The organism is Thalassoroseus sp. (assembly GCF_984380535.1).
The window spans coordinates 403,700-461,370 of sequence record NZ_CFHRBF010000001.1 but is presented as its reverse complement, the minus strand read 5'-3'; the positions used below and the strand labels follow the sequence as shown (position 1 = coordinate 461,370).

The window sequence follows — 57,671 nt, the reverse complement described above, 5'->3', positions numbered from 1 at the left end:
GAGCAATCATCTGACCTACGACAGCTTCGGCCAGATCACTGCCGAAACCAACCCGAACCTCACCCCCAAACACGCCTACACCGGCCGCATCTGGGACGAAGACGTTGACCTGCAATACAACCGCCGACGCTGGTATGATCCTACTGTTGGAAGATGGATCAGCGAAGACCCAATCGGCTTTAACGCGGGCGATGCAAATCTTTCGCGTTACGTTGGCAACAGCGCGGCGGACACCACCGACCCCAGCGGCTTAAGTTGGCGAATGTTCGGCCAACGGTTCTATTGGCCGTGGGAAGAGGGGGCCGGGGGCTTCGGTCCTACTTTAGGTACCTGGGGAGATGCAGCGGGCGTCGCAATTTCCGGAACGGCGAGTGGGGCTGCCGCTGGGGCCACAACAGGTGCCGTGACGGGTGCCGCGGTTGGTGGCATACCAAGTGCTGGCGTCGGGGCTGGACCGGGTGCATTGGCTGGTGCTGGCGTTGGTGGCGTTGCCGGGGGAGTGACAGGATTCATAAATTCTGCTTTTTCGAACAATTGCGGAGACGCTGCCATAAACGGAGCAATAGGTGGGGCAGTATCGGGAGTTGCCCCGGGCGTCGGCGCCGGACTTGGTTTGACAGCTGGAGGCACGATAGCTACTGGATCCGCTGGTGGGGCTCTTGTCGGCGGTGGCACTGTCGGTGGGACCGTGACGGTAGTTTCTCCAGTCGTCGTGCAGGGTGGTTTGGTCACCACTGGTGTTGTTGTTGGCTTACACGGACCACAACAATACTACTCAGAATTTCAACCAATCGAAAGGGAAATAATTGATGCACAAACTGAAGCGAATGAGCAATTTGCAGCCGCTCGCAGTTTCGAAGGATTTGCCGAACAAGAAAGAGCCAATGGCAATTGGTTGCGCGCTCAAAAGTGGGACGATGTTGCCGAATTGGCAAGGGCACGCGGTGAAAGATTGCGTGAAATTGCTAGGTTTTTAATCAACTGTGTACGAGGGAGATGATATGAATGACAACGACTACGACGAATTGCTATCACAACTGGCGACCGCGTCTGCAGAATCAAATCGCTCCAAAGTGCTCCACCTCACGAAACGACGTGCCGCTGTCGTGCAAAAAATAGAAGACGAATTTGGGACTGAGTCTTCGAATGTTTTGAAGAGTAGCGAGTCCGCATTGAGATACTTGTCATGCCCAATTCTCCAAAAGCGTATAGCTGCTCTGTTGGGACTGATTTATCTTTGGCCATGTACTTCCACAGTCTGTGAGCAGGTCATAATGCTTGTTAACGGTGACGAAGACCTTGAGTTGAGGAAAGTCGCGCTCTTGGGCCTTGGAAATTGGTATGAAAATACGCAGAATGTTGAGATCGGTCGGATATTGGCAAAGTTATCAAACGATGAGAATGAGCCAAAGTCGTTACGAGATGCCGCGCTGTATACACTGAAAAAAATCGCGGGAATTTCTTCGATTGCTGACAGCATCGAATGAAGTAACGTAGGCTGGGACGAGTCCCAGCTTGCAGCCGGATCGGCACGGCGGTGTATGACAACGGCAACATCAATCGCGGCGAACGCTATGTCTATGACGACGGCGGCAAGACCGACCCAGCGACCGGCGTGGCTCTGGTCTTCGTTCTCAGCGGCAACCTGCTGCACCGCCACCTGCACGGCCCCGGCATCGATCAGGTTTTCGCCGATGAGAACGCCGTCGGTGACATCCTCTGATCCCTCACCGACCACCAAGGCACCGTCCGCGATTGGGCCGACTACGACGCAACAACCGACACCACGACCATCACCAACCACCTCGAATACGACACCTTCGGCAACATCACCGCCCAAACGAAGACCGTTTTTGCAATCTGGTGTCGATCACATGCAGCGCATTTGCAGCAACACGGGATCAAAAAATTCCTCAAACTATTGCCCAACCGCGACTTCGATGACCAAAGGACGGGCGGGGTGGCACTGTCGAATGGTTTTACGTTGGGTGCCACTGGCTTTGCCAGTGCCGTCGCGGGCACGATCGGCTAATGATGTCACTGGCGAACGCTATGTCTACGACGACGGCGGCAATACCGACCCGGCTACCGGCGTCGCTCTGGATGACGTGGCTCTCGTCTTCGACCTCAACGGCAACCTGCTGCACCGCTACCTGCACGGCCCCGGCATCGATCAGGTCTTCGCCGACGAGGACGCCGTCGGTGACATCCTCTGGCCACTCACCGACCACCAAGGCACCGTCCGCGATTGGGCCGACTACGACGCGACCACCGACACCACCACCGTCACCAACCACCTCGAATACGACACCTTCGGCAACATCACCGCCCAATCCAACACCAGCCACACTCCCCTTTACGCCTACACCGGTCGAGAATGGGACGCCGACGTCGACCTACAATACAACCGCCACCGCTGGTATGATCCCGCCGTCGGAAGATGGATCAGCGAAGATCCGATTGGTTTTTTTGCGGGGGATACGGGCCTAGCTAGGTACGTCGGAAACAGCCCGATCAAATACACAGATCCCAGTGGTCTAGAAATCTTCGAGCCGACTGTTATAGATTCCGAGAGAGAATTAGGAGTCATTCTAAGCACTGTATACCAAGAGTTGCATGCAAATTTAGGCCATCGCCCCAGCCATGATGAGTATCTATCAGCTCTTCAAGCTCAGTTTGCGGGAGGTGGTGACGAGAGTCTTGGCAGAAGCTTTTACACTAATCAGCTCGGATTTCTCGATCTAAGACATGTTCTAGCAGCTTATGAACAAGCTCGTTCGGCCCCGAATTGGGTTGTACTTGAAGCGGGAGAGTGTTTGGAAAGAGGTCAAGCGGTTCGGGGATCAACCTCGGCCTGGAGTGTCGAGGACTTGGTTTCGAATAGATTTGGTACTACGCTAGCGAATGAGACTATCGAAACAGCTCCCGATTTGTTAACTGCGTTGTTGACGCTAGTTGCGGTCGAAGGCGGTGGAATCGCAGCTGCCCCAGCTCCACTAGAAGAGTTCAACCAAATATTGAATTTCGGATACAGACCTGTCTTGTCTCCCGACGACAATCGTATTGTTGAATATGAAGGCCAAAGATTTATGCCTTGCGGAGACCCTTTCAATAATCTTGAACGAATACAACATTACCTTTTCTGGCAAGGAAACAACGAAGGTTCATCTTCATCTTCTAACTCCAGTGGGGCCAACCGAGGAGGTGTGAACGGTGGTGTGCCAACAGGAGGCATGCCTGGCGGTGGTAGAGGTCGAGGAGGTGGTCTTATCTATAATCAAGGCCCGTAGACATGACGAATATGCAGTTTCGTTTGTTTACATCTTTGCTCAATTTGGCATCATTAATTCGGTCCGTGGCCTGGTCATCGTGAACAAAGCGTAATAGAATTAAGGCAAAAAATCTCGTCGACACTCTATTTTCAGGTCGTTGGTCATCGGCCACGGACTCATGTTGATTCGAGCACCTCCTTCTCTGTATAGATTAAATCGTCCTGGGTAAGCTTTCGCTACAATTGTCCTCAACTGCTGAAATTACATTCTGAAACCAAATCGTTCAAAAATATACACTTCAGCAGATGCTCTAAAAGTAAGTGTTTTGCAAAATTAGTTACGAGCCCTCAGACTATTTCGAAAAAGTTGCCAAAACGATCCATGTTTCTATTGAACGTTTCTTCACATGTTTGCTGGAGAATATAAATGAGTGGCTCGGTGATAATTCGAAGTCTTATTGCTACTGGCGCAATCGCAATTTTTTATGCTGTTTTTGCGACTTTCTCAAACAATCACCCACTTGATAAGGCATTTTCAAATCCTGACAGCCTTGTAGGTTTGAACAGGCAACAGGTCGTCAAGACGCTGACTGTGCAACCAGACCAAAAGACGGAAGATAGCTGGATATTCTTTGAGCGCGAGTCTCGCATGACTCTGCAATCGCTTCTACCGCTAGATATTTCACCCTTTCTTATTCTCAAGTTTGATGAATTTGATATTGTTCAAAAGGCTTACATTGCTGACTAGAGTAATATCGTTGTGCGTGAGTCACATAGATTGGGGCAACTCCCAGTATCTAAATGCGATGCAGTATCATCCTTTACGCCAACCGACACCGTCACCAAGAATTCGAGTACGACTACGACGGATTAGGTCGTCGCATCGGCAAGGCGGTGGATGACAACGGCAACGGCACCGTCGATCGTGGCGAACGCTATGTCTATGCAGACTGCGGCAAAACCGATCCGGCGACCGGTGTCGCTCTGGTCTTCGACCTCAGCGGCAACCTGCTGCACCGCCATCGATCAGGTCTTCGCCGATGAGGACGCCGTCGGCGACATCCTCTGGTCCCTCACCGACCACAAGGCACCATCCGCGATTGGGCCGATTACGACGCAGCCACCGACACCACAACATTCACCAACCACCTCGACTACGACACCGTCGGCAACATCACTGCCCAAACGAAGACAGTTTTTGCAATCTGGTGTCGATCACATGCAGCGCATTTGCAGCACCACAGGACTAGCAGATTCCGCAAACTATTGCCGAATCGCGACTTCCATTAACGCCAGACACAGGTTCAATTCCCCTAGCTTCGACAAATCCTACTCGATTTGTTGAGCTGCCAACATTTGACGAGTCTTTGAAATCGATGAAGTGTGGAGATGGCCTGGGCAACTTCTGCTACGCCTTCAGCGTCGCTCCTCGTCAAAGTCGACTTCAATACTAAGCGTAATGGAACCAACGCTTCGTTTTCATTCTCACCGGCGTCTATGACCAGGGTAGGAAGTCGACGGTCCGTCAACAGCGATACTAGACGACTGCCCGAAACGTACGGCTGACAGCGTGAGGGCACGTGGAATGAAGAGGAACCGCTATGAATATGGCATAAAGGGAATTATGACATGCAGTGACAAAGTCGGATGTAACGCGTCTACGACGATACCCACATCCGTGGTGCGATTCCCGTCGTTGCACGAACGTAGTCATGAGCTGCCGCCAAGACGCGATTCACTGGTTCGGTGATACCGGACTTGGAAATACCCGGCTGAACGAGATTTACCCGAAAATGAAAACGAGATTGCTCAGCTTTATCAAGCAATCTTTCCAGCTCCGTTAGATTGCCTTGCCGAAGCACCGAGCCAGTGGCTAACCGTCGTGTCATTTCCGTCTTGAGGGCAGATGGTGATTTCGATAGTGTGACACACTTAACTACTTGCCCAGCAACTTCGTACGCATCGCCCACTCGGCTCCCTGGAGACGCTCCGCCGGACTTCTTGCAGTGATAGACATCACAATGGACGGCGCCATCGCAATCGTAGATTGCGAGAAAATCCGCAATTTCTCCGGATCGGTGATCGTAGATTACGACTCCGTCCTTTTGCCGAAGTAGATTCTCCATGCCGTCATGAATCGACAAGCCCGTTTGGGGTGCCCCAAACTCGCACGTGATGTCGACGTCGTGTCCGGCCCAGTCCTCAACGCGAAAGGCAGATGGGGGAAGATATTCGCAATTCAGATTAGAACGAAACAACTGGTTTCGATGAAGACGCGAGAAGTCGGCAAGGTATAGGTGTAGACCAAAGCTACTCAAATACTGGGCAAGAGGCGCTTCTTGGGTGCGGAACGCTACCGTGATCTGTGCATCTGACTCCACTTCGAAGTAGGGATTTCCCGACAAACGAAACACTATTCTTACCGGTTTGTCCAATCCTAAAAGTAAGATTCTGGCTTCGTCAGATGAGCAATTCTCGATTTCAAGGTCGAGTGATAGCAAGTCTACAGGAGTCTCGATTCCATCGATCGAAACCAACGGTCTTAGCTTGTAGACCGTCTCATGCCACGTCGCGCCGATCACAGCGGCCGGGATGCTTGAGACCTCCTCACCAGTTGCAAGAAGATCTATTCGCGATCCGGTAACTACTGGTGTCGAGTTGGAAAGCTGCTCTCCGACCGCTCGGCACCAGGCAACATATTCTGGGACGAACCCAGCCCGGTTACTCCACACTTTTGATAATGTACTAATCCCAAGTGTCGCCTTTCCTTCATCCGTGTCCCCGCTGCCGAAGAGATGCCCTCTGTCAAACAATTGAGCATCTGTATTGCTTACCGCTCCATCTGCCTTGCCACCAGTGATAATCCGGTAACTCTCGACTTGGTTGCCGAAAAGGCGGTTTTTGAGGCCGACGCTGAAAAAAGATGGATTTTGCAAAGCACGTAACGCTCGATTGATGTGGGAGGTCGAGACTCCCATGAATGCCCCGTCTACAAGGTGCTCGGCAATCTGGGAATACATGTCTTCGGTCTTGACGGACGAATTTATGAAAAGGAAACCGTGGTCGGCATCGTGATGAACAACGAATAGTTGATACTCGATATCTTGGATAGACGGGACTTCTATCCAACGGGGTTTCTTGATGCTATGACACACGTAGACCGCACAATTCAAGTCGTCGCTGATGAACTGCTGAACGATTTCTATATCGCCTCCGAACTCGATATCAGCGTGGAGATCGACATTGTGACCTACGTGAAACACCTTGCTGTGATACCACGGCCGAATAATGGCCAGCGATAGGTCTAGATTCGATGTATCGACGAATTCCGGTGAGAAAGAACGCATCTGTTCTCGCAAGGCGCGTTCACCTGTTACTCGTGAATCACCAAGATTCGTCACCAATTCTTCCCACACCGCGCCTTGCTGATAGAGAGCCTTGGTTTCGGTCTCAATTTCTTCGGGAACTGCGATGAACTTTGCCCTCCCGATGTTCTCTGCTCCGGTGCGAGCAAATCGTCCGATGAATTGCAATGTGACAGCGAGGGACCGGTGAGGCGAGTGAATGGCCGCGATTTTCAACTGCGGCATATCGACACCTTCGCCAAACATGTCGACACAGATTACGCCATCCAGTTCGCCCGAACGCAATCGATTGACTGAACGGCGAACATGGCGAAGTGAGTGCTGGCCGTGGATCACCACCAGGTCCAAGTCGGTTTGTTCGTCGTAGAGCGTCTTCAGTTCGGCTGCACGGGTACGACTATCGGTACGCACCATCACACGATGATCAAAGCCGGCGTCCCGATCAGCGTTGTATTCCACTTCGGCGCGACGAGCGATCAACCAGTCGTTGGAAACGCCTTCTTCTTCGTCGCAGCCAACGAATTCAATTGAGCCGAAAACCCTGTCTCTGAGTGCTTCACGCAATGGAAATTCGTAGACGAACTCCCCAGGAAGTTGCTTTCTGTCACGTCGAAACGGTGTTGCGGTGAATAGAATCTGCCTTGCTCGTGGAAACGCCTGCATCAAAGCTTTCCAGGTCATGGCCGGGCTGTGATGGGCTTCGTCCACCAACAATAGATCAAATAGATCATCCGGCGGATGGGGGATATCTTTAATGGCAGGGCTCGAACCCATTGGGGTCGTGACGACTACATCCGCTCCCGTCAGCGTGTCCCATTGCTCTTCTCGCAATATCTTTGATTCGATAGCTTGAACCTTTGGGCACTCAACCACGTCTGAAAGGACGGTGAGGCGTTTGAGTAGAGATAGATTGCCAAATTCTTCTGCAATTTGATCGCGGACCATGCGGCTTGGTGTAATGACCAAAGATCGGGATGCCTTTAGCAGATAAGGCGCCATCATTAGCACGCCGGTCTTGCCAGTGCCCGTCGGCATCGAGATCAATGCATTTTCTCGCGACAAGCTAAAATGCGAACCAATCGAGAAAATTGCCCCTCGTTGCGCGCGACGCAATCCGACTTCTTCACCATGAGCTTCGGGGAATTGAAGTAGCCGAGAATGGTCTGAAAAGTAGCTTGGCATAAGACCCCATAGTCTTTATACACTTTACTGGTAAGTCACCTCAAAGGTCGGATCAGAAAGGGACTTCTTGAACCCTAGATTGTCATGTCGGCAATCCATCCTTTGAATAATAGGCGTCAGCAAGATAACTTTGCGGTATTTCTTCGGATGTAAACCTTCCAGATCACAACATCGGCGATGCGCGAGGCGAAAAACGACAATGTTGCCGTGCGAGCGGACGATATGTTGAATGGCGCTCTTATCGAAGTCAGTCAATTCGCCGAATGGTGCTGGCTTTGGCCGAAGTTGTGAATTTTTATAGAGGGTTGGTAACATCTCCAAGTCTTATTTATTCACCAAAGCCAACGGGCAACGAACCAGACAGCTAGACAAAACAGGATCAAGGCTGCGAATACCAGAACGAGTTTCACCCTACGTTCCCGTTTGCGACCCGCACGAATGACGTCGACTTGTTTCCGTATGTTATCTCGCTCGATGACAGCAGCCTGATGTCGTTCGCTTCCGTTTTCCAGGTGCGACAACGCACCTACTTTCCCGCATGCCAAAAGGAACTGTTTCTCTTCGGCTGTAAGTTGAAAATCCAATGTCTGAATCGGATCAGTATCGATAATTACGGTGCTGTCACGATGGCGTTTGAGCAACTCGGCATCACTACCTTCAGTCCAAATGCTGATCCATTCCCAAACCTCGAACCGATTCCGAGTAGGCGTGTAAGTTTCTGATCCGAGATAAAGACTCAGAAACGCAATATCAGGTTCATCACGAAGGAGCTCGTCCAGCGGATAGTTGTGCTGCAAGCCGCCGTCGTAGGTTCGGAACCCCTGGTCTGATTGCGGCACGAAAATGAATGGAATCGACATGCTGCATCTGGCTGCGTGTCCGGCATCAGCATCATCGGTTTCAGAGTCGAACCGTAGCGCTGACTTATTCCGCCGACTCCCAAACACAGTTGCTCGGTAAGGAAGATCGGACATCCGCACCCGGGTTGGACTGCCCAGTTTCCTAGCCAAGAGGTCATCGATCCAATCTGTGAATGAATGTGCATGATTGAGTCCATGGTAAAAGAGCAGGTTTACTGGCCTCATATACCACGGAGCGTCGAAGAAGTCGCGAAAGTCCTTGGTTTCGAAAATTGTCTTCAGCTCAGCAGGCGTATACTCAGCTGCAAGCAACAACGCACTGATCGCTCCAGCAGACGTACCAACGAAATGGTCGAATTTGTAGTGTCGATACAACTCTTCTAAGGCACCAACGTAGGCCAAACCTTTGATGCCGCCGCCTTTCATAACTAGCGTGTGCGGTCCTTCGTCAACCTGAAATGGAAGAAGAGTCGCCGACTCAACTTCATCAGTAGGCAGTGTCGCTTCGAGCCAAAGTGTGAAGGTCCCAGGGGGACTCGCGAGAGTGTCCCAAGACCTAGGCTTTACATCAGGCGGAATAACACACTTAAGCTTGCGGCGAGGCGTATCACCTGATCGGGTGCTAGACCATTCGTTTGCTATAACTGACAGGGTCGAAATAAGGCGCGTCTCAACTGGTCCAATGTCATCGAACTTGACGACTTGGGCGACACCAACAATGTCGCCATTCTCCACTTGAAACTCTACCCGCGACGGTGGAATATCATGACCCAAAGCTTCGGTTAATCGAACCTCTAGGGCTTCCGCGCACTCGTACAGAACTGAGTCGCCAGTTGCCGATTGAGAGCGAGCGTTACCGGACACGTTTTGTCCTCACTTTCTCTTCAACGACGGTTCCCTCGCATCGAAGTTTCCGCTTCTTTTTTCCCGTGACCTTTACAGACCGGTTGATCGAATCAAACGGCGCCATAACAATAACGTCATCTTCGAGCCGAAAAACGCGCAGGCCGACTTTCGACTCCAGTTCAGGCTTGTCCAAGCTGAACTCTGTTGTCACGGCGTATGGTGGCGAATGATCGAGGAATGCTAACTTGGCATTGCCAGTCAAATACTCCTTCGCGAACCGCTGCAACGACCATTTCTTTCGTTGCGAGCCACGGACAGATATAACGGATGCCGAAATCTGATCCTTATCATCGCGAGCCTCAAGTTCTTCGTGTGCCTCTCGAAGAACGCGGGCCAGCATTTGGGTACCGGTCTTACTATTGATCAGATATTCGCAATCCAAAAAGGACTTGACCCAATACTCCGCGACAGTCGCTTGTTTGTCGATTACGTATCCGTTCCAATAGTGATCGTCTTGACGCTTCCCTTGAAAAAGCACTGCTTTGCGATAGTGGGAAGAGCGACTGAACGCATTCTTAATAATCTGAATGTTTGCTTGGCTGCCTGCCGCTGAGAAGCCGTAAGGTTCGTCTTTGGGAAATGCCCACCCAACGAATCGCCGTTCGTTGTTATTCTTATATGCGGTTAAGACCAAGAGACACCTCTCAGAGCGATCGTCCATTGATTTACTCAAGCGCCCTGCGAGGTACAGTGCGGCCGATTTGGCTGTTGACGGTGCGCTAAAAGTAAATTTCAGTACCTGAGAACGCACGTCATTGTCGGCCTGATTTGCACCGTCTGCGTAATGCGGACAAAATGAGACGGGCGGCTGATGTAACAATCTTGCTTTGTCAATATATTCCTTCAACGACTCTTTGAAGTCGGCTGGAGCGTTGAACGCACCGCCTTCAGGAGTTACTTTCGATTGAGTGAGTCGCTGAGGAATAACTTCGTAAGCGTGAATACGCAACAAGTCCATAGGTGTGCCCGCTCTGTTTCTTTCGTCTGTACCCAAAAGTCTGAATTCGTCGGTTTTTGGGTCGAAGCTCAATTACTTCGGCTCTTTTCTCAAATGCGGACTCCGAAGTTTTTCCATCGACTGCAGTCAATAGTGAGTCGAGGTCTTCGCTTGAATACAGCCGATACTAATGTAGCAAATGCCGTCCTTCCTTAATCTTTCCAGTCGTGACCCAGTTGCGATTCGTGTTATGTGAGACGCCAAGGTACTCTTCGGCATCTTTGACGGTCAAATAGTCGCTCAAACGTGGCATGGGTCTTTCCTTCCGTTGGGCAGCATCCGTTCAAAAGCCTACCAAACCCGTCGGAATCGCTCCAGCGACCGCTCATGAAAAACGCCTTCACTTTTAAGAATGCAAGGCTTGAAGGGAGCCGCATCGGCGGATTGGGCAACGGAGGCTCGGCGATCTGAAACGCACGGCCAATGCTGGTCCGATTGCATGCCGTTTGAAAACTTCGGAAGTTCAATTTCAGTATTCCGAAGGCAGCATTAAGACCCACTTGTCTGCACCATTTGCCGCCCAGACATCCACTTCATCGAGCGGGAAATCGGTAAAGGGAATCTGTTCGCGAATGAACGGTTCATCGGGACTGTCCGCCCGCGCCGTCAACTCGGCCGACCCATCGGCGTTCACCGCCAACTTCCAGAAATGCATCAAACAAATCCGCTCATCGTGTTTCGCTGCTTCTCGGAAAGCCGACGAGCCCAGGTGAATCGCAATCTCGTCAATCAACCAATATGCACCTCCCCGCTCCGCCAAGAACTGTACGCCTTCGGTATAGATCGCCGCCCGATTGAACGCATGCCGATACCGCACATCGCCACCCGTAAACTGTCGCAAATCGCTCTCACTCAATTCATCCACGAGACCTAGCCTCTTCTGTTGTCATTGACTCCCCTCGCATCTTGTAAGCCAGGTTCACATTGCTGCGATTCACGATGCGAGTCAACGTGACCATCACACAGCTGTATGCAGCAATCTGCAATCAGGGTATTGCGAAATTGTTTGGCCAGAAACACTCGCTCTCGGTCGATTTGGCGGGCGGGCCGAGGCATGCCAAACGAGTTTGTCATTTACCCCGGCGGCTGCGCATTCCCGCTTTCCGCCTTCTCTCCCTACCGCTCACAGTCGTGCTCCGCATCGGGTTCTTCGTTTCCTCAGCTTGGGTGAAGAAAACGAAAACCCTCTTTTCAAGGAGCACTCTGATGGCCAAACAGTCTCGCAAACCCGTCACCGAACTTCGTATGGGCCGCATCAAGGCCGTGATTTGGTGCAATGACACCGCCAATGGTCCCCGCTACAACGTGACCTTCGCTAAGCTGTTCAAGAAAGATGATCAATGGCAGGAAACCCAAAGTTTTGGTCGCGATGATCTCCCACTCGTCCAAAAACTCGCCGACCGTGCCCACGATTTCATCTATGAGCAGTCCGCCCGTGGAAATTCCTCGGGCGAAGATGAGTAGTTCGTTCAAACTTCACTCTCCGGTCGGGGAACTCACCCGGCCGGTTTTCATGTTTTGTGAAGACATTCGATTGGCATTGGCGAACGTATCGATCAACCGATTTGCATTTGATCATTGCTTCATCGTGTCATTTGAAGGCGAGGCATTCAGCTGTTGAGTGATCTTTTCGCGAAAAACTCAGCGATGCGACAGACTTCGAGACGAGCGGATGGGTCATGGATCGAGTGAAACGCGGTCATCAGCAGGGCGACGTGATGATCTATTGGCGGGATTTCTGGACGAGACACGAGCTCGATCAATGTTGTCAGCGGCACGTCCAAGGCCTCCGCAATCTGAAATGCTCGACCGACGGTAATGCGATTTTTCAGCGACTCGTACTTCTGGAATTGCTGGTACGAGACACCGATTCTCTGAGCGACCTCTTGCTGGGTTAGATGACGGGTCCCGCGAAATTCGCGGATGAGGTCGGCAAAGACTCGATCCGCGTCATAAATTCGTCTTCGCTTCCTGGGCATTCCGTCCTCCGTATGCGTTGTTGCCGGGGGCTCTAAACACCACCAAAGAGCGGTGCCCGCTGATTTCCCCGGAGGGTCTTGTATTCACGGACCCCCGACGCAGGAACGAAGGTCCAAGGCTGACGGGCTTGGAGACCGTCTTTGGTTGGTTTAGAGCCACGTCCAAACTACCTCCGTTTTGGGAGCGGCGCAACCGCAAATTGGCTGACAGCATTGACTGCCCATGTCGGATCAGCACGGTAAGTGTTCTTAGTCGCCGTTTCGTGCCAACACGAGTATGGCGTCCCGAATAGCTTGAGGGAGATGCTCCCAAGCTGCTACTACGACCTGTAGTTCGCTGTCGAACGCAGACAACAATTGACTATCAAAGCCAGTTAAGTGCAGCGCATTTGCAGCGCTGTCAGGAGCATTGTCGACGCAACTCTCCGAGCATTCATTGGTTGCGTTCGTGAAGTCTTGAGGTTCAAGTCCCCTATCCTCCACTTTTAAGGCACTTTGCGATATTCGCAAAGTGCCTTTTTCATTGGGGTTACGTCAAATCTGTTGTACCGGAAGGACTTGCGAATACGCCTTTGTGTTAGGTTGAGTGTTAAGTTGGCGGTAAAAAGTGTTCGGTTAGCCGCTCCGACACCAACCACTAGGCACCCCCTAGTCAATCCAGTTTGAACTACTCATGTTCACTAGGTTGGAGACCTCAATGCCCGTACGACGACGCACTCTTCGCAACGACCCGAAGGGGGACTTCCGCCCCGATATCGGAGTTCGCACAGACGGAAAACTGCATCGCTTCAACCTCTGTCGAGATGAAACCGAAACGAGACGCCGATTCCACCGCATCAGCCGTTTCTAGGGAGAGAGTTGCCGAGTCACGAAAGGTGCCCCCCGTTCCGGTATTGAGAACAAAGTGCCACGCAAGTCATTACTAGCCATTGGAGGACTGCCCACATGGACTTCGAGATAATCGACCAGCCAGCCCGATTTCACCTTTATGGACTGTCGTCGTCCGTCGACAACGAGGCCTATGGTGAGGTTGGATGTCGGCTGATGGACGAGATGTGGAAAATTGTGAGTGAGGCGAAGCTCAAGACGACCGGCATCAACCACTGGGTCTACTTTGCGGACGACCGGATGTTCGTTGGAGTAGAAGTCAAAGACGCTGAGCAGGCAACGATTCCTCAGCAGTTCGAACCGTGCGATTGTGAACTGGCACGCTACGCAAAACACGTCCACATCGGCCCATATCATGAACTGCCTCAGAAGTGGCAATCCTTGAAGGGCCAACTTTCTGATCGTGGCGAGACGGTCACGATGCCCTCGCTGGAAGTCTACGGCCACTCGTGCGAAGGAGACGATGATTCCAAGGCGAAGACCACGATTTTGTTGGGCCTGAAGTCCAAAGAGGCATGAAGGACGTCTATGTCCGCCCGTACGTTCTGAACGGCGGCGAATACTTAACTCGTCCTGCAATTTCAGTCAGCGCAGCGGGCACATCCGGTTCTTGGATTCTTTCATCATCACTGACTCGAAACGGTTCATGAGACAGGTTCGGATTGAGAATTTCACGACGCTGTAGATGATTTCGTGATTCCAACGCATCGACTGGCGAACAGAGAAACGGTCCCAAATGCGTGAGATTGCCGAAGATTTCGGCGGGCACTACGCTCGGTTCCGAAACCATCTGATGCTGACGGTGACATGCGACGGTTCAGCAATCTCGGGGATCAGAAGACACCACGCCCGCAGGTCCTTATTCGCTCCGCCCAAGAATTCACTTCTTTTCTCCGAAGACCGCCAACTGGGGAAGATGATCGCTGAGGGCAAACGAACTGTCATCTGCGACATTCAAGCGGAAGGCTCCCTCGAAGAGCGGTCTTGATTCTCTGATTTGCTTGGCAATTGGCCCGGTCGCCATCACGTAATCAATTCGATACTTGGGATCGTCGGCCTTGATCGTCAACCCTGTGCCTTTACCCACTTGGGCGAAGGTATCAGTCCAGCCAGCATCGATCCAAAGCTTGTATTCTTCGGAATCCGGGCCGTGGTTCAGATCGCCAATCAACAGCATCGAACGACCAGACTTCAAATCGTCCTTCATTGCAGCCAGCATCGCGCGGATCTCTTTGAGCCGGATGGTCGGGTCGGCAACCGGATACAGGTGAGTCGAGTGAACGACTAACGGCTCACCGCTGGGCAGTTGGACCGTGCCTCGACCCCAGTGTCGAGTAAATAAATCGCTAGGACGCTCGTAACCCAGGGGCACGTTCTCCGAATCTGTGATCTCGAACCGGCTCAGCAACGTACCCGGCCAGTTACCGCCACTCGGGAAGCGAACGTGATTCATGCCCAGATACTTGGCGACTTCTTTCGCCACTGCTTCGCTCGGTGATTCCGAGAAGTTGACGATGTCCGGTTCATACAAGGCGAGTTCCATCGCCAACCGTCTTGCCATCTGGCCTTTCTCGACGACTTTTTTCGCGAGGGGACGGTTTTCTGGCCAGCCTTTGCAGGCGTAGACGTTGTAAGCGATCACTCGAAGTGGCTGCTGTTTCTGGTCGTCAGCGAAGACGGGAAGAGTGACGGCAGATAGCCCGGCAGCCCCGAGAGCGGTGCAGAATTGACGTCGTGAGATTGTCATGGCAGTGCATCCTTGTTGTGTGGTACGTCTTGGAAATATTGTCGCACGGATAATTTCGCGAGTCCACTGCCCGAAGAATGCCGAGACCCAAAACCGAGCGAGGACTTCGTAGGCTGTATGTCGAGGTATTGGTATTTCCAGTTTAAGGCCGAAGACTGAAAGTCATCGGGCAGGCCCCAAGAGAGGCAAACCTGCCGAAGAATCCGGTGTCGGATTTTACGTTTCGGTCGTTCTGCAGAACCCTTCCATGAAAGAAGATTTCCGCGGGGGTTCGCGATTCCCCGAGCCTCCACGTTCGAACGCTGCGCCTGCGATTGGTTCCAGCGTTTGGTGGCCGGTTTGTCGGTGAGTTTGACTGGACGCGTTGATCTCTGGATACTCAATCTATTCAGCATCGCGTCTCATTTGAAGCTCCATCTATGCACACTTCACAAGAACACGCTCCACAGCGAACGACAAGGCGGTATCAGTTTTGGCGAATCGCGTTTCTGGTTGGAATTTTGTCGTTGACCCCATCGAGCATGATGCTCAGTCATGGATTCGCGGCTGATAACGGGAGTCGGCCGAATGTGTTGCTCATCCTGGCGGATGATATGGGATTCTCGGACTTGGGATGCTATGGCGGCGAAATTCAGACGCCGCATTTAGATGGGCTTGCGGCGAACGGACTCCGGTTTACTCAGTTCTACAATACGGCCCGGTGTTGGCCCACCCGCGCTGCCCTGCTGACCGGTTACTATGCCCAACAGGTTCATCGAGATGCGTTGCCCAATTTGGGCGGTGGCGGTCGTGGTCAACGTCAACAGTGGGCACGGTTGCTGCCAGACTACGTAAAACCGTATGGCTACAGGTGCTATCACAGTGGCAAATGGCATATTGACGGGCCGGTACTCGAAGGCGGGTTCGATCGTTCGCTCGATATGCGGAATCAAGGGAACTTCTTCAGTTCGGAAGGCAACCAACTCGACGATAAGCCAATCGATGGTCAGGAGAACGCAGACTACTATGCGACTATTGCGACGGTCGATCATGCTGTGGAATGTCTAGAGGACCACGCAGAGCATCATGCGTCGCAGCCTTTCTTACACTATGTGGCCTTTATTGCACCACATTTCCCACTCCATGCGTTGCCGGAAGATATCGATCATTACCGAGATCAGTACATGGATGGTTGGAATGTCATGCGTAAGGCGAGACATCGCCGGCAACAGAAGATGGGACTGCTCGATACAACACTCTCGAAGTTAGAACCTGACGTCGGCCCCCCTTACCACTTTCCCGATGCCCTCGAAAAACTTGGCCCGGGTGAAGTCAATCGACCATTGCCTTGGGATGACCTCACGGAGGTTCAACGCGAGTTTCAGGCGGTTAAAATGGCGATCCATGCAGCGATGGTCGATCGCATGGACCGCGAAATCGGGCGACTCGTCGAGCAACTTCGCAAGATGGACGCTCTGGAAAACACTCTGATTTTCTTCGCGTCTGACAACGGTGCGAGCGCGGAAATCATGGTGCGTCATGGAGGACATGATCCGAATGCCGCTCCCGGAAGTGCTGCAACATACTTGTGTCTAGGGCCGGGGTTCTCCAGCGCTTGCAATACGCCATTTCGCCGTCACAAGACCTGGGTGCATGAAGGTGGAATCAGTACGCCGTTGATCGTACATTGGCCCGCAGGGATTCAATCGCACGGTGAGTTTCGGCGGAGTCCGGCTCATGTGATTGATATCTTGCCAACGGTTTTAGACGTCTTAGACATCGAAAAGCCGACGCAATGGGAAGGTGAGAAAATTCCTTCGGCTCCCGGACATAGTCTCGTCCCCGCTTTTGCGAAGGACGTCACAATCGACCGTGATTCACTTTGGTGGTTGCACGAGGGAAATCGCGCTATCCGCGTTGGCGATTGGAAACTTGTGGCCGCTAAAGATGACAAGTGGGAACTCTACAATCTTGCCAAAGATCGGGCAGAGACGAACAACCTCGCAGGTCAGCATCCGGAAAAAGTCAAGGAATTGAGCGAACATTGGCAGAAGCAACTCCAAGAGATCAGTGCACTCGCCGCCAAGACGCGAGAGCTTGGAGGACCGCAAAAACGAGCACGAACCAATCGTGCCACGAAATAAGGTTTGCGTTTACTGGGAGTCTCATCTTTTGCAAAAGATCGTACAACTACGATTCGCCCGAATTGCCACGACATGACAATGCTTGAGAAGCAACTCGAACAGTACATTGTTCGTGGAAGAATTCTCACGTCCCCTGCACAACTCGCGGGTTACGATGCCGACGGTTTGGGGTATCGCACCTACCGCCCGGATGCGGTCGTCATTCCCGCTGACACCGACGAACTGGCATCGCTGCTCCAACACGCGGACGAACTTAACGTCCCGATTTGTTTTCGCGGTGCGGGAACGTCGTTGTCGGGTGGTCCTGTCGCGGTTCAGGGAGGCGTGGTTGTCCATTTGTCAGCGTTTCGGGATGTTCGCCAGGTCAATGTGGAGGACCAGTGGTGCGAAGTTGATTGTGGCGTGACGCTCAATCAACTGGATCGAACACTAATTCCGAAGGGGCTTTTCTACCCACCGGATCCGTCGAGCGGTCCCGTTTGCACGTTGGGGGGCAACGTTGCGATGAATGCCGGCGGCGCCCATTGTTTCCGTTACGGTGTGACCAGCCAATATGTGTTGGGGATGGAAGCAATTCTTGGCGACGGTTCGGTTCACCGATTCGGTGGGCCGGCTGGCGGGCGTGGCGGATGGCGTGAAGACTGGAAACGGCTGATGGTCGGTTCGGAAGGCACTCTTGCGGTCTTCACGCGGTTTTGGTTGCGATTGCTGCCACGACCGGAGAAAGTTTGGACGTTTCGGGCCACGTTCCACACCCTGCAAACCGCCGAACGTGCCATTCAACGGTTGGCTGCCGACGAATCCTGCCCGGTGGCGATTGAACTCATGGACCCGCGATGCGTCGCAATGGTTGAGAACAGCCCGATGGCAGTCGGGTTGCCCAAAGACGCTTTCGTGATTCTCACCGAAATTGATGGACCGGAAGCTCTCGTCAATTCGCGGGTGGAGTCGATCGCGCAGATTCTCAAGGATTCCGGGGCTGATGATGTTTCGTTTAGCGACGACGCTATCGAACGCGAGCGACTATGGAAGGCTCGGAAAGTCGCGGGCGGTCTCATGGGGCAAATTAGTGCCGACTTCTTGGTTCAAGACGCCGTCATCCCGAAACGCTGTCTTGCGGAAGTCTTGGAGCTTGTTTACGACGAAGCCGACGCGGCTGACATCGCCGTAGTGAATGTGTTTCATGCGGGTGATGGCAACTTGCATCCAAACTTCATGTTCAACTCGGCCGTTCCGGGCGAACTTGAGAAAGTCGAGAAGATCAGCAAACGGCTCATGCATCGCGTGGTGGAACTCGATGGTACGCTCTCCGGTGAACATGGTATTGGCAACGATAAGACAGCCTATATGCCGTTGGTGTTCGGAGCGGACATGATGCGTTTGCAACTCGCGGTGTCCACGGCGTTCGATTCTCGATTTCAGTTAAACCCGTCGAAAGTTTTCGCGAATCGCCGATTTGGTGTGAGCACGGAGACAGCGGACGATTTCGGAGAAATCCCAAACCGAGATGCCCGGTGTTTTTCACCGTTTCTCGACCCCGTCGACGGCATCCTCTGCGTTTCTGCCGATGCGACGATTGCGGATGTCCAGAAAATCGCGGATCCACATGGCCTGCGATTCCCGCTGGTGTTAGACGAACAGATCACTGGCTTGAAAACGCAAACCGCTAGTGCCGGGTTCGCTTCGGCGTCGTCTCGGTTTGGGCCGTATGTCGATAACATCGTGGGTATGAACTGGAAGCTGCCCAACGGACGAATTGTTCGGGTAGGCGAGCGGGTCGTCAAATCCACGACCGGTTATGATCTCCTGCGGTTTCTATTAAACGCCTGGCATGTTTGGGGCGAGCGAACGACGCCGTGTCCTTGGGGCGAACCGATCGACTACGTACTGCGACTACGACCCGATTGTGAACGCCGATTGTTCGCGGTCCTCACCGGTGAGTCAGCTGCGCTCAAAGCAGCCGCAAACCGGTTCCGACAGAATTGCTGGAGCCATTGGTTCGACTCCATCGACTACGTTCTGGCCGGTTTCAGCCAAACCTACTTTCTGCGGTTGGGAATCAACTGCTCGGACCGCGATTGGCCAATCTACGAGTCTGCACTGCAATCGACAGCGAACGAACATTCTTTGCAACTTGAGACCCACGACATGCGGCATGTGAATGATGCGTGTCCCGATTTTGTCATCAAGACCACACCGCAACATGCCTGGGTTCTCGCTGAGGAACTCACGCAGCGGTTCGAACCAGTAAGCTGTTCCGTGTTATGTACCAACGGCGTCATACATGGCAATCTTGGCGAGACGCCATCGGACAGGTTGTCGGAACTCATTGACGAGATTTTCGAATTGGTTTCATCTCCGGTGCATGAAGTTGGCGGCGATTGCTATTCGCGGCATCGTCCGCCGTCGCCACCGACTCCGGCAGAAAGAATTTGGTTGACGGTTCTTGAGCGGGAGTTTTCCCGGTGAAGGAACCCTCAACCAGCAAAATGTCGAAAGACGCTGCGACGAAAATGCCGATCGATGTCGACCTGCTCAGTCACTGCGTGCACTGTGGATTGTGCTTGGAAGTCTGCCCGACCTACCAACTAAGCGGCGACGAGAACAACTCACCACGTGGACGACTGCGGCTGTGGCGTGAGGAAGCCGACGGCCGACTGCAACCCGATCCGTGGACTGCGACTTATACAGCCGAGTGTGTCGGTTGTCTTGCCTGCGAACCCGCTTGCCCGGCGAATGTTCCGTACGGGCATTCGTTAGAAATGATCCGCAAGAATCATGTGGCGGAGGGGCGAACTCCCATACCCCGACGACTCAAATGGGCCGCCCGACTCGTCAAACATCCGCGACTCTTGCAATGGGCAAGTATGCCCGTTCGCTGGCTTCGCAGACGGGGATGGCTGCGTCATCGTTTCGCGTTCCCCGGTCAGCCGACGGTCGTTGAATCGACGGCTCGCTATGCCCAACGGCTCATGCAGATCCACCAGCCAACCGGACAGAAGGTTGCATTGTTGACCGGATGTCTGATGGAAGCCGTCTTTCGCGAAATTAACTTGGCCACGGTGCGAGTGTTGATCGAGAACAACATTCAAGTTGTCGTACCGACCGAGCAAACCTGTTGCGGCGCGTTCGCAGAACATCTCGGTTTGCCGATTGATGGGCAAAACCAGAAACGCAACAAACGAGCATTCGCCTCTGGTGGCATCGAGGCGGTCTTGGCGAACTCTTCCGGGTGTGGTTTGGCGTTACGAAAAGCCTTGTCTGACCAAATCCCTGTGATGGATGTCCTCACGTTTTTGGCAACGCAACCATTGAAGCGACGTGATCGGCCTGATGAGGAGACACAAGTGTACGTCGATTTGCCTTGTCACCTGGTGCATGGTCAACGCGAGCCGGGAATTGCAGAGTCCGTGTTGGATGCAACCGGCTATCGCTGGGAACTTGCTCCACAAGCCCGCGACTGCTGTGGTTCCGGTGGTGTGTACAACATCACGCATCCCGAAAATGCCCAGAAAATCCTCGCGGGAAAGTCAGCGTTCTTGAACGGTGCTCCGGGAAATCCCGTGATTCTCGCGACATCAAACCATGTGTGCATGATGCAATGGCACTCAGCCGGACGAACCGGATTGGTCAACCGTCCCTTCGACGTTCGGCACATCATCCAATTACTCGATCCCGGCCCAAACGCCTTCGCGTCGAGGTAGGTTCTGAATGCGGAGTTGTTCTCTATTGGCAAAGCGCTAAGATAGAAAGACCGACATTTCTCGTCACCACGATAGTAAAATCGCTGCAGCCGCATTCGCGATAATCGTTAATTCTGGGTCCACTGTTTGGAATTCATTATGGACCACACATCTCAAAGTGCTTCGAAACCGTATCTGTTGTTACTAGCGACACTCGCGTTGTTCGTCGGTCTGTTTGAATGCTCGGTGGCGTTGGCGGACGATGCGAACGCGACCAGCGAGCAACTGTTTGTGCGGCGGATTGCCCCGCTGTTGCGTGAGAAATGTTTGGGCTGTCATGGAGGAGATGCGGAGAACATCGAAGGGTCGCTGGATGTGTCTTCTCTCGATGGATTGAAGGCCGGTGGCGACAGCGGCGAACCGGCTGTCATTCCAGGTCAACCCGCGAAAAGCTCGTTGTATTTGGCGGTAATGCGTGACAGTGACGAGTGGTCCGCCATGCCGCCGAAAGAGGCCGAACAGTTAACAAAAGCCGAAACCGATTGGGTTCGGGAGTGGATTCATACCGGTGCGATTTGGCCGACGAAGGACCGTCAGGCGGAAATCGAAAAGGCCTATGCGGAAGAGTGGTCGGTCGAAGACGGTGTGCCGGTGCCAACGTCCGGTGGACTCTCCGCAGAATGGACGAATCGCAAGTATGATCCGGCGTCTTTGTGGGCCTATCAACCGGTCGAGAAACCAGCGACTCAACATCATGGGCCACACGCGATTGACGAATTAATCGCACGTCGATTGCCAAACGGCTTGGAACTCGCAGGTCCTGCTTCCGCGGGCGTCCTGATTCGCCGAGCGACTTTTGATCTTATCGGGTTGCCTCCATCGCCGGCGGAAATCACGGAGTTCGAAACGCAATATGCGGAAGACGCGGACCACGCGATGGAGCAACTCGTCGATCGGCTATTGGAGAGTCCGCATTACGGCGAGCGAATGGCTCAACATTGGCTTGACGTGGTCCGCTATGCGGATTCGTCCGGCTTCGCCAATGATTACGAACGCGGTAACGCCTGGCGGTATCGTGATTATGTCGTGCGAGCATTCAACGAAGACAAACCCTTTGACCAATTCACCCGCGAGCAAATTGCGGGCGACGAGATCGATCCTACGAATCCGGAACTAATCGTTGCTGCCGGTTTCCTCCGGATGGGACCGTGGGAACTGACCGGCATGGAAGTCGCAAAAGTGGCTCGGCAACGGTTTTTGGATGACGTCACTAACAGCGTCGGCGAGACGTTCCTGGCTCACTCGTTGCAGTGTGCTCGCTGTCACGATCACAAGTTCGACCCCGTTCCCACTCGCGATTATTACGGGATTCAAGCCGTCTTTGCGACGACCCAGTTAGCCGAGAGGTCGGCCCGGTTTTTGGAATCCGAAAATCAGGCTGGGTTTGCAGAGAATAAACTTCTCGAACAACGGAAAAAGGAGTATCAGCAAACGCTCGCAGAACTCGACCGCGTGATGCTGGCGAACTCTCAAACGTGGTTCCGTGAAAACGACAAGGACCCAACGCAATGGAATGCTGTGGTCAAAAAATTGAGCCAGCAGAACCCGAACGGTGTGTTTGGCCGTGCCCGCAATGAGATGCGGAAGCTGAAACTTGCGGAAGACGATTATCCACCGAAATTGGTCGGTTTCACGCCGGAACAGTTCGGGCTGGAGCGTGTGGCTCGCAAAGGGCTGCAACGGCTAAGTTGGGAGTTTGACCGATACAAGCCGTTTGCGTTGTCGGTTTATTCCGGCCGCACTCCGGACCTGAACGGTGTCTATGCCCCCCTGCGGATGCCGAAAGAACCGCTGAAACACGGCGAACTCGAACGGACAACAATTCTCACCGGCGGTGATCCCTTCGCATCTGGCGAACCGGTTAAGCCAAGTGTGCTTAGTGTATTGGACTCGCAGAACTCCGCTGTAATTCCGGCTGACATTTCCGAGCGACGAAAGACGTTTGCGAACTGGGTGGCAAATCCGGCGAATCCGCTGACGACCCGTGCGATTGTGAATCGTATTTGGGGCTGGCATTTCGGACAGCCGATCGCGGGGAATCCCAACAATTTCGGCAGCACCGGGAAACGCCCGACTCATCCAGAATTGTTGGATTGGCTGGCGGCGACATTTGTGGAAGAGGGTTGGTCGTTAAAACGCCTGCATCGTGCGATCATGCTGAGTGACGCCTACCGACGCAGTAGCGAGCATCCCGATCGTTCGCAGTTGGCTGCCCATGATCCGCAAGGCCACAGTTATGCGGTCTTTCTGCCGCGGCGACTGACTGCTGAGGAAATCCGCGATGCGATGCTGGCGGCGACGGGGGAACTCAATCAGACAATCGGTGGTATTCCCAATCGTCCGGAGATCAATCTTGAAGCAGCCTTACAACCCCGGCAGGTGATGGGCACATTTGCGTCGGCTTGGGTGCCGAATTCGTTGCCGGAGCAGCGTCATCGGCGTTCTCTTTATGCTTTGAAACTTCGCGGTCTTGTCGACCCTGCGATGGATGTGTTCAACAAACCGTCCGCCGACTTTTCTTGCGAACGCCGGGATGTGAGCACCGTGACCCCGCAGGTGTTCGCTCTGTTCAACAGCCAAGCGAGTTACGCTCGCTCCTTGGCGCTCGCGAACCGTGTGGTGGAAGAACAACTAGCCACCGACGAACAAACGGTTAATCGGTGTTTTCAACTCACGCTGGGCCGATCGGCTTCGTCCGACGAATTGAAGTTCTGCCTCGATCATTGGAAAAGCATGATCAAACGCCATCGCGAAATTTCGATTCAATTTGCAGGCCAACCGTTGGAAGTGCAGCGGGACGCGGTCGAAGAAAACACCGGCGAAAAGTTCTCGTTCCGAGAAACACTACACGCGAATGCCGAGTTCGTGCCCGACCTCCAACCGGAGGACTGCGATGTGCGGACGCGGGCTCTCGCCGATGTGTGTTTGGTCCTCTTCAACGCCAACGAGTTTTGTTATGTCTATTGATTCCACGACCTCCGTGCACTCGCGGCGTCAGTTCCTCTACGGTTTAGGGGCTGGTCTGGGGAGCGTTGCGATGACGGCGTTGTTGGCGGATGACTTGGCTGCATCTGCGGGAGATGCAACGCACGCCTCTCCGCTGCAACCGCGAGCCGGGCATTTACCCGCGAAGGCCAAGAACTGCATCTTTCTGATGATGGAAGGTGGGCCGTCGCACATCGATACCTTCGACCCCAAGCCCGAACTGGCCAAGCGTCACTTGCAAAAGTTTGTGCGGTCGGGGGAAGAAAAGTCCGCGATGGAAAGCGGCACACGGTACTTCGTGCAAAGCCCGTTCGAGTTCATCAAAGTTGGACAAAGTGGTGCGGATATGGCCGCGAACTGGAGTCACCTTGCCGGCGTTGCGGATGAACTCTGTTTTTTCCGGGGCTGCCAGGTTGATAGCGTGAACCACCCGACCGCAATGTACCAGATGAATTGCGGGAACCGGTTTGGTGGCGATCCGGGAATCGGTTCATGGGTCACTTACGGTTTAGGTTCGATGAATCAAGACTTGCCCGGGTTCATCGTGTTGCCCGAGGTAAGTTACCCACAGGGTGGCGCCGCGAATTGGAGTAACGGTTATCTACCCGCTCACTTTCAAGGAACACCGCTCAGACCAAAGGGATCGCCGATCCTCGACTTGAAACCACCACAAGGCGTCTCTGCAGACCATCAGCGAGCAAATCTGGATTTACTTAATCGGCTGAATCAACGGCATTTCGCGGACCATCCCTGGCACGACGAACTGACAGCCCGTATGACGAACTACGAATTGGCCTTCCGCATGCAAATGCAAGTGCCGGAGGTGCTGGATATCTCCCAGGAGGATGCGAAGACGCACCGGCGTTACGGGCTTGATGACGATGCGACTAGTGCATTCGGGCGAAAGTGTTTGTTAGCTCGGAAACTCGTCGAGAAAGGCGTGCGGTTTGTGCAACTTTATCACGGTTCATGGGACAGTCATGATTACATCGCACGGGCCCACGGAAATCTTGTGCGGAGCGTAGACCAACCGATTGCAGCGTTGATTGCCGACCTGAAAGAACGCGGGTTGCTCGAAAGCACACTCATCGTATGGTGCGGCGAATTTGGCCGAACGCCAGACAACGGAGTGCGAGGCGGGACCGCTTACGGGCGGGATCACAATCCGAGTGCAATGACAATCTGGTTAGCCGGTGGCGGTTGCAATGCCGGTCATACGATCGGAGCCACCGACGAACTTGGCATGAACGCGGTGGAAGAAGTCCACCATGTCCGCGACTTGCATGTCACCCTATTGCGTTTACTCGGCTTAGATGACAACAAACTCACGTTCTATCACGCCGGCCGGTTCAAACAACTCAGCCAATTTGGCGGGAAAGTCATCGAACCGCTGATCGCGTGATGATTGATGAGCCGCGCATAAAAAGTACCCCGGAAGGGATTCGAACCCCTAACCCCTGGTTCCGAAGACCAGTGCTCTATCCAATTGAGCTACCGAGGCATCTCGCACATTCATACTGTGTGCAGAGATTCTAGACGATTTGATCGTTTCAGAAAAGGCTACGCGAGCCGAACTCGCCTAGGAGACGACTATTTTTCTCTGAATCCACGATTGTGGGTACGTGTGTGCAGTTTGGTGTCTTAGTTGGCCCTTGGCATCCGGCGGCGTTCGACAGCGTGATACAGAAGCGGGATGGCGATCAAAGTGATCAGCGTGCCGGAAATAAGGCCTCCGATCACCACGCGAGACATCGGAACTTGCAGTTCGCTGCCTTCTCCGTACCCCATTGCCAACGGCGTCATTGCCAAGATGGTGGTGAGTGTTGTCATCAAAATCGGGCGAAAACGGCGTCTCGAGGCTTGTAGCACACGTTCGGTGAGATCGAGTTCGGGATGACTTTCCGCGAGTTGGTTCGCATAGTCGATGAGAACGATCGCATTGTTCACGACAATTCCTGCGAGCATGACCACGCCAATGAACGACTGAATGTTCAAAGTCGTATCGGTCAAAACCAACATCAGAATGACGCCGATTGCTCCCAAGGGAATGGACACAAGAATTAGCAGTGGGTGCAGTAGCGACTCAAATTGAGAAGCCATCACCATATACATTAGTCCGATGGCCAAGAGGAAACCGACGTTTAACGCTTGGAAGCTCTCTTGTTGTTGCTCCCAGTCTCCAGCGATGTTGAGCGAGAAACCTTCGGGGATTGGGAGTCCGTCGAGCCGGGTCTGAAGATCGCGAATCGTGCTGCCAAGATCGCGATCAACGATGTCGGCGGTGATGCCGATGAATCGTTGACGATCCCGACGACCGATCGACACCGGGATATCTTTCGAGTGAAAATGCACAAGGTTCTTGAGGGCCACCACTTGACCGATTCCGGTCGGAACACCGACATATTCGACATCGCTCAATTGCTGTCGGTCCGGTTCCTGCAACCAGACCCGAATGTTGAATTCATCCCCTGCCTCACGATAGACGGTGGCTTCGGTTCCGCGAATCGTGGTTTCGAGAGCCTGTGTGACGTTGGACACGTTGACGCCCAACGTACTCGCTTTGGAGCGGTCGACGGTCGCCACCAGTTCCGGGCGACGCTGGTCCATTCCCACATCAACATTCGCCACTCCTGGCACTTCTTTCATGACCTCGGCGACGGCGAGCGCGAGCTCTTCCGCTGTTTCTTGGTCGTAACCTCGCACTTCGACTTCGACATCTCCCGACACCCCGCTTCGATGGGAAATCATGCGAAAGACACGCATTTCCGTCGATGCCCGCACTCGAACTTCCATCCCCGGAACTGCTCCGATGATCTTGGCAACGTCTCGACTAATCTGTTCGGCAGAGCGTGTTCGTTCGTTGTTCGGTTTCAACTGCACCCGGAGGCGGGCCTCATTCCAGTCGTCGGCTTCGCTACTGCTGTCGCCGATAAATGCCAACCAGGTATCTGCTTCGGGGAGTGAATCCTTGACGATGTTGTCTAACCGGGTCGCTTTTTCGGCGAGTTCTTCCAGTTGAATCCCGGCTGCCATCTTGGTGTCGATTCGGAGGCTGCCTTCGTCCGTCTTTGGCATGAGCTCTGTTCCGATGAGCGGATACAGTCCGACCGTCATCGTGAATGTCGAGAGCAATACGAAACCGACGATACCCGGAGCACGGAGACAGAGTCGCAGACCGCGGCCGTAGATTTGCTCCATCAGCGTAAAACCGTTGCGGCTGAAACGATGGAGACGTGCCACTTGTCGACCCCACCAGGATTGCGATGCGTCAGATGTCGTCGCGTTGAGATCGCCAAGCCAATACGCGCTGAGCATGGGGGTCAGCGTGAGACTGGCAATCAACGAGCACAGCAGAGAAAACGAAACGACCCAGGCCAGCTGGTTCAGCATGATCCCGGTCATCCCGACGAGGAACATCAACGGTAGAAACACGATTGTTGTCGTGAGCGTGCTGGCTACGATCGCAGAGGCGACTTCCCGAGTACCTTCGATGGCGGCATCTTGAGGGGACAGTCCTTCCTCGCGTTTACAGAAAATACTTTCGAGGACCACGATCGAATTGTCGACCAGCAGACCAATCCCAAGCGCCAATCCGCCGAACGACACGATGTTTAGCGTGAACCCTTGGAAGAAAATGAGGATGAAGGTCGCCAAAATCGACAGCGGCATCGTGACGGCGATCACGAGTGTACTGCGAAAACTTTGGAGGAAAATCACGAGGACGAAAATCGCAAGGGCCATCCCGTAGAGACTGGACGTCCGCAGGTTCGACATGACATCACGGATGAAATCCGCGTTGTCGATACGGATGGTGAGTTGCCCGTTCGTGAGCCGGCGATTCAGTTCTTCGACTGTCTTCCGCACGCGATTACTCACGGCGACCATGTTCGCCCCGGATTGTTTGTTGATGTAGACCATCGTCCCAGGTTGGCCGTTGATGCGGGTGATCTCGGTCACTTCTTCGTGTCCGTCAACAATCTCGGCGACATCCTGCAACCGCACTAATGCGCCGTTCTCTTGTCGAATGACGGTCTGAGCAATTTCATCAAGACTTTCGAACTGCCCTTCGCTACGGAGTAACAAATTGAGATGACCTGATTCGAAATAACCGGCCGGTCGATTGATATTCTCTTGCTGAAGGATATCGACAATTTCCGAAATACCGATATTCAGTGATTCCAGTTTGCCCCGATCGAGCGCGACTTGAATCTCTCGGCGGACCGCGCCACGCAACTGCACCGTGGCAACACCCTGGATGCGTTCCAAACGCGGAATGATTTCGCGTTCGGTGTATTGAGTGAGTTTGACGGGTTCTAGGTCGCTTTGGAGTGCGAGGAAGACGAACGGAAAGTCGGCCACGTCGAACCGTTCGATGTAGGGGGAATCGATCTGGTCAGGCAGGTCTTCGCGAATCCGTTCAATGCGGGCTCGCATGTCGGCCATCACAGTGTCTAGGTTCGTTCCCCAAGCGAACTGACAGCGAATAATGCTACTGCCTTCCAGACTGGTGCTCGTGAGTCGTTCCACGCCTTGAACACCACCAATCGCCTGTTCGAGCGGTCGGGTGAGGACTGTTTCCACTTCCTCGGGCGAAGCACCTTCGTAGACGGTTGTGATGCTGACGATCGGCAGCGTCACGTCGGGCATTAGATCGATCGCCAACTTCGACAACGCATGGGCACCGAGAACGGCTACGACCAAACTGGCCATCAGAGTTGTAATCGGGCGGCGAACAGCCAAGCGGGTGAGAAACATGGTTTATCCAGACCGAGGAGTCAATCAGTCAAATTGCAGTGTCCGAGCAACTACTCACCGGCGGCACCGACATCGTCGGATTCGGTGGACTCTGGTTCGCCTCGCTCGGCGATGATTTCCGTCGGTTGAGACCACGCAATCTCCAGAGGATTCACGGCTTGACCATTCTTGACGACACGCACTCCCAAAGTGACGATTTGATCGTTTGCGGACAGCCCCGATAGAACTTCGACCAATTCGCCATCGTGAATTCCGGTAACGATTTCTTGAAGTCGTACTGTTGGGGCGTCATCGCCGGGTTTATGATTCAGCACATAAACAGCGGGCTGATTGTTCTTCTGCAGGACCGAGGCAATCGGCAGAACATTGGCTTCACGTTCGACGAAAATCAACGACACCCGCGCGTGCATTCCCGGCTTCAACTGTAAATCGGGATTCGGGATTTCGATTTCGACTGCCGCCGTCCGGGTCCCTGGATTGAGCACTGGTGCCTTGCGGATCACCTTCCCCGAGAACTCGTCGTTCGGAAATGCATCAACCTGGATTGTCGCTTGTTGGCCGACTTTCACACGGGGGTAATCTTTCTCGACCACATGCACGACTGTGTGAACCTTGCGATACGAGACGATCCGCAATAAGGGAACATCGGGTTTGGCAAGGTCACCGACATCCACCATTCTTTCCGCGACCACGCCAGCCATTGGTGCCAGAATTTTGCTGTCGGTCAATGCCAATTGATTGCGATCGATTTCCGATTGCGCTTGTTTGACTCGAGCCTCTTCGAGTTCTCGCTGAGCGACGGCAATACGCCATTGGGCTTCCGCTTGGGAGAACTCTTCTTCGGTGGCAGCGTTGCGGTCGCGGAGTCGCTTGTTGCGGTTGTAAATACTCTGGGCCAACTCTTCCTGAGCATCTTGTGCCCGTTTCTGAGCTTCCGCGACCACGAGTGCCGCTTTGGCACCTGCGACCAGTTCCATTTGTTCGCGGTCGTCGAGCACGACGATCACCTCACCGCGTGCAACGGTGTCACCGACTTCGAAAGGAATATCCGTAATGTAGCCATCTCGGCGAGAGAGAATTTGCACCTCGGAACCGGCCATCAAACTGCCGACCAGTTCTGCTCGATCAGCGATGACTCGCTGGGCGACAGGCATCACCTCGACCGCCACTGGCTGTTTCGTCACAGCGGGGACTTCCTTCGCCGCCAATGCAGTCGAGCGAGAGTAGATCACCCAACCTAATCCGAGTGAAACACAGATCGAAACACACGCGACAACAAGCTTCAATGTGGTTTTCATGGGTCCCTGCGTTCTTCAAACGATTGCAGTCGACATGGAATGCGAGGCATGCCTCATACGCAATCTTCCCATGCAATATGGGAGGAAGTGGTGGGTTTCATGTTTGCTCGATCGACAATCCGAAAAAATCGGACGCGTTCGGACGGTAAACCGAGCAAGCCGTCGAAGGTAAGTTCTTGGAGAGATTTGGGGGATGATGAGACACTTCCAACTCAGCGAGCAGTCCCATCAATTTTCGCTGTTATTTTGCCGGGTTCGCGTCGGAATTAAAAGTCGCGGTCACCGTTTTCGCGAAGAAGTCGAGAAATTGCGGTTCAACGTTTCGCACCGGTCAAACTTTTCTATTGCGGACAATCGAAACAATCCGAACAAATTGCGGCAATCCCGCTAGCTTGCCTGAAGTCTCTAGTCTTGCATTGCACGAACGCGGCTTGGAATCCCGATATCTTCTCACAGCCGACTGAATCTTCGAGTTGCTTCCGAATGGTAGTCATGCGGAAACAACTGGTGAGAAACACGCCGACTTGCGTGTGAGCGAAGTGAAGTGACGCATCGATTTGGGGTGGCGACACCACGTATTCTCCCGCCCATTTGCCTGCCGCGTATGGAAGCCGACATGACAATTCGAATTGTGGTTTTGACAGTTTTTACAGCGTTGTTCGCAGCCGCTTGGTCCTCGGATGGCGAATCCACGAACGATGTTGTTCGTTCGAGTCGAAAGTCAATCAAACAGTCGCCGGAGACGAACGAACCAAAGTCTTTTGAGCGAGAGCCGCAGAAAACTTTTGCTAGCAACGGACCGATTCTTCGTGTGCCTGAAAACGTCGTTTCTTACGAGGCAACTTCTACCATTGTGTTCGAACCGGTGTTCCGAACGATTTCTCAGTCCGAATGGGTGACTCCCAAAACGAATGCATCGACTGAGCAACCCCCGACCCCGCCAGGCATTGCGTCGGGACACTATTTTGTGGTGACGAATGACGGTTTAAAAACGCAACTCACAGTACCGGGCAGCAATACCGAGAGTGTGCGAGACCTCTATATCTATCGCACCGCGGAACGTCGTTGGTACTACATTCGTCAAGAGTCCGTCGGAGCAGTCCCGCAACCAAAGCCGGAAACGAGTGGGCCATCGGTGGCGACAAAAATGGACGAAGAAATGCTCGTCGAGCTTGCTGATCAAGAAGCCAAACGCCGATTCCAAGTGGTGACCCGCTGGTTGTTGGGTGAGAACGAAACCAACGAGGAACTGATTCCCAAAGCTCAAACAGCCGAAGCACCGGCTCAGGCCGAACGACAGTAAGTCGGCCGATAGTTATGCCAGGATGGGTTCGATCAAATGGCCATGCACATCGGTAAGTCTGCGGTCCAAGCCGTTGTGGTAGTGCGTGAGCCGGCGATGATCGAACCCCAGTAGGTGCAACACCGTCGCATAGAAATCCCAAACGGTCGTGGGATTCACTTCGGCTCGGCGGCCGAATTCGTCGGTCGCCCCATGGCTAACACCGCCACGCACCCCGGCTCCCATCATCCAACAGGTGAAACCATCGGGGTTGTGGTCACGACCTGCCGTTCCCGCTTGATGTGTCGGCATACGACCAAATTCGGTCGTCCATAACACGAGTGTTTCATCGAGCAATCCCGATTCCTTGAGATCGGTCAGCAATGCGGCGGTCGGTTGATCGAAGATGGGGCAATGACGCTCATAGTCGGCTTTGAGCGTCTTGTGGGCATCCCAATTCAGTAGGCCATCCACACCCGAGGCTCGCGACGCACAATATAAATTGACGTACCGCACGCCACGCTCCAACAACCGTCGTGCCAATAGACAATTGCGGGCGTACGCGGCTTTGTAGTTGTTCGCATCGCCCGTGCCATACCGTTGGTGCGTGGATTGCGTCTCCTGCGAAAGATCGGAAACTTCGGGAGCCGACAACTGCATCTTCGCGGCGAGTGTGTAACTTTCGATCCGAGCTTGTAACTCGGATTGAGCCGGAAAGTTGTTCGCAAACTTGCGATTGAGTTGATCCAACAAATCGCGGGATGCCAACTCCTCCGCCTGGGAAATTCGCTCGGGCCGTTTGAGGTTTCGAATCGGTTGCTGATCACTCAACATGATTCCCTGATGGCGTGCGGGCAAGAAACCGTTGGACCAATTCGCTTTGCCGTTCGGCGGTTCCCCACGAATATCCGGAATCGCGACGTACGTTGGTAAGTTCTCGTTCTCACTGCCCAAGGCGTAACTCAGCCATGCCCCGGCACTCGGAAAACCTTCGGTGGCATGGCCGGTGTTCATGAAGACACAACCCGGGCCGTGCGTATTGGTTTTGCTCATCATCGAGTGCACAAAGGCGATGTCATCAACATGCCGCGACATGTGTGGCAACATCGAGCTGATCATCTTTCCGCTTTCGCCGCCGGGTTGGAACGGCCACGGACTTTTCATCAGGTTGCCGTTCTTGCCTTGGAACGAAACGAGATTCTCCTCGCCGGGAAGTGGTTTTCCATGGTACTTCTCAAGCGACGGCTTGTGCTCCCACAAGTCCATGTGAGACGCCGCGCCCGGACAGAAAACCTGCAACACACGTTTCGCACGCGGCGGAAAGTGCGGTTGCTTCACGGCCGATTCCATCGCATTCGTATTGGAGACCAGCAGGTCGGACAGACCCACACCGAGCAGTCCCGTGGTGACTTGCCCGAGCCAACCGCGTCGCGTCAATGCGTCGAGAGAGTTGTTCATCGCGTGCGCTCGCATCTCGATTACTGAAGGTAGATGAATTCGCTGGTATTCAATAGCACTCGGCAAAACGCCGACAACCCGTGCTCGGCGATCAACGTCTCGCAGGACTTCAGCTCATCATCTGTCGCGTCCCGGCAATAACACAGACGGAAGGCGAGTTGAATTTGTTCGTTAATGTTATCACCCGAGTCGCGTTTCAAACGCTTCGCGAACGCATCGGCCATGTCGAGCGTGAACTGGTGATTGAGCATCGTGAGTGCTTGTAGCGGGCTGATTGTTTGAGACCGGCGTGGCGTCGAGAAAGCACAGTCCGGTTGATCAAACTCTGTCATTAAATCCACGACGGACGCCCGGGCGTTTTGGTGGTACACCGCCCGCCGATAGGTTTCCGGTCCCGGACGGTCGAGCGGATCATAGGTGCAGACATTGTCTTGCATGAAGTGATACAGCCGAAATCCGGGTCCGCCCATCTCGGTGTTCAATACGTCCGCGACTTGCAGAATCGAATCGCGAATTTCCTCGGCGGACAGTCGTCGTGGCGGAAATCGCCACAGCAAACGAGCGTCGCTATCGATCTGTGCCGCCTCGTCCCGATGCTCGCTTGATTGTCGGTAGGTTTGCGACAACATGATCAGCCGGTGCATCGGCTTGAGTTGCCAGTTGTTTCGATGAAGTTCGCCGGCCAACCAATCCAGCAATTCCGGATGAGTGGGCAAACTGCCCATCGATCCAAAATCGTTAGGCGTACTGACGATGCCGGTGCCGAAATGGTAATGCCAAAGTCGATTCGCCAACACACGCGGCGTGAGCGGGTTTTCATCGTCCACCAACCAGTCCGCCAATGCCAATCGTCGTTGGCTCTCAGGCGTGTCCGCCGCCAGTTGATATTCCGGAGCACTCTCCGAAAGCACACTGAGACTGGCAGGCAGAACCGTCTCACCTTTTCGCTGTGGACTTCCGCCAAGAAAAATGTGAAACGGTCCCTTCGCGTCAGCTTCGGATCGCGTCCCGACGAAAACGGTTTGCAACGGCGGAATCTTTGCCAACTCTTGATTGATCCGGGTGATCTCACGGGACAACTCCGCCAATCGTTTATGGTCGTCGGCGTTCGTTTCCAACTCGCGTAAGCGATGCTTGCGGTGCGCTTCGTTTACGGGTTTTCGATCGTGTGAGTTTGCAACTTCTCGCCAAGATGTTCCATCGTCGGAAACCTCGATTCGATACTCGCCGACGAAAGCGAATTTCCGTTGGTCAGGTTTTTCTTCACCACGGGCACTGGAGAACGTGACGCGGTTGATTGCAACCGGTTTGGCTAATTCGATTGTTAAGTGTCCGCCAGTGGCGAGGAATCGTTCGCCGGTTTTTCCGTCGATCGCTTTTTGCGGACCATACACACCAGGGGCATCTTCAATGGGACGACTTGGCCCGGTTGCGGTGGCACCGGCGGATGCCAAAGCGACATTGGCAGGCGGTTCTGTTGCCGTCCAGATCTCAAATTCATCGATGCCGAACTGACTCCGGTTCGCAGGGTTGGAGTCCTGTCCTTCAGAGGTCAACCGAACAAAATTGGCGGTTGTCGGTTCGAAGGTTTCTTCGGTTCCCCGACGATCAACCGGCGGACGTGTCCAGGTGGCTTCGTAATCCGCTCGCTTCGTCTTGCCGCGTTCTTCGATGGCTCGACTTAACGCCTCTCGTTCTTGTGTCAGGGAGTTGCGTTGGGCTTCGAGTGGTTGGCGGCGTGCGGCGTTTGCAGCTTTGTCCTCCGCTGTGGCGACCACGCGTCGACCGTGTCGCACACCGGCGAACGACGCATACCAAGCGTAATAATCGCTCTGCCGAATGGGGTCGAACTTGTGATCGTGACAGCGGGCACATCCGATCGTCAGCCCCAGAAACGCCTCGCCCGCAGCCCGGATCATCTCGTCAATCGTGTTGGCCCGAATCTGGGCAGCCTGCACCGCATCTTGATTGCCGACGTCGTCATACGGACCCGCTACCAGAAATGCACTCCCGATCTCTGATTTCGGCAGGCCGTTGCCGAACACATCACCAGCGATGTGTTCGCGGATGAACTGATCGAAAGGTTTATCGGCATTGAGCGACTCGATCACGTAGTCACGAAATGGCCACAAGTCGGGAATGAGCACGTTGCGTTCAAACCCGTTACTCTCGCCGAACCGCACCACGTCCAACCAGTGTCGCCCCCAACGCTCGCCATACTGCGGCGAGTCTAAAAGCTGATCAATTAATTTCTCGTACGCGTGCGGGTCCTTGCTCTCAACGAACTGTTGCGTCGCTTCCGGACTGGGGGGCAATCCGGTCAGATCGTAGTATACGCGGCGAATTAACGCTCGGCGATCGGCCGGCGGGTTCGGCGAAAGTTTCTGTTCAGCCAGACGCGTATAAATGAAACGATCGATCGGGTTGTCTCGCCATGCGGCGGGGGTCTCCATGTGCAGCGGAGGAGTCGGTTTCGCCAACGGCTGTAACGACCACCACGTTTTATCAGCCCGCGACCGTTCCCGAAGAACCACTCCATCCGGCCAATTCGCACCCTGCGTGATCCAAGTTCGAATGACTGCAACCTGGTCGGTCGTGAGCGCTTCACCTTCCTTGGGCATCGCTGGTTTCTTGCCGTCACCGGGTGTAATGAGGTCCAGCAGATAGCTGGCGTCCGGGTCGCCGGGTGACAGGTAGCCGTTCGCAGCAAGTCCCTCAGCGGTTGCCAACGAGAGATCCCCTTTCGAATTATTCGGCGAATGGCAACGCACGCAATGCGTCTCAAGAATCGGAGCGACATCACGTTCGAAATTCACGTTGTCTGCAGCAGACGACGAATCTGAGCTCCAAAAAATCACGCTCAGAATCGCGATAGCGGCTCCCGGGGTGAGTTTCGGAAGGAATTGGCGATAACACATGCTGTGCTCCGCTGAGTCTGCGAGCTTAGAAAAAATCGTTCCAGGCTAGAAACGCATCAATCCTTCCGATTGTGCCCGCTCATCGGTGAATGGGCAACCGACCCTTCGTATTTGCATCAATACACGTGTTGATCACTTGCGACACGTGTGCCAATTCTTCCCGAAGATTTTCCAAGGATTTGTCGTTTCCGAGACGCAATTTCGGCAAATGCTCACAAAAGACGACGAATCCGCATCGTCCGTTCGTTTTATGAACTAGGTTTGAGCGGTTGCTAAGAAATCTTGGGTTACCCAATCCATTCAGCCGCGACTTGCACCGCCCGTTGAACTCCCAAGCGGGCCGGGAAAACTTCAAGGGACGGCTTCTAGAATCGAATTCCCCTCAAAACGACAGATTAGGAGATGTTTGTATGGTCAGTGCCAGCCCTTCTCGTTCGGGACGCGGTGCAGACGCCGGCCAGAATGACTTTGAGACGCTGAAACGTCTCATTCACGGCAAACTCGTTGACAAACTCGATCTGTCACGATTGGGCGATCTTGAAGGAGATACGCTTCGTCGCGAAATTCGACTCGTCGTAGAACACCTCTGCGACACCGAGAATCCCCTGCTCAACCGCGCGGAACGCGAACGGTTGATCGAGGAAGTGCTCGACGAAACCTTCGGATTTGGTCCGCTCGAAATCCTTCTGAAGGAAGAAGGCATCGCGGACATCATGATCAACGGACCGAAACACGTCTTCATTGAAAAGAACGGTCGAATTCAACGTTCGCCGGTCACGTTTCGCGACAACGATCACCTCATGCAAGTGCTCGACCGCATCGTTTCCAAAGTCGGTCGTCGCGTCGACGAGACCCAACCAATGTGTGACGCACGTTTGCCGGATGGTTCTCGTGTGAACGCAATTATTCCGCCATTGGCTTTGGACGGCCCGAGCCTGACGATTCGCCGGTTCGGTTCCAACCCACTAACCCTTGAAGACCTGCTACGTTTCGGTGCGTTCACGCCAGAGATGGTCATGCTTCTCGAAGGGGCTTCGAAAGCACGACTGAATATCCTCGTCAGCGGTGGTACTGGTTCCGGTAAAACGACGCTGCTCAACACGCTTTCGAGCTTTATTTCGCCCGACCATCGTGTCATCACGATCGAAGACGCCGCCGAATTGCAGTTGCAACAAGATCACGTACTGCGACTAGAAACTCGACCGCCAAACATCGAAGGCAAAGGACAAGTCACTGCTACCGACCTTGTGAAAAACGCACTTCGGATGCGGCCGGACCGAATCATCATCGGGGAATGTCGTGGGCCGGAAGCGCTCGACATGTTGCAAGCCATGAACACCGGTCACGAGGGATCACTGACTACGATCCACGCGAATACTCCTCGGGATGCTGTCAGTCGTTTGGAAACGATGATTAGCATGGGCGGAATTGAACTTCCGATTCGGGCCTTGCGACATCAATTCGCCTCGGCTGTCGACTTGATCATTCAGGCCAACCGACTACAAGGCGGTCCTCGTAAAGTCACACATATTACCGAAGTTGTCGGGATGGAAGGTGATGCAGTGATTATGCAAGACATCTTCTTATTCATCCAAGATGGGATCGATGAAGACGGCAAGGCATACGGACACTTTGAATCGACGGGCGTGCGACCATCCTTTATGGATCGTCTTGAGCAAGCCGGTGTCCGTCTGCCCTCGAATTTGTTTAGTCAGCGAACACTAGGATACTAGTGTATGATTGCTTGAAGTTAGAGACAAAAAAATAACCAACTTTTATACGGGCCATTCGTAGCACGACACGTTTTTCCAGGTACAACATCATGGACCCGATCTTTATATATATCGCCATCTTTGTCGGAATTGCGACGCTTGTATTAGCAGCCGCATTTCTGTTCACGGATTTTACACCGACCACTGCAGAAGATCGCCTGGCGAATCTCACTGGCAAAGGAAATGGTGACCAAGACAGTTTAACTCGACAAGAAATTGTAAAAGAGGGACTCGGCGGACTCTCATCATTAATGGGTGGGTTCACTGAGCGACTCCAGAAACTCACGCTGTTATTCGAGCAAGCCGATTCACCAATCCGGCCTGATGCATTCTTTGGACTATCAGTCGGGTGTTGCGTGCTTGGTGTTGCGATTGCAGTGATTGCCGGTGCACCAATACCGTTGTACCCAGTCGCTGGCCTGTTCTTAGGAACATTTCCCTTCATTTGGTTGCTCTGGCGACGAAAGTCCCGCTTCAAAAAGTTTGCAATGCAACTACCAGATGCCTTGGAACTGATTGGCCGAGCACTGCGGTCTGGTCATAGTTTGGCCTCAGGGTTAAACGTCGTAGTCCAAGAAATGCCAGACCCGATTTCCAGAGAATTCTCTATGGCCTACGAAGAGCAAAACTTAGGCGTACCGCTTGAGCAGGCGTTGAAGAATATGCTCAAACGAATTCCTAACCTCGACCTAAAATTCTTCGTGACGGCGACGATCATCAACCGCCAGGCTGGTGGCGATATGTCTGAAATCCTAGAGAAGATTAGTGGCATCATTCGCGAGCGATTCAAAATTCTTGGGCAAGTTCAAGCGTTGACGGGTGAAGGCCGAATCAGCGGTATCGTTCTGATGGCATTGCCGATTGCTCTATTCTTTGCAGTCTACTATTTGAACCCCGACTATGTGATGCTGTTGTTCACAGAAGAGCAAGGACGTCAGATGATTGCAGCCGCAGCTGTCTTGCAAGTGTTGGGGGCTGTCTGCATCAAGAAGATCGTCAATATCAAAATCTAGATCAAACGACGATAACTACATACTGCAAAGATCAACTCGCAACTGATCATTGACTACTAGCATCGCCCTCTAAGTCGCTTTTTCTCGACGAGTGTTATCATGGACCCAAGTATTATTGTTTCAGCATGTGTATTCCTCGCATTGACCGGCGGTGCTTGGGCTGCAATGAGCATGTTGTCGCCGAAGTCGAGTCGTGCGAGTGAACGTCTCGAAGAACTGCGAGATCCCGGTCGACGAAACCGTGACAAAGCCGATGGCAAAACAGGAGTCGGCGGGCTATTGGAACGTGCCGCGCCTCAAATGTCAAAGGCGCTTAAGCCTAAGACAGAGCTCGAACAAAACAACCTTAAAGTCAGGCTGGCAAATGCTGGGTTTAGCAGTCCGGCTGCGCCACAGATCTATCTAGCGTTAAAACTAGCAAGTTTGCTAGTTGGCTTATTCATGGGTGGCGGATTCGCAGCGTTCAAGTATGGCATGACGATGAACGGACTCACGTCTTTGATCGTTGGCTGTGCATTCGGATTGTTCATTCCGAGCCTGGCTCTGACATTGAAGATCAAGGCCCGACAGGAACGCATCTTCCTTGGCCTCCCGGACACCCTCGACCTTCTTGTCGTTTGCGTGGAAGCTGGACTTGGGCTGGATGCCGGCATGCGACGCGTTGCGGAAGAACTCGAGGACACCCATCCCGACGTGTGCCAGGAATTCAATCTAGCAAACATGCAATTGCAGATGGGGCGAAAACGTCGGGAAGTGTTGCACGACTTAGGCGTGCGAACCGGTGTGGATGACATGCGTGCTCTGGTTGCAATCTTGATTCAAGCCGACAAATTTGGATCCTCAATCGCCCAGGCTCTGCGGGTGCAATCCGACAGTATGCGAGTGAAACGAAGCCAAATGGCCGAAGAACGGGCACAGCAGACCGCGGTGAAATTAATCTTCCCGCTGGTTCTGTTCATTTTTCCAGGTATCTTCGTCGTCCTGGTGGGACCTGCCGCCCTGATGATGATGAACGGCTTGTTCGCCCAGTAGCTCTATCGTCCGAAATCGCATTCGTAAGAACTTGTGTGACGGCTCTCAGAACCGAAAACGCAGAAGACCGGAACTCAACCCAACTCTCACGCATTCCAACACGACGTGTTCCCAGATCGAGCCTCGAAAGATGATCGCCAGGTTCCGAGCCCGACCGAGCCAAGGGTTGTGTACATTTCGTTTTGCGAGTGCCTCGGCTAGGTGTGGTTTTGTGTGCACTGTATTGTGTCCGTACCAGCAACTCAGTGTACGCTGGAGATGACGTAGCCCGTCGTTATTACTCTCTTAGAACGGATCGTATCAAGACGTCCTGAGTAGTCGTGAGACATCAGGATTGCAATAAGTGTCCTCGCCGAAAGAGATTGCGTCCGTTTAGCTACACCGCGTTTGGCGAGTGACTTCGACCGTCAACCGGGAGATAACTCTCGGCTCCCCGGATCGAGCAGTACTACGACTTCGTTGCTCAAGCGATTTCTCGATCCTGCAGGGTTGTCGACCAGCCAAACTGCCGCTATCATCCTTCCACAGGGTTGTCGCTACCAATTCGCGATCACCCGGGAGATTTGATTGAGGGTTGAAATAGCACCCGACGATCATTTAATCTCCGTGCAGCACAACTGCACCCCTAGCTCAATTGGATAGAGCATCGGTCTACGGAACCGAAGGTTAGAGGTTCGAATCCTCTGGGGTGTACTTCACTAAACCAAATCCAGCAAAGACTTTAGCTTGCGAAGCTCCTCGGCGGAAAGTTGAGGAGCTTCTTCTTTTCCCCCCACTAATCCCCCCACTATTCCGCGATCCCCCGTTTCGCCGCCCAAGAGCTTGTTGATTTCGGTGGCCGCCGATTCCGCCCGCTTCCGAGCTTGGTAGAACTTCCGAGTGGTTGCGAAGTCCTGGTGTCGCATGATCACCATCAGCGTCTCGGCTGAGAGGCCCTGATTGAAAAGTCGCTCGGCGAGACTACGGCGAAGGTCGTGGGCACTTGCGAACTTGACGCGCAGGCCCCGGTCGGGATCAGGTTGGCGGACGATGATTCCCGCGTGCTCCCCGATCGCCGAGATGACCCGACTCACCCGATCCTTGGAAAGTTCTTTCGACCTTGATGGCCGCCGGGTTCTGCGTTTCTTCAGCTTGGCAACAACTTCAGGCGGCAAAGCCTGCCCGTAGCGGGTGATCCGATCCTTCCGCACCAACCCTAGCTTCTTCAGCCATGCTCGGACTGTTTGTTCACTAACATGGCAGGCATCAGCGATTGCCTGGTTGCTGTACTCAACAATCAGCTTGGCCAGAACGTCCGACTCGGGAGTGAACGCTTGCTTTTGCTTGCCCGCCACGGCGTACTCGACAGGAATCAACTTGACTACCGGCCCAGTCCGTTCAGCAGTCGGTACCGACTCCAGCAACTTGCGGAGGCCTGGCAGCATTGGGATTTCCGTTGGAATAGCCGTTAGTGTGATGGCCGATGCCGTTATGACCGTTGCTCGGTGCCGAGTTGTGATTGGATTGCTGGGGCGCGAGTTGGTCTTCAACGCTTCGTTGGCACGCGGTGAAGGCTCCGCGAACTTTTTCGTGAAATCCTGCCAGGTCGTGTTCGATCAGACTGCGGTCAATCTCAAACTCAACGTGGCAACTTGCGCCGAGTGAGCCATAGTCGGGAAGGCCGACCTTCTTTTGCAGGCCGACAGACAGTTTGACTGCCATAGGATGTCTCCTTCAGTAGAAGTAGAAATGGAGACGGGCCGCCAACGCAAAAATACGATGGCGGCCCGGAATGTGGATGAATGGAACGACCAAGCAGCTACGCGACGTCTTGAAGCTGCCGGAGGCTGGCGAGCGTGCTCTCCACCAAGCGAGATTGCTTTTTGCGCCGACGCAACGTCGCGATCAGCTCGCGAGTTCGAGCCAGCGATTCCTTCAGCGAATCTCGCAGTGCTTCAGCCGCCTCAAGCGGGGTTAGCGAGTCGGCAGACTGCGACTCCGAAGTTGGAGTTCTTGTCTTGTCAGTTTGCATGTGGGGCCTTTCGATTGTTGAAGGTCTGGTCGTTTGCGGGCCGCCCCGGTCCACCGAGGCGATCCGCTGCATGTTGTCTGTCGCCTTGATCGCGCCATCTTTCCCGAGCAACGCCCAGAAGTAGGTGCGGTTGCCTTCGCGACAAACCGCTGGCGACTCGGGGCTATGAAAGTGAACATCCCGAAATCCCAGTCGAGCGGCGCGAGCCAGAAAGTTCCGGTTAGTGTTGCAACGGATCTCGTCGCCCTGCCGTGACGAACGACTGAGTTCCAGTTCCGTCAGTTGCTCGTCCGCTTGGGCGCGAACAGCAACCTGTCCGTTGAGGTCGAGCGTGATGGGTGCGTTCATCTCCCTCGCGCCCGGCAACCGTGACATCGCTTTGATCAGAAACTGGGCATCGTCATCGGCGAGTTGCAGTGTCGTTGTCACGGCATTTGGATCGGGAACATGCTCGTCCACCCGTGGAAACCGGGCGTCTTTGTTGATCTTCAACCAGAGTTCCCACTCGCCCGCTCGCACCTGGACGCAATCGTCGGACGCACCGATGGCGACTTCGGCTACGTCGGCAAGTTCCTTTCGTGTCAACACCCGCGAGGCGGGAATCAGCAGGTCCTCACTCCAGGGAAACTCGAAACCATCGTGGACGTAGGCTTGCCGGCCATCCGTTGCGAGGATCTGGCCGTTGGCACGAAGCAGGATGCAGTTGAGCGCGTACCGAGTCGCCTCGCGATCGGCGGTTTCCACCGCGTCCGACAATGCCCGCATCAGCGATTGGTCACACACGGCCGTGGACTCGACATTGGAAGGCATCGCAGGATTTACCAAAACATCGTGCCGAGCCGTTTGCGGGATACCTCCGTCGCGCCACTCCACAGTCACCGAGTCACCTTCGCGTCGAAACGTGACAACCTCATCCCCGCGTACTTCGCACTCGGCCAGGGCCGCCAAGGGGATTGCAAATGCCTCGGACGTCCCAGCGCCGGGGATGGTGTGCCGAATGGCAACGGTCTCGTTGCTTGTGGTGAGTGTGATGCCATCGTTGGTGGCCTGAAAACCAATGGGTGCCGGGCTTTTGCGAGATGTGATGCCAAGGGCTTGGCTCATCATCGTTCGGATTGACCGAATGTGTCTTCTGGATAGTGTGATCAACAGCGTCTCCTTCGTTTACTTTGACAGTTGCGTTTTGACTGATTCCGGTTGCTTCCGCTGCCGTCTCGCGTCAGCACGAACGCTGCCGCGAGCCAGACGAGAAGCATGACCGGACCAGCGTGAAGGCAGGCAATGATGCAGGCCACTCCCAACCAGCCGAGATACCGATGGATCGCGTCCCGGTAGATCGGGTCGCCGTGGTATCCTGGCCGGCTGTCATTGGATTTGTGGGAGTTCCGCATCAAGCAGACCGCCGTTGCAGAAACGCGTCGAGATGAATCACGGTGGGATACGGGCAGGAGAATCGGTCATCGTCCCAGTCGACCACCTGGCCGGGGAGATTGTCCGGTTCGGGATCGAAGTCCACGTCGGCAGGGTCGGCGATGGAAAATCCCCGCCGCTTGATTTCAGAGAGGTCTTCGCCTGTCGCATAGGCGACGGCGTGATCAAGGTCAGTTTGGGTCATCATTTGCTCCAATCGAAAGAGATAACGACCACCCAACGCAGGGCGGCCGTGTGAAAACAGCCGCCCCGCGACCTGCGAGGCAGAGAATCCGTTGTTGGTTACTTGGCTGGCGTTAGCCAATGGCAACGAAGCCAGGCGAGTTCGGCATCGAGCGCCGCGGATCGTGTTGTAAACGGACCGAGCAGCGGCCCGTTCACCGGAGACAGATCCGCCGTCCAATGCCCGTCATCTGTGGGTTCCACATGAGAACCGCGTCGAATCGACACGGCACCCAGTTCATGGAGATCAACGGATTCGGCATAGACGCAACGCACTTGCCCGGTTGTTTCAATGAGCAGTTCCACGCTGGCCTCCTTACCGAGGCCGGCGGAGAATGTTCCGACGCGGTCGATCGACCAGCAATCCGTCGAGTGAGGACTGCACGCTGGTCAGTTGCGAGGCGATTTGTTGCCGCAGCGCCCCGCTGTCACGAAGCTCTTGCGGGGCCACGCCGTTGACCACGCCCTGAGCCCGTTCCACCAACGCGTCGAGCTGGTCATTTGATCGGACATTGAGTGACCGGAACCGCTCGAAGAACTCGGTCAGGTTGGTGATGGCGGAATCCCGGAACACTTTGGGTTTGCCATCGTCTTGACCGTTGAGGCGTTCGGTCAGGTGATCGACCAGCTTGGCGAGTTCTTCCAAAAACGCCTGCTCGGCCAGTTGAACCGCTTCGTCGAAACGGGACTGAACCCGGCGGCACTCCTGCTCGTAAAGCTCTGGGCTGAGCTGTCGCAAGTAATCGGGCGGCTCAACGCTGGGATAGTCGTGCTCGATGCCGAACGTCCCAATCAACGAAGCGGGATAATCGCTGGCGTCGAACAAATCCCCCAGCCGCTGGCGAGCCGCCTCGCGGAGTTCGTCGTAATGCCGATCAAGTTCGAGAACCGCATCATCCAGCTCCGTGCGGAACTCGGCGATCTTGTTGTCAAACTCGGTGATCGCATCCTGCCGAATCAAGCGGACGCCCGGTTCGGGATACGGCAATGAAACGCCCTTCCAATAGGCCACGGCACGCCCCCGAATCGCGGTCACCGCCTTGTATGCCGGATGCGACGTGTCGAGGAGCTTCTTGCCGGCGCTGAGAAACTTGCCTTCCGCGCCGAACGAATCCGCCGCTTGGTTCTTCTGCTGAGAGTTGAGGGATTTCCGCACGCCGAGCCAGTTGAAACTGAGACGAGCGGCCGCCATCGTCGTGCGAAGTCGATTGGACGCAGAGGTTGATTCCGCCGACTGGGATGTGGGGTCATCTAACAATGTGCTCATACGCAATCTCCAAAAGAGAGACCAAGAAAAAACGCCGAGCCCAGGTCCGATCGGGACCAGGCTCGGCGCAGAAAGTCGTGTTACGATTTGCGGCTCAGTCTTTCCAATCACGGTTCTGCCAAACAAGCCGGACTGGCGTGTCACGGGCGTTTGCCGCTTTCACATAGACTTCAACGACCAACGGTTCGGCTGGATCGTAGTTCGGCAGCGAAATACTTTTGGTCACCGCGTTGTGCTCGTTGGGACTCCAAGTCTCAAAGCTATGCACGTGGGTTGCGTCTTCCGGCAGAACGCTCTTTCCATGAAGACGAATGGTGAGTCGTCCGTTCGTCAGATTGCCCTCATGCTGATGCCACACGGCAAGCGTGAATGTCGGGTCGTCGATGAAATGCCCTTGGATCTGTCCCGTGACGCGCACATCGACATGCTTCTTCTTGGGGTTCAACAACCCCGCCAGGAAAACCAACCCAATCACGACGATCACCGCGATCAGGCATCCACCTTCGTACTTGGCGAATCGGGTTTTGGGTTCTTCGCTCATAGGCTTACCTTTCACTTGAAGATCAAGCCGCGAGATTCACCGGGAACAAGCGGCTTCAGTTGTTGGAAGGATCGCGGCTAACGCGTCGCCGAGATTTGCCGCTTCCACCGTCGTGCTGATAGATGCCAGGGCGGCTGGCATCGAGGCAACGGCCGCTGGCCCAGATCCGCAATCGTTCGACCGATTCGGCAGCCGTGACGGCAACGGGAACGACGTTCTGAGCTGCTTGGACAAGTGACACATCCAAGAGTGCCGCCAATCGGCAGCAAGCACGGATCTCAGCGCCGGTGAACTGGTCATCCTTGGGACGTCGCTGATTGGGTTCGATCTCGAACAGGTTCAGATAGATGTCCCAGATCGCATCCTTCTCCTCGCGAGTCGGCAAGTCGACGAAGAATACACCGTCAAACCTCTCGCTCCGGCTGAACTCCGGTGGCAGCTTGCTGACGTCGTTGGCCGTACAAACCACGAACACATCGGATTGATGGTCGTTGAGCCAGCCGAGGAACGTCCCGAACATGCGAGCCGCCACACCGGAGTCGCTTTGGCCATTCACACCGGCGAACGCCTTTTCGACTTCGTCGATCATCACCACGCAAGGAGCCATCGCGTCGATGGTTCGCAAGGCGTGCCGTGTTCGCTCCTCGCTCTGCCCGACAAGCGAACCCATCAAGCTACCCACATCGAGAATCAACACGGGCCGTCCGACTTCGCTGCCGAGAGCTTTGCAAAACTGTGACTTTCCGCAGCCAGGTGGCGACAACAGCATCACACCGCGCGGACGCTTGAGCGGGTTGTTGCGGTTGGGTTGCAACAGCGCTCGTTTTGTGAACGCCTTGAGTGCCGACAGTCCACCGAGTCGGCTGAAGTCATCACCGCCGCGATAGAGCTGGAGCGTTCCGCTTTTCTTGAGCATCTGGGCTTTCTGTTCCCAGAGTGTCGCAGCGGTCAGTCGGCCCTCGCGAATGAGGGATAGACTGAAAGCATTTTCGGCCTCGTAACGCGTCAGCCCCACGGCAGCGTCCAGGATCATTTCACGCTCCGGCTCCACCGGGAACTCGCCGTCTTCAGTGGCGATGCCTTCGGCGATTTCCGCCAGTTGCTCGCGATTGGGAAGTTCGTGCTCCAGCACAACAAATAGTTTTTCCAGTTCGACGGGCAAGGAAACCACTGGCGAGAGCACCACGATGATGGTGCGGTTCTGCTTGCCAGTAACGACCTGTTGTGAGAGGGCCTGGACAATCTCGGCCGATTGCATGAAGCGATGAAAGTTCTGAAGTACCAGGATCGCCGTTCCCTCCGGCGAGACGAGTGAGTTGATGGCCCGGATTGCCGGCAACGGATCGCTGGCCCCGGCGTCGGTCTCGGCTCCGGGGATCTTCAAGCCCTGGTCAATGTCCCAAGTTGCCATTCGCCAATCTTCCTGGCGACAGAGTTGAGCCATGGCAACGAGCGCGTCTTGGTGTTCGTGGGATTCAATCCAAAGACCGGTGAAGCACGCGCGAACGTACTCCGCCAGCCGATCGGTAAATGTCATAGACGGACTCCTGTTGAGTGTTGATCGATGGGATGGTTCTGGTCGGTTGATGACGAGCGTCATTCAGCCGAATCCGACGCTTCGTCAATCTGCGATTCGAGTTGGTTGATCTCCCGTTCCAGTCGAGCGATCTTGGTCTGCAACTTTTCCATGGCGTGAAACGCGCGCTTCAACCGCGTCATCCAGCGTTTGAGCGAATCACGAACCTTGGTCAGCTGCTCCCGTTTCTTCTGAAGCCGACGATGTCGGCGTCGGGTTTCTGCATCGGGGCTTCGCGAACGCAATACCCGGCGGCGGACATTGGTCACGATCAGCCCCCTTCCTTGACCGATTGCTGATTTTCGGCCGCTTGATGGAACTCCGCTTTCAGGATTTCATCCGTGTGTTGGCCGAGGGCTCTTTCGATGAAGCGGCTCGCGTCCCGACATTCACTGCCGACAAAGCCTTTGGTTTCGACTTGTGACTGACCGTCCGGTGCAACGATGATCTCGATGGTTTTGCTCATGCAGCACCTCCGACGTTGATGGTCAGCTTCACCGAGCCGTCTTCAAGCGATTGTTCGGTCACGGTGTGGCCCTTCTTGCGAGCTTCGACCTTGGCCTTCTCGACGGCGTATCCCTGAAGGAACCGATCGAGCTGGGTTTGATCGCCCCATCGACCTCCATAGTTGTCGAAGGCGATCTTGGCCGTGTTGACGTCGCAGACGATTGGGTAGCGCCACTCCGGCAACTGCACAGCCCAGCCCGTCGCCGAGCTGCCGAACAACTTCGTATCGCCGAAGACAGGCTCCGGTAGACGTAGGCGATCACACGCCGACCGGATGGCGACGGGATCACGAACTTCGGTCTGAACGGAAACGATGTGCGACATGCGGTCCTCCACAAAGCAACCTGCGGCGAGTCGACCATCAACCCGCCAAGAAACGAAAAAAGCCCCGTGATGACCGAACAATGTCGGAAATCACAGGGCAACAGGGCCGATCAGCCGCTCATGCGAGCTAAGCCAAGGGCATCACCTTACTTGACGCGAAAAGCCCCTAGATTCAGCAGATCCGAACTACCCGCCCCCGCGTTGTGGAAGGACCGGAAAAATGAAAATTGGTCGCTTTCGGTGCGTGCGTAATGTTTGATAGTCTGTGCATTTGCTCTACTCGGGCCGATTTGGCACGTGCCTTGGTCGATGCGATGGAAAAGCTGATTGATACGTGAAAACTGTCATGGTGGCCGGGTTTCTCGGTGTGTCCCAAACATCACTAAGAAAGTACGCCGCCGCCGGGAAAATCCCCGTGCGGATCAATCCGGCCAACGGTTACCGGCTATTCAAGCGGTCGGATTTGGAGAAGTTCCTCAAAGCCGCCGCCGAGCCGGTGAAATCGAACAAACCCAAGAAGAAATAGAACGAGAGAACAACCACCGCATGGATTCATCGCAACTCAACTGGATCGCCGGTTACATCTGGGGTATCGCAGACGATGTGCTGCGCGATCTCTACGTTCGTGGCAAATACCGGGACGTCATCTTGCCCATGACCGTCCTTCGCCGGCTCGATGCCGTTTTGGAGCCCACGAAACAAGCCGTCCTCGACATGAAGGAGTCGTTGGACAAGGCCGGTGTGACAAACCAGGACGCTGCCCTTCGCCAGTCAAGCGGTCAGGCGTTTTACAACACGTCCAAGTTCACCCTTCGTGACCTGCGAGCGCGGGCCAATCAACAACAACTCCGAGCGGACTTTGAAGACTACCTCGACGGCTTCTCGTCCAACGTCCAAGACATCCTGGAAAACTTCGAGTTCCGTAATCAGATTCCCCGCCTGTCCAAAGCCGATGCCCTGGGCACGCTGATCGAAAAGTTGCTCTCGCCCGAGATCAATCTCAGTCCCAATCCCGTGATGAATGGCGATGGCACGGAAAAACATCCGGGACTCGACAATCACGCAATGGGGACGATCTTCGAGGAGTTGGTTCGACGATTCAATGAGGAAAACAACGAGGAGGCCGGAGAACACTGGACTCCACGTGATGCCGTCAAGTTGATGGCGAAACTGATCTTCCTTCCGATCGCCGATCAAATCGAATCGGGTTCCTATTTGTTGTATGACGGGGCCTGCGGAACTGGCGGCATGTTGACCGTCGCGGAAGACACGCTTGCGGAGTTGGCCGAGGAGCACGGCAAAGAGGTTGCCACGCACCTCTATGGTCAGGAGATCAACGCCGAGACGTATGCGATTTGTAAAGCGGACTTGCTGCTAAAAGGCGAAGGGGAAGCAGCTGACAACATCATCGGTGGCCCGGAACACTCCACGCTATCCAACGATGCGTTTCGCTCCCGCGAGTTCGATTTCATGCTTTCCAATCCGCCGTACGGCAAGAGCTGGAAAAGCGATCAGGAGCGGATGGGTGGAAAAGCCAGCATCAAAGACCCCCGCTTCGTGATCGAACACAATGGCGATCCCGAATACTCGTTGATCACCCGCTCCAGTGACGGCCAAATGCTGTTCTTGGCCAACATGTGCGCGAAGATGAAGCACAACACGCCGCTGGGTAGTCGGATCGCTGAAGTTCACAACGGCTCATCGCTGTTTACCGGAGACGCAGGCCAAGGTGAGAGCAACATCCGCCGCTGGATCATTGAGAACGACTGGCTGGAAGCGATCGTCGCGCTCCCGCTCAACATGTTCTACAACACCGGCATCGCAACTTACATCTGGGTGGTGACGAATCGCAAACCCGATGAACGCCGGGGCAAAGTCCAACTGATTGATGCCACGAAGTGGTTCAAGCCACTCCGCAAAAACATGGGCATGAAGAACTGCGAGTTGGCAGACGAGGACATTCAACGAATCTGCGAGACGTTCCTCGCGTTTGAAGAAACCGAAGAATCCAAGATTTTTCCAAATGAAGCCTTCGGGTATTGGAAGGTCACCGTCGAACGCCCCTTGCGATTGGCAGTTGACCTTTCGCCAGAGCGTCGAAAACAGTTCCGGGCCGCGTGCAAGGAGGCGAAAGAGGAACCGCTGGCGAACGTCGTGGACCGCGTGGCTGAATCCCTTGGGCCAGGGCCACATTTGAACTTCAACACCTTCATGGATTCGATCACTGACGATGCCAAAGAGAACAACGTCAAGCTGACGGCCAAACGCAAAAAGTTGCTTCAAAACGAACTGGCTCAGCGAGATGAGAAGGCTGAACCGGTTATCAAGAAGGTTCACAAAAAGGGCAAAGCCGAAGTCGATCCCATCCGGGGATTGTTTGCCAATCCGGTTGGCGACAAAGCCTTGGTATTGGAATACGAGCCGGATAGCGATCTACGAGACACCGAACAAGTTCCTCTGTTGGAGGATGGAGGCATCGAAGCGTTCATTCGGCGGGAAGTGCTTCCGCATGCCGAGGACGCCTGGTTCGATGAGAGTTCAATCAAAGTCGGCTACGAAATCAGCTTCAATCGCTATTTCTATAAGCCGCAACCGCTCCGGTCACTGGAGGAAATCCGGGCGGACATTTTGGCGTTGGAGAAGGAGACGGAAGGTCTGTTGGTTGAAATCGTAGGGGAAGGGAAAAGCTTTTGAAAGACGCACAGAAGCCAGATCACGCAAGCCTCAGCACGATCATCTCCCGGCTCAAAGAGGGGCGCTTTGTCATCCCGGACTTCCAACGTGACTTCGAGTGGGAACCGAAGGACATTCGGGATCTCATGCGCTCGATCTTTCTCGATTACTACATCGGCAGCCTGCTGTTGTGGAAGGGCAAGGACGAGAACTTCGATGCGCTGTCCTGCGAAACGATCTACGGCTTCTCCGGCAAAGCCGACCGGGAACACATTGTCCTCGATGGTCAACAGCGTTTGACCGCCATGTATTACGCTTTCCTCGCACCGGACGAGCCTCTGCCCAACCGGGCCAACCGCTATGTCTATTTTGTCCGTATCGACAAGCTGATGGCGGAGGAACATGACCAGGCGTTCGATTATGCCTGGGCCAAGAACCATGTTCACAAGCTCCTGACCGACCGCACCAATCAATACGCCGAAAACATTTTCCCACTCGCGATCGTTGGCGCGGGCGGTTGGGAACTCCCCAACTGGGTTCAGGGTTACGAGCAATACTGGAACGATCAGCTCAAAGCCGCAACGGAGGCCGACGATGCCGAGGCGATTGAGACGGCGCAACTTCGAGTGAGCGATGCCAAGGAGTTCGGCGAGTTGCTGCTCGGCATCACGCAGCAGTACCAGGTTTCGTACATCGAACTGGATAAGGACATCGCCGTCGATAAGGTCTGCGACATTTTCACGCAGATCAACAGCAAGGGCGTGCAGCTCGATGTTTTCGACCTCATCAACGCGCTCTTGAAACCCAAGGGGCTGCAACTCAAACACATGTACCGCGAGGCGAAATCGCGGCTGGAGTTCGTCGAAACCTCCCGGATGAATGTCTATGTGTTGCAGGTGATGTCCATTCTGCGGCAAGGCTACTGCTCGCCCAAGTATCTCTACTACCTGTTGCCTGAGCAGAAGAAGCTGGTTCGCGCCCCTGACGGTTCACGAAAAACCGAGATCCTGATTCCCGACATCCACGACTTCGAGAAACGCTGGGATGTCGCGGTCAATGCCTTGGAAGCAGCCATCAAGCTGCTTCGCCATCCCCAGGAGTTCGGCGGCATTTCGTCCAGCTACCTCCCATACGTTTCGATTCTGCCGGCGTTCGCCGCCATCCAGTCGCACGCCAAATCGTTGCCGGCTAACGAACGGTTGTCGGCCCAGCGAAAGATTCGGCATTGGTACTGGGCCAGTGTGTTCACCAACCGCTATTCGGGTTCGGTCGAATCCACCAGCGCCCGCGATTTCCTCGACGTCAAGGAGTGGATCAAAGACGATGCGGCCGAGCCGGCTTTGATTCAAGAGTTCAAACAGCGGTTCAAGAACCTGGAGTTGCGGAAGGAAACCCGCCGTGGCTCCTCCGTCTACAACGGCATTTTCAATCTGCTGGTCTTGCAGGGTGCTCGGGATTGGATGACGGGCAATGTGCCGCAGCACGATGACCTCGACGACCATCACATCGTGCCAGTTTCCTGGGGAGGTAAGAACCTTCAAGGGGACGCCGTTCACACCATCCTCAACAGAACCCCGCTCACCCAAGAGACCAATCGCCACGTCATCTGCGATCGACTGCCCAACGAATACCTCCCCGAGATGATCAAGGACAACGGGGAAACGGCCGTGCGGGCGATCCTGGAATCGCACTTCATCTCGCCTGCCGCCCAGGCCATTCTGCTCCGCGATCCGTTTACACCCGACGACTTCGAGGCGTTTATCACCGAACGTCAGAAGACGTTGCAGGAAGCAATCGAGAACCTGCTGGTCAAAGAGCGGCTGGATCTGCCGCCGCAGTTGCGAGAACTCGACGAGAAAATCGAGTTGGTGGAGCTGAGCTTGCGGAAAACGATTTTAGAATCGCTCGACGGTGATGCCGAAAAACTCCCGCAGCATGTCGCTCAGAAAGTGAACGAGCGGATTCAGAAAGCCAGCAAGAAGAACGCCGCGATGGATTCGGAATACTACGAAGGGCTGTCCGGCAAGCTGGAATACTTCGATCTTCGCGAGTTGCAGGACACAATCACCAGCAAGACATCATGGTCGATGTTCTCGGAGCAGTTTGCCAACAAGGAAACTCTGCTCGGCAAGTTCAATCAGCTTGCCGAGCTGCGAAATGGGATTCGTCACAGCCGCACGGTCGATGAAGTCACCCGCAAAGAAGGCGAAGCCGCGATCCTCTGGTTCGAGAAGGTACTCAACAAATGATCGACGGACTCAAACCCCACACGACATACACCGATTCCGGCCTGCCGTGGCTTGGAAAGATCCCTTCTCATTGGGAAGTGCGCCGAAATGGTCGGTTGTTTGTCCAGCGAAATGAAACCGGGTTTCCTGACCTGCCGATTCTGGAAGTTTCCCTGAAGACGGGTGTCCGAATCCGTGATTTCGAGAACTCCACTCGAAAACAGGTGATGTCAGACAAAGACAAGTACAAGCGAGCAAAGCAAGGCGACATTGCCTACAACATGATGCGGATGTGGCAGGGAGCAGTCGGTGTGGCTCCAGTCGATGGTTTGATCAGCCCCGCATACATTGTCGCCAAGCCACTGCCGGAAACAGAATCACGATACTACCAGTATCTGTTCCGCACCGGCGCGTACATGGATGAGGTCAACAAGTTCTCACGCGGCATCGTCTCGGATCGCAATCGACTCTACTGGGAAGACTTCAAACAAATGCCGTCTCCGTTTCCTCCTCCAGAGGAGCAATCGGCAATCGTCCGTTTCTTGGACTACGCCGAACGCCGGATACGCCGTTACGTCCGGGTCAAGCGGCAACTCATTGCAGTATTGAACGAACAGAAACAGGCCATCATCCATTGCGCCGTGACCCGTGGCCTCGATCCCGAGGTGCGTTTCAAGCCGTCTGGGGTTGAGTGGCTTGGAGAGGTGCCAGAGCATTGGGATGTGAAGCGGTGTCGGTACATCTTTCGCGAAGTTGATAAGCGGTCTTTGGATGGCTCTGAACAGCATCTTTCCATGAGCCAGAAGCTCGGTCTAGTTCCTAGTCACCTTGTTGATAACAGAACTCTAGTGTCAGAAAGCTACGCTGGTGGAAAACTCTGTGAAGTCAACGACTTGGTGCTAAATCGTCTGAAGGCACACCTCGGAGTGTTTTCCCTGGCCCGTTATGCCGGCGTGATTAGCCCTGATTACACCGTTCTTCGTGCGTTTGATTCGTCTGGCGTCGAATACTTCGAGCATGTGCTTCGGTCGCCAGCCTGTCGTTTCGAGTTGCGGGTACGCGCAAAAGGTATCGTTGAAGGATTCTGGCGTCTCTACACCGATGATTTCTATGACATTAGGCTTCCCGTGCCCCCATCTAACGAACGAAGGAAGATTGCTGCTTACATCGAAGGAACAATAGGCGATCTTGACCGCGCTATCAGCAATGCTGAGCGAGAGTGTGAACTGGTTCAAGAATACCGATCTCGCATCATTGCCGACGTTGTCACCGGCAAGCTCGATGTTCGCGAAGCGATCGCACTCATCGATGAACAGGAAGAAGTCGAACCCAACGCGGACGAGCTGCTCGACAATGTCGAAACCACGCAAGACATCGAGCTCGGGTCCGAGCCGGAGGAAGTCGAAGCATGACCACCGACCGCTCGATGACAAACTTACGGAGGTAGGCGTATGAAACCATTCTCCATTCTCAGTCCAACCACAATGACGCGGGAACATGAGCGAAATCGAATCTGGGAGGAACCGACACATGTTGATTCGTGAACTGACCCTTCGAGGGATTTTGTCCTTTGGTCCCGATTCTGCGCCGCTTGCAATGCAACCGCTGAATGTGCTGATTGGCCCGAATGGATCGGGCAAATCAAACCTGCTGGAGTCGATCGATTTGTTGCGATCTGCTCCGAAAAAGCTAACTGCTCCAATGCGTGGCTCAGCAGGTAGCGGTGTGCGTGAATGGATTTGGAAGGGAACCAAGAATGGCCATGCCTGCGTTGAGGCAATCGTTAGCTATCCGACGGGGCAGCAGCCATTGCGTCATCGTATAGAGTTTGCTGAGACGGCAGCGAGATTCGAGTTGCTCGACGAAGTGATTGAAAATCAACACGCCGATCCAGGGCATGATGATCCCTTCTTCTTCTATCGGTTTCAGAATGGACGGCCTGCGCTTTCTGTGAGAGATGGCGGCAGACGGCAGCTTCAACGCGAGGATGTGGCCGCAGACGAATCGATTCTGTCGCAGCGTAAAGACCCCGATCAGTATCCAGAGTTGTCGTACCTTGCCAACAAGTACAGTGACGTGCGATTGTATCGCGAGTGGTCGTTTGGCCGCACGTCAGTTTTCCGAAGTCCGCAGTCTGCCGACCTACCAAGTGACAGTCTCGAAGAAGATTTTTCAAATCTTGGCTTGTTCTTGAATCACCTTAGAGGAGTTCCAAAAGCGAAGAAGGCCATCCTCCATCATCTTCGCGATCTGTATGCCGGACTTGATGATTTCGATGTACGAATCAAGGGAGGCACGGTAGAAGTGTTCTTGACAGAACGTGACTTCATTATGCCTGCAAGCCGCCTTTCCGATGGAACTCTTAGGTACCTCTGCTTACTCGCCATACTCTGCGACCCCACCCCGCCTGCGCTTGTATGCATCGAGGAACCTGAGCTTGGATTGCATCCAGACATGCTTCCAAAGATTGCCGATCTTCTTTCCGAGGCGTCGTCACGAACACAGTTGATAGTGACGACTCATTCGGACATTCTTGTCGACGCGATGACCGAAACGCCTGAATGTGTTGTCGTGATAGAAAAACACGATGGAAAGACCGAATGTAAGCGATTGGAGGAGACGGATGAGTTGAAAAAGTGGCTTGAGAAGTACCGGCTCGGGCAGCTTTGGACTCGGGGTGAAATCGGAGGGACACGCTGGTGAGCGCAAAAATCTACATCGAGGGCGGCGGAGATTCCAAAGAACTGAACACGCGATGTCGCCAAGGTTTTCGCAAACTACTGGAGAAGTGCGGTTTTACCGGCAAGATGCCGCATTTGGTCGCCTGTGGGAGCCGAAACGACACTTTCGGAGACTTTTCAACCGCTCATGACGCCGCGGGTGGTCGCCGTTATGTAGCGATGCTAGTCGATAGCGAAGATCCTGTCGCGGACATCGAACAAACATGGGCACATCTCAAAACTCGCGACGGCTGGGATGCACCAACTGGCGCGACTGACGACCAAGTATTACTCATGACGACGTGTATGGAGACGTGGATCGTCACGGATAGAAACGCACTTCGGGATCACTATTCGGGGTGCCTGCGCGAGAATGCGCTTCCGCCTCTGGCAAACATGGAAACTCGCACGCGAGGAAGTGTTCAGATCGCGATTGTTCAAGCGAGTCGCGACTGTAAGAACAAATACGAGAAAGGGAAACGATCTTTTGAAATCTTGGAGAAACTCGACCCTGAACAACTGAAAGATCATCTACCGAGTTTCGTTCGGCTCAAACGAGTCCTCGGGGAGAAGTTATGACGACCGACACTAGCGAACACGGCCTCGAATCCCTGATCGTCAAGCACATGCTGGTGTCGGGCTGGATCGCCGGCTCGCCCGGCGACTACGACCGGGCCTACGCCATCGACTTGGTGCAACTTCGGGAGTTCATCGAAGCTACCCAGGACTCCCTCCTGGACGCCCTCGACCTCGGGAACGACAGCCCGGCGCGGCGGAAGTTTCTCGCCCGGCTTCAAGGCGAGATCACCAAGCGGGGCACGATTGATGTGCTGCGGAATGGCATCAAGCACGGTCCTCACCACGTCGACCTGTTCTATGGCACGCCGACACCAGGCAACACCAAGGCCGAGGAACGCTTCGCCGCCAACCGGTTTAGCGTCACCCGGCAACTGCGGTACAGCCGGGATGAAGCCCAACTCGCGTTGGATTTGGGCTTGTTCATCAATGGGCTCCCGATTGCCACGTTCGAGTTGAAGAATAGCCTCACCAAGCAAACCGTGGATGATGCCGTTTGGCAATACAAGAAGGATCGCGACCCGCGCGAGCTGCTGTTCGAGTTCGGCCGCTGCGTGGCCCATTTCGCGGTGGATGACCACGAAGTCCGATTTTGCACGCAACTCAAGGGCAAGGCGTCCTGGTTTCTGCCGTTCAACAAGGGTTACAACGACGGGGCTGGTAATCCACCCAACCCGAATGGTTTGAAGACCGACTATCTTTGGAAGCAGATTCTCACGCCCGCCGGACTGACGAACATCCTGGAAAACTATGCCCAGATCGTCGAGTTCAAGGATGACAAGACCGGCAAGAAAAAGCGGGCTCAGATTTGGCCCCGGTATCATCAGCTCGACGTTGTACGAAAACTGCTGGCGACAGCCGGTCAAGCGGGTGTCGGTCACCGCTACTTGATTCAGCACTCGGCCGGCAGCGGCAAATCCAACTCCATCGCATGGCTCTCGCATCAACTGATCGGCTTGAACAGAGACGACAAGGAAGTTTTTGACTCGATCATCGTCATTACGGACCGGCGCATCCTTGACCAACAGATCCGGGACACGATCAAGCAGTTCGCTCAGGTTGGCGCGACGGTTGGTCACGCCGAGCACTCCGGCGATTTGCGAAAGTTCATCGCCGGCGGCAAAAAGATCATCATCTCGACCGTGCAGAAGTTCCCTTTCATCCTGGATGAAATCGGCAGCGACCATCGCGGTCGGCGATTCGCGATCATTATCGACGAAGCCCACTCCAGTCAGGGCGGAAAAGTGGCGGCATCGCTGAACGTCGCTCTCTCCGAGGCTGGTGAAGAACAAAAAGACGAGACGACCGAGGACAAAATCAACCGGGTCATGGAAGCTCGCAAACTGTTGCCGAACGCCAGCTATTTCGCGTTTACCGCCACTCCCAAGAACAAAACGCTGGAAATCTTTGGCGAACCGTACCAGGAAGGCGGCGAGACCAAGCATCGTCCCTTCCACTGCTACACGATGAAGCAGGCGACGCAGGAAGGCTTTATCCTGGACGTTCTGAAAAACTACACGCCGGTCGCGAGCTATTACAAACTCGTCAAGGCCATCGAGGATGACCCCGAGTTCGACACGAAGAAAGCCAAGAAGAAGCTGCGCAAATACGTGGAGAGCCATGACCACGCGATCCAGATCAAAGCCGAGATCATGGCCGATCACTTTCAGGAACAGGTGATCGGGCTCCAGAAGATCGGTGGAAAAGCTCGCGCCATGGTCGTCACCAGCGGAATCAAGCGAGCGATTCAGTATTACCACGCGATACGCGACTATCTGAAGGAGTGTAAAAGCCCGTACAAGGCCATCGTCGCGTTTTCGGGGGAATACGAGTACGGCGGCCAGAAAGTCACTGAAGCGTCACTCAATGGATTCCCCAGCAGCAAAATCGCCGACGCCATTCAAGAAGATCCCTACCGGTTCCTGATTTGCGCCGACAAGTTCCAAACCGGCTACGATGAGCCGCTTCTCCACACAATGTATGTCGATAAACCGCTGTCGAGCATCAAAGCGGTGCAAACA

47 protein-coding genes and 2 tRNA genes (2 of these 49 running past the window's edge) are annotated in these 57,671 nt (G+C 54.4%); 25 read left to right on the top strand and 24 right to left on the bottom strand.

All coding sequences use genetic code 11. From position 1 onward, the window contains the following. From AC5DDB_RS01730 to AC5DDB_RS01705, 6 genes are all read left to right on the top strand, one after another. A protein-coding gene (locus tag AC5DDB_RS01730) for an RHS repeat-associated core domain-containing protein (RefSeq protein WP_491737938.1) crosses the window boundary here: on the top strand, positions 1-1,000 show its 3' end. It extends 5,285 nt beyond the left edge of the window; only the last 1,000 of its 6,285 coding nucleotides appear in the window; the start codon falls outside the window, past its left edge; its stop codon occupies positions 998-1,000. 1 nt (position 1,001) lies between these two features. Continuing rightward, the gene (locus AC5DDB_RS01725) at positions 1,002-1,487 is read left to right on the top strand and encodes a hypothetical protein (protein WP_491737937.1); all 486 of its coding nucleotides are present in this window, start codon (positions 1,002-1,004) and stop codon (positions 1,485-1,487) included. Positions 1,488-1,537: 50 nt separating this feature from the next. Further along, on the top strand, positions 1,538-1,723 hold the full coding sequence (locus AC5DDB_RS01720; RefSeq protein ID WP_491737936.1) for a hypothetical protein: 186 nt from the start codon (positions 1,538-1,540) through the stop codon (positions 1,721-1,723). Positions 1,724-1,853: 130 nt separating this feature from the next. Beyond that, positions 1,854-3,290, top strand: coding sequence for an RHS repeat-associated core domain-containing protein (locus AC5DDB_RS01715; protein WP_491737935.1), 1,437 nt, complete (start codon positions 1,854-1,856; stop codon positions 3,288-3,290). Between the two features lie 408 nt (positions 3,291-3,698). Next, the gene (locus AC5DDB_RS01710; RefSeq protein WP_491737934.1) at positions 3,699-4,019 is read left to right on the top strand and encodes a hypothetical protein; all 321 of its coding nucleotides are present in this window, start codon (positions 3,699-3,701) and stop codon (positions 4,017-4,019) included. A 53-nt stretch (positions 4,020-4,072) separates the two neighbouring features. Next, on the top strand, positions 4,073-4,315 hold the full coding sequence (locus tag AC5DDB_RS01705) for a hypothetical protein (protein WP_491737933.1): 243 nt from the start codon (positions 4,073-4,075) through the stop codon (positions 4,313-4,315). 614 nt (positions 4,316-4,929) lie between these two features. On the opposite strand, the gene AC5DDB_RS01700 is transcribed toward AC5DDB_RS01705, so the two are convergent. The 5 genes from AC5DDB_RS01700 to AC5DDB_RS01680 all read right to left on the bottom strand — a co-directional run bounded on the left by AC5DDB_RS01700 (position 4,930) and on the right by AC5DDB_RS01680 (position 11,446). Continuing rightward, positions 4,930-7,818 carry a DEAD/DEAH box helicase gene (locus tag AC5DDB_RS01700; RefSeq protein WP_491737932.1) on the bottom strand — a complete coding sequence of 963 codons (2,889 nt, stop codon included), beginning with the start codon at positions 7,816-7,818 and terminating at the stop codon, positions 4,930-4,932. A 332-nt stretch (positions 7,819-8,150) separates the two neighbouring features. After that, positions 8,151-9,104: a patatin-like phospholipase family protein gene (locus AC5DDB_RS01695; RefSeq protein WP_491737931.1), complete on the bottom strand. Its 954-nt coding sequence runs from the start codon at positions 9,102-9,104 to the stop codon at positions 8,151-8,153. A 427-nt stretch (positions 9,105-9,531) separates the two neighbouring features. Then, the gene (locus AC5DDB_RS01690) at positions 9,532-10,614 is read right to left on the bottom strand and encodes a hypothetical protein (protein WP_491737930.1); all 1,083 of its coding nucleotides are present in this window, start codon (positions 10,612-10,614) and stop codon (positions 9,532-9,534) included. A gap of 94 nt (positions 10,615-10,708) precedes the next feature. Beyond that, a complete protein-coding gene (locus AC5DDB_RS01685; protein ID WP_491737929.1) occupies positions 10,709-10,834 on the bottom strand; it encodes a helix-turn-helix domain-containing protein in 126 nt (41 codons plus the stop codon). Between the two features lie 216 nt (positions 10,835-11,050). Next, positions 11,051-11,446 (bottom strand): DUF6876 family protein, encoded by a 396-nt coding sequence (locus AC5DDB_RS01680; protein WP_491737928.1) that lies wholly within the window; start codon positions 11,444-11,446, stop codon positions 11,051-11,053. A gap of 341 nt (positions 11,447-11,787) precedes the next feature. On the opposite strand from AC5DDB_RS01680, the gene AC5DDB_RS01675 reads away from it, so the two are divergent. Further along, positions 11,788-12,045, top strand: a complete 258-nt coding sequence (locus AC5DDB_RS01675; RefSeq protein ID WP_491737927.1) for a hypothetical protein — start codon at positions 11,788-11,790, stop codon at positions 12,043-12,045. 146 nt (positions 12,046-12,191) lie between these two features. Here the strand turns inward: AC5DDB_RS01675 and AC5DDB_RS01670 are convergent, their stop codons facing one another. Next, a complete protein-coding gene (locus tag AC5DDB_RS01670) occupies positions 12,192-12,560 on the bottom strand; it encodes a helix-turn-helix domain-containing protein (protein WP_491737926.1) in 369 nt (122 codons plus the stop codon). A 945-nt stretch (positions 12,561-13,505) separates the two neighbouring features. Between AC5DDB_RS01670 and AC5DDB_RS01665 the strand changes: the two genes are divergently transcribed. Beyond that, the gene (locus AC5DDB_RS01665; protein WP_491737925.1) at positions 13,506-13,967 is read left to right on the top strand and encodes a GyrI-like domain-containing protein; all 462 of its coding nucleotides are present in this window, start codon (positions 13,506-13,508) and stop codon (positions 13,965-13,967) included. A gap of 7 nt (positions 13,968-13,974) precedes the next feature. On the opposite strand, the gene AC5DDB_RS01660 is transcribed toward AC5DDB_RS01665, so the two are convergent. Both AC5DDB_RS01660 and AC5DDB_RS01655 read right to left on the bottom strand, forming a co-directional pair. Next, positions 13,975-14,217, bottom strand: coding sequence for a hypothetical protein (locus AC5DDB_RS01660; RefSeq protein WP_491737924.1), 243 nt, complete (start codon positions 14,215-14,217; stop codon positions 13,975-13,977). Between the two features lie 111 nt (positions 14,218-14,328). Further along, positions 14,329-15,195, bottom strand: coding sequence for an endonuclease/exonuclease/phosphatase family protein (locus AC5DDB_RS01655; RefSeq protein ID WP_491737923.1), 867 nt, complete (start codon positions 15,193-15,195; stop codon positions 14,329-14,331). Between the two features lie 521 nt (positions 15,196-15,716). On the opposite strand from AC5DDB_RS01655, the gene AC5DDB_RS01650 reads away from it, so the two are divergent. From AC5DDB_RS01650 to AC5DDB_RS01630, 5 genes are all read left to right on the top strand, one after another. After that, positions 15,717-17,318 carry an arylsulfatase gene (locus AC5DDB_RS01650; protein WP_491738057.1) on the top strand — a complete coding sequence of 534 codons (1,602 nt, stop codon included), beginning with the start codon at positions 15,717-15,719 and terminating at the stop codon, positions 17,316-17,318. A gap of 72 nt (positions 17,319-17,390) precedes the next feature. Continuing rightward, positions 17,391-19,787 (top strand): FAD-binding oxidoreductase, encoded by a 2,397-nt coding sequence (locus AC5DDB_RS01645; RefSeq protein ID WP_491737922.1) that lies wholly within the window; start codon positions 17,391-17,393, stop codon positions 19,785-19,787. Further along, entirely contained in the window at positions 19,784-21,022 is a 1,239-nt protein-coding gene (locus AC5DDB_RS01640; protein WP_491737921.1) for a (Fe-S)-binding protein, read from the top strand. The genes AC5DDB_RS01645 and AC5DDB_RS01640 overlap by 4 nt, the downstream gene beginning before the upstream one ends. Positions 21,023-21,160: 138 nt before the next feature. Further along, a complete protein-coding gene (locus AC5DDB_RS01635; RefSeq protein WP_491737920.1) occupies positions 21,161-24,028 on the top strand; it encodes a PSD1 and planctomycete cytochrome C domain-containing protein in 2,868 nt (955 codons plus the stop codon). Positions 24,029-24,098: 70 nt separating this feature from the next. Next, complete coding sequence (locus AC5DDB_RS01630) at positions 24,099-25,448, top strand: DUF1501 domain-containing protein (RefSeq protein WP_491738056.1); 1,350 nt, start codon at positions 24,099-24,101, stop codon at positions 25,446-25,448. Positions 25,449-25,473: 25 nt separating this feature from the next. On the opposite strand, the gene AC5DDB_RS01625 is transcribed toward AC5DDB_RS01630, so the two are convergent. The 3 genes from AC5DDB_RS01625 to AC5DDB_RS01615 all read right to left on the bottom strand — a co-directional run bounded on the left by AC5DDB_RS01625 (position 25,474) and on the right by AC5DDB_RS01615 (position 30,099). Further along, positions 25,474-25,547: transfer RNA gene (locus AC5DDB_RS01625), tRNA-Arg, on the bottom strand. A 140-nt stretch (positions 25,548-25,687) separates the two neighbouring features. Further along, the gene (locus AC5DDB_RS01620; protein WP_491737919.1) at positions 25,688-28,801 is read right to left on the bottom strand and encodes an efflux RND transporter permease subunit; all 3,114 of its coding nucleotides are present in this window, start codon (positions 28,799-28,801) and stop codon (positions 25,688-25,690) included. 50 nt (positions 28,802-28,851) lie between these two features. Further along, positions 28,852-30,099 carry an efflux RND transporter periplasmic adaptor subunit gene (locus tag AC5DDB_RS01615; protein WP_491737918.1) on the bottom strand — a complete coding sequence of 416 codons (1,248 nt, stop codon included), beginning with the start codon at positions 30,097-30,099 and terminating at the stop codon, positions 28,852-28,854. A 616-nt stretch (positions 30,100-30,715) separates the two neighbouring features. Between AC5DDB_RS01615 and AC5DDB_RS01610 the strand changes: the two genes are divergently transcribed. Further along, positions 30,716-31,402, top strand: coding sequence for a hypothetical protein (locus tag AC5DDB_RS01610; protein ID WP_491737917.1), 687 nt, complete (start codon positions 30,716-30,718; stop codon positions 31,400-31,402). A 12-nt stretch (positions 31,403-31,414) separates the two neighbouring features. Here AC5DDB_RS01610 and AC5DDB_RS01605 read toward each other — a convergent pair whose 3' ends face one another. Next, positions 31,415-32,839, bottom strand: a complete 1,425-nt coding sequence (locus AC5DDB_RS01605) for a DUF1501 domain-containing protein (RefSeq protein WP_491737916.1) — start codon at positions 32,837-32,839, stop codon at positions 31,415-31,417. Positions 32,840-32,859: 20 nt separating this feature from the next. Next, the gene (locus AC5DDB_RS01600; RefSeq protein ID WP_491737915.1) at positions 32,860-35,757 is read right to left on the bottom strand and encodes a DUF1553 domain-containing protein; all 2,898 of its coding nucleotides are present in this window, start codon (positions 35,755-35,757) and stop codon (positions 32,860-32,862) included. Positions 35,758-36,167: 410 nt separating this feature from the next. On the opposite strand from AC5DDB_RS01600, the gene AC5DDB_RS01595 reads away from it, so the two are divergent. From AC5DDB_RS01595 to AC5DDB_RS01580, 4 genes are all read left to right on the top strand, one after another. Continuing rightward, positions 36,168-37,490: a TadA family conjugal transfer-associated ATPase gene (locus AC5DDB_RS01595; protein ID WP_491737914.1), complete on the top strand. Its 1,323-nt coding sequence runs from the start codon at positions 36,168-36,170 to the stop codon at positions 37,488-37,490. An 89-nt stretch (positions 37,491-37,579) separates the two neighbouring features. Beyond that, positions 37,580-38,542, top strand: a complete 963-nt coding sequence (locus AC5DDB_RS01590; RefSeq protein ID WP_491737913.1) for a type II secretion system F family protein — start codon at positions 37,580-37,582, stop codon at positions 38,540-38,542. A gap of 99 nt (positions 38,543-38,641) precedes the next feature. Next, on the top strand, positions 38,642-39,574 hold the full coding sequence (locus AC5DDB_RS01585) for a type II secretion system F family protein (protein ID WP_491737912.1): 933 nt from the start codon (positions 38,642-38,644) through the stop codon (positions 39,572-39,574). A gap of 619 nt (positions 39,575-40,193) precedes the next feature. After that, positions 40,194-40,267, top strand: a tRNA-Arg gene (locus tag AC5DDB_RS01580). 5 nt (positions 40,268-40,272) lie between these two features. Here the strand turns inward: AC5DDB_RS01580 and AC5DDB_RS01575 are convergent. The 11 genes from AC5DDB_RS01575 to AC5DDB_RS01525 all read right to left on the bottom strand — a co-directional run bounded on the left by AC5DDB_RS01575 (position 40,273) and on the right by AC5DDB_RS01525 (position 47,453). Beyond that, positions 40,273-40,998 (bottom strand): tyrosine-type recombinase/integrase, encoded by a 726-nt coding sequence (locus tag AC5DDB_RS01575; RefSeq protein ID WP_491737911.1) that lies wholly within the window; start codon positions 40,996-40,998, stop codon positions 40,273-40,275. Then, on the bottom strand, positions 40,952-41,275 hold the full coding sequence (locus AC5DDB_RS01570) for a hypothetical protein (protein ID WP_491737910.1): 324 nt from the start codon (positions 41,273-41,275) through the stop codon (positions 40,952-40,954). Before AC5DDB_RS01570 ends, AC5DDB_RS01575 begins: the two co-directional genes overlap by 47 nt. A gap of 97 nt (positions 41,276-41,372) precedes the next feature. Beyond that, positions 41,373-42,689, bottom strand: a complete 1,317-nt coding sequence (locus AC5DDB_RS01565; RefSeq protein ID WP_491737909.1) for a hypothetical protein — start codon at positions 42,687-42,689, stop codon at positions 41,373-41,375. A 286-nt stretch (positions 42,690-42,975) separates the two neighbouring features. Next, positions 42,976-43,203 (bottom strand): hypothetical protein, encoded by a 228-nt coding sequence (locus tag AC5DDB_RS01560; RefSeq protein ID WP_491737908.1) that lies wholly within the window; start codon positions 43,201-43,203, stop codon positions 42,976-42,978. Positions 43,204-43,298: 95 nt separating this feature from the next. Then, positions 43,299-43,544, bottom strand: coding sequence for a hypothetical protein (locus AC5DDB_RS01555; protein WP_491737907.1), 246 nt, complete (start codon positions 43,542-43,544; stop codon positions 43,299-43,301). A gap of 10 nt (positions 43,545-43,554) precedes the next feature. Next, positions 43,555-44,505 (bottom strand): hypothetical protein, encoded by a 951-nt coding sequence (locus AC5DDB_RS01550; protein ID WP_491737906.1) that lies wholly within the window; start codon positions 44,503-44,505, stop codon positions 43,555-43,557. Between the two features lie 94 nt (positions 44,506-44,599). Then, the gene (locus tag AC5DDB_RS01545; RefSeq protein ID WP_491737905.1) at positions 44,600-45,046 is read right to left on the bottom strand and encodes a hypothetical protein; all 447 of its coding nucleotides are present in this window, start codon (positions 45,044-45,046) and stop codon (positions 44,600-44,602) included. 55 nt (positions 45,047-45,101) lie between these two features. Next, positions 45,102-46,583: an AAA family ATPase gene (locus AC5DDB_RS01540; protein WP_491737904.1), complete on the bottom strand. Its 1,482-nt coding sequence runs from the start codon at positions 46,581-46,583 to the stop codon at positions 45,102-45,104. A 59-nt stretch (positions 46,584-46,642) separates the two neighbouring features. Beyond that, the gene (locus AC5DDB_RS01535; protein WP_491737903.1) at positions 46,643-46,891 is read right to left on the bottom strand and encodes a hypothetical protein; all 249 of its coding nucleotides are present in this window, start codon (positions 46,889-46,891) and stop codon (positions 46,643-46,645) included. A 2-nt stretch (positions 46,892-46,893) separates the two neighbouring features. Next, the gene (locus AC5DDB_RS01530; protein WP_491737902.1) at positions 46,894-47,088 is read right to left on the bottom strand and encodes a DUF2997 domain-containing protein; all 195 of its coding nucleotides are present in this window, start codon (positions 47,086-47,088) and stop codon (positions 46,894-46,896) included. Further along, entirely contained in the window at positions 47,085-47,453 is a 369-nt protein-coding gene (locus AC5DDB_RS01525) for a DUF1257 domain-containing protein (protein ID WP_491737901.1), read from the bottom strand. Before AC5DDB_RS01525 ends, AC5DDB_RS01530 begins: the two co-directional genes overlap by 4 nt. A gap of 334 nt (positions 47,454-47,787) precedes the next feature. On the opposite strand from AC5DDB_RS01525, the gene AC5DDB_RS01520 reads away from it, so the two are divergent. The 7 genes from AC5DDB_RS01520 to AC5DDB_RS01490 form a co-directional block, all read left to right on the top strand. Further along, positions 47,788-47,979: a helix-turn-helix domain-containing protein gene (locus tag AC5DDB_RS01520; protein ID WP_491737900.1), complete on the top strand. Its 192-nt coding sequence runs from the start codon at positions 47,788-47,790 to the stop codon at positions 47,977-47,979. A 20-nt stretch (positions 47,980-47,999) separates the two neighbouring features. Then, positions 48,000-50,147 carry a type I restriction-modification system subunit M gene (locus tag AC5DDB_RS01515; protein WP_491737899.1) on the top strand — a complete coding sequence of 716 codons (2,148 nt, stop codon included), beginning with the start codon at positions 48,000-48,002 and terminating at the stop codon, positions 50,145-50,147. Then, positions 50,144-52,375, top strand: a complete 2,232-nt coding sequence (locus tag AC5DDB_RS01510; protein WP_491737898.1) for a GmrSD restriction endonuclease domain-containing protein — start codon at positions 50,144-50,146, stop codon at positions 52,373-52,375. The genes AC5DDB_RS01515 and AC5DDB_RS01510 overlap by 4 nt, the downstream gene beginning before the upstream one ends. Next, positions 52,372-53,766 carry a restriction endonuclease subunit S gene (locus AC5DDB_RS01505; RefSeq protein ID WP_491737897.1) on the top strand — a complete coding sequence of 465 codons (1,395 nt, stop codon included), beginning with the start codon at positions 52,372-52,374 and terminating at the stop codon, positions 53,764-53,766. Before AC5DDB_RS01510 ends, AC5DDB_RS01505 begins: the two co-directional genes overlap by 4 nt. Before the next feature lie 118 nt (positions 53,767-53,884). Continuing rightward, positions 53,885-55,057: an AAA family ATPase gene (locus AC5DDB_RS01500; protein WP_491737896.1), complete on the top strand. Its 1,173-nt coding sequence runs from the start codon at positions 53,885-53,887 to the stop codon at positions 55,055-55,057. Next, positions 55,054-55,653 carry a DUF4276 family protein gene (locus tag AC5DDB_RS01495; RefSeq protein ID WP_491737895.1) on the top strand — a complete coding sequence of 200 codons (600 nt, stop codon included), beginning with the start codon at positions 55,054-55,056 and terminating at the stop codon, positions 55,651-55,653. Before AC5DDB_RS01500 ends, AC5DDB_RS01495 begins: the two co-directional genes overlap by 4 nt. Next, positions 55,650-57,671, top strand: the 5' portion of a protein-coding gene (locus AC5DDB_RS01490) for a type I restriction endonuclease subunit R (RefSeq protein ID WP_491737894.1). It continues 918 nt past the right edge of the window; 2,022 of the gene's 2,940 nt are visible here — the first part of the coding sequence; its start codon is at positions 55,650-55,652; its stop codon lies off the right edge, out of view. Before AC5DDB_RS01495 ends, AC5DDB_RS01490 begins: the two co-directional genes overlap by 4 nt.

Excerpts from the sequence above, each read along its gene's own strand:
- AC5DDB_RS01515 (WP_491737899.1), top strand. The coding sequence starts at position 48,000 with ATGGATTCATCGCAACTCAACTGGATCGCCGGTTACATCTGGGGTATC.
- AC5DDB_RS01645 (WP_491737922.1), top strand. The coding sequence starts at position 17,391 with ATGACAATGCTTGAGAAGCAACTCGAACAGTACATTGTTCGTGGAAGA.
- AC5DDB_RS01595 (WP_491737914.1), top strand. The coding sequence starts at position 36,168 with ATGGTCAGTGCCAGCCCTTCTCGTTCGGGACGCGGTGCAGACGCCGGC.
- AC5DDB_RS01705 (WP_491737933.1), top strand. The coding sequence starts at position 4,073 with ATGCGATGCAGTATCATCCTTTACGCCAACCGACACCGTCACCAAGAA.
- AC5DDB_RS01530 (WP_491737902.1), bottom strand. The coding sequence starts at position 47,088 with ATGAGCAAAACCATCGAGATCATCGTTGCACCGGACGGTCAGTCACAA.
- AC5DDB_RS01650 (WP_491738057.1), top strand. The coding sequence starts at position 15,717 with ATGATGCTCAGTCATGGATTCGCGGCTGATAACGGGAGTCGGCCGAAT.
- AC5DDB_RS01500 (WP_491737896.1), top strand. The coding sequence starts at position 53,885 with ATGTTGATTCGTGAACTGACCCTTCGAGGGATTTTGTCCTTTGGTCCC.
- AC5DDB_RS01540 (WP_491737904.1), bottom strand. The coding sequence starts at position 46,583 with ATGACATTTACCGATCGGCTGGCGGAGTACGTTCGCGCGTGCTTCACC.
- AC5DDB_RS01565 (WP_491737909.1), bottom strand. The coding sequence starts at position 42,689 with ATGAGCCAAGCCCTTGGCATCACATCTCGCAAAAGCCCGGCACCCATT.
- AC5DDB_RS01545 (WP_491737905.1), bottom strand. The coding sequence starts at position 45,046 with ATGAGCGAAGAACCCAAAACCCGATTCGCCAAGTACGAAGGTGGATGC.
- AC5DDB_RS01675 (WP_491737927.1), top strand. The coding sequence starts at position 11,788 with ATGGCCAAACAGTCTCGCAAACCCGTCACCGAACTTCGTATGGGCCGC.
- AC5DDB_RS01670 (WP_491737926.1), bottom strand. The coding sequence starts at position 12,560 with ATGCCCAGGAAGCGAAGACGAATTTATGACGCGGATCGAGTCTTTGCC.
- AC5DDB_RS01620 (WP_491737919.1), bottom strand. The coding sequence starts at position 28,801 with ATGTTTCTCACCCGCTTGGCTGTTCGCCGCCCGATTACAACTCTGATG.
- AC5DDB_RS01550 (WP_491737906.1), bottom strand. The coding sequence starts at position 44,505 with ATGAGCACATTGTTAGATGACCCCACATCCCAGTCGGCGGAATCAACC.
- AC5DDB_RS01655 (WP_491737923.1), bottom strand. The coding sequence starts at position 15,195 with ATGACAATCTCACGACGTCAATTCTGCACCGCTCTCGGGGCTGCCGGG.
- AC5DDB_RS01685 (WP_491737929.1), bottom strand. The coding sequence starts at position 10,834 with ATGCCACGTTTGAGCGACTATTTGACCGTCAAAGATGCCGAAGAGTAC.
- AC5DDB_RS01635 (WP_491737920.1), top strand. The coding sequence starts at position 21,161 with ATGGACCACACATCTCAAAGTGCTTCGAAACCGTATCTGTTGTTACTA.
- AC5DDB_RS01505 (WP_491737897.1), top strand. The coding sequence starts at position 52,372 with ATGATCGACGGACTCAAACCCCACACGACATACACCGATTCCGGCCTG.
- AC5DDB_RS01600 (WP_491737915.1), bottom strand. The coding sequence starts at position 35,757 with ATGTGTTATCGCCAATTCCTTCCGAAACTCACCCCGGGAGCCGCTATC.
- AC5DDB_RS01610 (WP_491737917.1), top strand. The coding sequence starts at position 30,716 with ATGACAATTCGAATTGTGGTTTTGACAGTTTTTACAGCGTTGTTCGCA.
- AC5DDB_RS01725 (WP_491737937.1), top strand. The coding sequence starts at position 1,002 with ATGAATGACAACGACTACGACGAATTGCTATCACAACTGGCGACCGCG.
- AC5DDB_RS01525 (WP_491737901.1), bottom strand. The coding sequence starts at position 47,453 with ATGTCGCACATCGTTTCCGTTCAGACCGAAGTTCGTGATCCCGTCGCC.
- AC5DDB_RS01665 (WP_491737925.1), top strand. The coding sequence starts at position 13,506 with ATGGACTTCGAGATAATCGACCAGCCAGCCCGATTTCACCTTTATGGA.
- AC5DDB_RS01695 (WP_491737931.1), bottom strand. The coding sequence starts at position 9,104 with ATGAAAGGCGGCGGCATCAAAGGTTTGGCCTACGTTGGTGCCTTAGAA.
- AC5DDB_RS01590 (WP_491737913.1), top strand. The coding sequence starts at position 37,580 with ATGGACCCGATCTTTATATATATCGCCATCTTTGTCGGAATTGCGACG.
- AC5DDB_RS01710 (WP_491737934.1), top strand. The coding sequence starts at position 3,699 with ATGAGTGGCTCGGTGATAATTCGAAGTCTTATTGCTACTGGCGCAATC.
- AC5DDB_RS01570 (WP_491737910.1), bottom strand. The coding sequence starts at position 41,275 with ATGGCAGTCAAACTGTCTGTCGGCCTGCAAAAGAAGGTCGGCCTTCCC.
- AC5DDB_RS01630 (WP_491738056.1), top strand. The coding sequence starts at position 24,099 with ATGACGGCGTTGTTGGCGGATGACTTGGCTGCATCTGCGGGAGATGCA.
- AC5DDB_RS01560 (WP_491737908.1), bottom strand. The coding sequence starts at position 43,203 with ATGATGACCCAAACTGACCTTGATCACGCCGTCGCCTATGCGACAGGC.
- AC5DDB_RS01700 (WP_491737932.1), bottom strand. The coding sequence starts at position 7,818 with ATGCCAAGCTACTTTTCAGACCATTCTCGGCTACTTCAATTCCCCGAA.
- AC5DDB_RS01615 (WP_491737918.1), bottom strand. The coding sequence starts at position 30,099 with ATGAAAACCACATTGAAGCTTGTTGTCGCGTGTGTTTCGATCTGTGTT.
- AC5DDB_RS01605 (WP_491737916.1), bottom strand. The coding sequence starts at position 32,839 with ATGAACAACTCTCTCGACGCATTGACGCGACGCGGTTGGCTCGGGCAA.
- AC5DDB_RS01575 (WP_491737911.1), bottom strand. The coding sequence starts at position 40,998 with ATGCTGCCAGGCCTCCGCAAGTTGCTGGAGTCGGTACCGACTGCTGAA.
- AC5DDB_RS01585 (WP_491737912.1), top strand. The coding sequence starts at position 38,642 with ATGGACCCAAGTATTATTGTTTCAGCATGTGTATTCCTCGCATTGACC.